Here is a 57,109-nt window from a genome sequence, read left to right on the forward strand (position 1 = left end):
ACGTATTTTGCGGAGCCACCTAAGGGGGCTAAGGACTAGGCTGGAAAATGCTGTTTTTCTCATGAATACAGAGCATTTTGCCTTATTTGCCTGTTTATATAGCCAATTCTGCCCACTATTTAGCTTCTTATTTGCACCGCAATAAAATACCACATTATGAGAAATATTATCATTATGTGGAAAATTGCTTGTTTACACCCATATACCTTCCTAGAATATTGCCTATAGAGTTGATGACAAATTAAGCACTATTTAATGGAGACAAAAGATGGCAGCAGTTCCAGACCAAGTATTAGGTAAACAGAACACTCAGGATGCGGATCCTGGTGAGACACAGGAATGGTTACAAGCGCTCGATGGCGTGATTCGTAACGAAGGTCCTGAGAGAGCTGCCTATCTCATCGATCAACAAATTTCTCATGCTCGTGTAAACGGAGTGGTGCAGCCATTCCATGCTGAGACTCCTTATATCAATACTATTCCTGTTGAAAATCAAGCGCGTTTGCCTGGCGATCAAAATGTGGAGCATCGTATTCGTTCATACACTCGCTGGAATGCCATGGCGATGGTGCTTCGTGCGAACAAAGACACGAACGTTGGTGGACACATTTCATCGTTCCAGTCTGCAGCTACTTTGTATGACGTTGGCTTTAATCATTTCTGGCACGCACCGTCGCCTGAGAATGGTGGCGATTTGATATTTGTTCAAGGGCACTCTGCTCCCGGCGTCTATGCACGTGCTTATATGTTGGGCCGTCTCGAAGAAGGTCAGCTCAACAACTTCCGCCAAGAAGTTGGCGGTAAAGGCATCTCTAGTTATCCACATCCTTGGTTGATGCCAGACTTCTGGCAGTTCCCAACCGTATCGATGGGCTTGGGCCCGATCATGGCGATTTACCAAGCGCGCTTTATGAAGTACCTAACAGACCGCGGCTTCATTCAAGAGCAAGGCCGTAAAGTTTGGGCATTCTTGGGCGATGGCGAAACCGACGAACCAGAATCCTTGGGTGCGATTGGTATGGCCGGTCGTGAAAAACTCGATAACCTGATTTTCGTAATTAACTGTAACTTGCAGCGTCTAGACGGACCAGTGCGCGGCAACGGCAGCATCATTCAAGAGCTTGAGAGCGAGTTCCGCGGTGCCGGCTGGAATGTGATCAAAGTAGTGTGGGGCGGTCAGTGGGACGCTCTCTTTGCGCGCGACAAAAAAGGTATTTTGATGCAACGCTTAGGCGAGATCGTTGACGGCCAGTATCAGACTATGAAGTCTAAGAACGGCAGCTACGTTCGCGAGATCGTTTTCAATACTCCAGAATTAAAGGCTTTAGTAAGTGACTGGAGTGATGATGAAATTTGGCAACTGAATCGCGGTGGCCATGATCCCCATAAAGTTTATGCAGCATTCCATGCGGCAGTAAATCACAAGAATCAACCTACAGTGATCCTAGCCCACACCATTAAAGGTTATGGCATGGGCGGCTCAGGTGAGGCGATGAATATTGCCCACCAAGCGAAGAAGATGAACGATGACGATGTGCGTCGCTTCCGTGATCGCTTTGAGATTCCCGTTAAAGATGAAGAGTTGGACGAAATGCCTTTGGTCAAGTTTGCCGAAGGTAGCCCGGAATTAGAGTACATGAAGGCGCGTCGTCAAGAGTTGGGTGGTTACTTGCCGCAACGTCGCACTAAAGCGGAGAGCTTGCCAGTTCCCGCTTTAGAAGTATTTGCTCCATTGCTTGAGGCAACTACTGAAGGCCGTGAGATTTCTACAACTATGGCATTTGTGCGCATACTCAATACAGTAGTGCGCGATAAGGTGTTGGGTAAACGGGTGGTACCGATTGTTCCTGACGAGTCCCGCACCTTTGGTATGGAAGGCATGTTCCGCCAATTAGGAATCTGGAATCAATTAGGCCAACTTTACACACCAGAAGATCATGATCAATTGATGTTCTACAAAGAGGACAAGACAGGTCAAATTCTGCAAGAAGGTATTAATGAAGCCGGCGGTATGTGCGACTGGATCGCTGCTGCGACTTCTTATTCCACCCATGGTGTACCCATGTTGCCTTTCTATATCTTCTATTCCATGTTTGGTTTCCAGCGTATCGGTGACTTAGCTTGGGCCGCAGGAGATATGCGTAGCCGTGGTTTCTTGCTAGGTGGTACAGCTGGTAGAACTACCTTGAACGGCGAAGGCTTACAGCACGAAGATGGCCATAGTCATTTGTGGAGTGGTGCGGTTCCCAACTGCATCAGCTATGACCCAACCTTCTCATTTGAATTGGCCGTAGTCATTCAGGATGGTATGCGTCGTATGTTGGAAGTTCAGGAAGATGTTTACTACTACGTTACTTTGATGAATGAAAACTATTCACACCCCGCAATGCCTAAGGGTGCGGAGAATGACATCATCAAGGGTATGTATAAGCTCAAGTCTGTTGGTGATGACAAGGCAAAATTGCGTGTACAACTCTTAGGTTCGGGAACGATCTTCCGTGAAGTGATTGAAGCTGCGGAGATTCTCCATAAAGACTGGGGTGTTGCCTCTGACTTGTGGGGTTGCCCAAGCTTTACTGAGCTAGGCCGCGATTGGACTGCAGTTCACCGTAGCAATTTATTAAACCCAACTGCTGCACCCGCCTTATCTCACGTAGAAAAATGCCTGAAAGATACTACAGGCCCAATCGTTGCTGCTACCGACTATGTTCGTCTATTTGCTGAGCAGATTCGTCCAGCAATTCAGCATATGGGTCGCCGTTATGAAGTATTGGGTACTGATGGCTTTGGTCGTTCTGATACTCGTGAAAAACTCCGTGACTTCTTTGAAGTAGATCGTCGTTGGGTTGTTCTCACTGCCTTGAGATCTTTGGTTGACGCTGGTCAGCTTGATCGCTCTAAGTTGGCTGAGGCGATCAAGAAGTACAACATCGATACTACTAAACCAAACCCAATGACGGTTTGATAAGAGACAAATACTATGAGTCAAATAATTGAAATCAAAGTCCCTGATATCGGCGACTATAAAGATGTACCAGTCATTGAAGTCTTGGTTAAGCCTGGCGACAAAGTTGAGAAAGAGCAATCCATCGTGGTGCTGGAGTCTGATAAAGCCACCATGGATGTTCCCTCATCACACTCTGGCATTGTGAAAGAAGTCAAAGTCAAAGTGGGCGATAACCTTTCTGAGGGGTCCCTTGTAATTACCTTAGAAGAGGGCGCGGCAGCAACAACTTCTGCACCAGCGACAGCAGCAGCAAGCGCTCCTGCGCCAGTAGCAGCTGCCAGCGGCGGATCCCTCATCGAAATCAAAGTCCCGGATATCGGCGACTATAAAGATGTACCAGTGATCGAAGTCTTGGTTAAAGCCGGTGACAAGATTGAGAAAGAGCAATCCATCGTTGTGCTGGAGTCTGATAAAGCCACCATGGATGTTCCTTCTTCGCACTCAGGCATCGTCAAAGAAGTTAAGGTAAAGGTAGGCGATAACTTATCGGAAGGATCGGTAGTTGTGATCTTGGAAGGTGGGGCATCTGGCGTATCGACTTCTGTGTCTACTCCTGCAGCTGCACCAGCCGCGCCAGCAATTAAAGCGGTAGAGCCTCCGATTGCGCGCGCACCCGCACCACCTCCTATCAGCAATACTCCTCCGCCAGTCGACGACTCAGTAAGTCATGCAAGTCCATCTGTGCGTAAGTTTGCGCGTGAGCTTGGTGTCACTATTACGCAAGTTAAAGGATCTGGCCCTAAAGGTCGCATTACTCAGGAAGACGTCCAAGCCTTTGTGAAGGCAGCTATGAGTGGTGGTGCGGGTAGTCCTGCTGCTGCTTCTAGTGGCGGCAGCTTAAGTGGTTTGAATCTGATTCCTTGGCCGAAGGTTGATTTCACAAAGTTTGGTGAGATCGAGCGTCAACCACTCAATCGTATTAAGAAACTTACTGCAGCCAATTTGGGCCGTAACTGGGTGATGATCCCAGCCGTGACTTATCACGAAGATGCTGACATCACTGATTTAGAGGCATTCCGCGTTCTCACCAATAAAGAGAATGAGAAGAAGGGCGTCAAGATTACGATGCTGGCTTTCTTAATGAAGGCTGCAGTCGCTGCATTGAAAAAATATCCAGAGTTCAATAGCTCTTTGGATGGTGATGATCTGATTTTGAAGAAATACTTCAATATTGGATTTGCCGCAGATACTCCAACTGGACTGGTTGTACCGGTCATTAAAGATGCCGATAAGAAAGGCATCTTTGAGTTGGCGAAAGAAACTTCTGACTTGGCGGCACTCGCTCGCGATGGCAAGTTAAAGCCAGATCAAATGCAAGGCGCTAGCTTCACGATCTCATCACTAGGTGGTATCGGAGGAACGTATTTCTCCCCAATCGTGAATGCTCCTGAAGTGGCGATTATGGGCGTGAGCAAGGCAGCTATGAAGCCAGTGTGGGATGGTAAGCAGTTTGTGCCACGCCTCATTTGCCCATTGTCTCTCTCTGCAGATCACCGCGTGATTGATGGTGCTTTAGCTACCCGCTTCAATGTGTACATTGCTCAGCTCTTGGCCGACTTCCGTCGCGCTAGTCTGTAAGGGGGATCTATGGCTAAGCAAATGATCCTTGTGCCGGATATTGGTGACTATGCAGATTTACCGGTCATTGAAGTGCTGGTTAAAGTAGGCGACGTGATTGAAAAAGAGCAGCCGCTATTAGTTCTTGAGTCCGATAAAGCAACCATGGAAATCCCAGCCGATGCTGCAGGAATTGTTACTAGTATTGCAGTCAAGCTTGGAGAGAAAGTCAGTAAAGGTTCTGTAATTGCTGAAATTGAAGCGAGTGGTGCGGCGCCTGCACCTCAGGCGGCTCCAGCAGCAAAACCTGCTGCTCCAGCTGCACCTGCTGCTATTGCCCCCGCCCTAGTAGCGGGGCAGTACAGCGGCAAAGTAGATCATGAGTGTGAAGTGTTAGTGCTCGGTGCTGGCCCTGGTGGTTACAGCGCAGCGTTTCGTAGTGCAGACTTGGGTATGAATACTGTTTTAGTGGAGCGCTATCCTACTTTGGGCGGGGTTTGCTTAAACGTTGGGTGTATTCCATCTAAAGCATTGCTGCACACCACCTCAGTCATGGACGAAGTCAAGACCATGGCTAAGCACGGCATTACTTTTGGAGCACCGAAGATTGAGATTGATCAATTGCGCGGTTACAAAGAGTCCGTCATTGCCAAATTGACCGGTGGTCTTGCTGGTATGGCAAAGGCTCGTAAAGTAAAAGTGGTGCGTGGTCTAGGTAAATTTTTAGATGCAAACCATGTCGAGGTAGAGTTAACTGATGGTGCTGGTCAGGATCTCACTGGTCAAAAAGAAGTGGTGCGCTTTCAGAAGGCAATCATCGCTGCGGGTAGTCAGCCAGTGAAGTTACCTTTCCTGCCTGAAGATCCACGCATTGTAGATAGCACTGGTGCTTTATTACTCAAGAGTATTCCAAAGCGGATGCTCGTTATTGGCGGTGGCATTATTGGCCTAGAGATGGCTACGGTTTACAGCACACTCGGTTCACGCATTGATATCGCCGAGATGATGGATGGTTTGATGGCAGGTGCCGATCGTGATTTAGAAAAGGTCTGGGAGAAGTTCAATGCCGGACGTTTTGAAAAGATCATGCTTAAGACTCGTGCTTCTAAGGCAGAAGTTAAGTCTGACGGAATTCAAGTTTCTTTTGAAGGTGAGAACGCACCAGCTGAACCACAAACTTATGACTTGGTATTGGTTGCAGTGGGACGTACTCCGAATGGCAAAAAGATTGATGCCGGTAAAGCAGGTGTGCAGGTAGATGAACGTGGCTTTATTCCTGTTGACAAACAAATGCGTACCAACGTTTCTAATATTTTTGCGATTGGTGACTTAGTCGGTCAGCCGATGTTGGCACATAAGGCGGTCCATGAAGGTCACGTTGCTGCGGAAGCTGCTGCTGGTGAAAAATCTTACTTCGATGCGAAGCAAATTCCATCTGTTGCCTATACCGATCCCGAGGTAGCTTGGGCTGGTTTAACAGAAGAACAATGCAAGGCTCAAGGCATCGCTTATGAGAAAGGTTTATTCCCATGGGCAGCTAGTGGTCGCGCGATCGCTAATGGACGTGATGAAGGTTTCACAAAACTCATTTTTGACGCTACGACCCATCGCATTATTGGTGGCGGAATTGTGGGAACACACGCTGGCGATTTAATCGGTGAGGTGTGTTTGGCTATTGAGATGGGTGCTGATGCAGTGGATATTGGTAAAACAATTCATCCCCACCCAACACTGGGTGAGTCTGTAGGTCTTGCGGCTGAAGCAGCTCACGGCCATTGCACTGATTTGCCGCCAGTGAAAAAGAAATCTTAAGTAGCGCTTAAAGTGTAAATGCAAAAGCCCCGAGTAATCGGGGCTTTTGCATCTCAGCATCTATGAAGATGGATTCTATGAAATCAGTTTGGCATTGAGCTCACGAATACGTTCATCCACATAGTAGCCCCCGCATTCCGTATATCGAAGGTATTTAGCACCACAATGCTTGCATTCAAATACATCAGATTTATTGTATGGATGGAAGGCGGTAGAAATAGGGGCATCCGTAGACCAGATAGTCATTCCCTTAAGAAGGTCTTCCTCCCAGCATTCCGGAGCATCTTCGACTCTCAGAGTTCCAACGCACTCCAGGGAATTTGTCATGAAACCGCCCGGGATACTTTCCCAGCCTTCACAGCTCAGCGATAGGCAGTCTGGACATTTATCTTTGGGGTCAAAAGACTTGGCGAGGGAAAGTAACTCGTCTCTATTGAGGTTTTTAGTCATTCGAAGAAATTAGTATAAAAGTACGCTGGGTAGGGCATGTTTTTAAAGGATAAATTGCGCTAACGAATGTATGTAAAAAAGCCCCGAGCAACCGGGGCTTTCGCAGTCAAGACACTCGCTCAGAATTATTTCTTCTTCGTTGCCTTGCTAGCTTTCTCTGCAGTCTTCAATGCAGTTTCTGTTGCGCCACTAAGATTGGTTTGTGCAACTTCAACTGCGTGCTTAACTGCTTTTTGACTAGTTTCAAATACATTGTTTGCAGAAGCAATTGCTTGCTTCATTGCTTGCATAGCTGCATCTGATCCGGCCGGTGCATTTTTTGTCCACTCTTCTACTAAAGAGTTCATTTTCTTTTGGCCAGCTTGGAATTCTTTTTCAGCGGATTGTGTAAAGCTGTTTTGTGTCTCATGGGCCAACTCATATAAATGACGGCTATAGGCCATAATTTTTTCTGCCATTGGTTGCACTGCTTCGGCTTGATGGGCTAGCAGCTGTTGAATATCTTTCACTTCCAGTGCTTTCTTGGCGCTATTCATGCTATCGCTCAAGCTTTGTTTGGCAATATGCATATTGAGCTCAACCAACCTTTCAATGCTTTGCAAAGCTTGATTGGTTAAGCCACTCAAAGTCTCTAAGTTTGCTTTTTGTGCGGCTGCAATTTGTTCTGGAGTTAAGTTCATCTGCATCTCTTTCCGTTTAACTGTTTTGAATATTTTGATCTTCGCCTTTTACCTAATGTACTCTCTTTGCACCATTGTATGGCATAGATGTTGCGTTGCAGCATAAATGGCTTGCCATGTAGATCAAGGGTTCAAATGAGAAAAGAGCCTAAAATTAGGAGCTCAGTAAGAAATCTCAATATTTTCAGTAAGTTACCCATGAAGCTTTCGCTTGATAACGCCATTGCACCGATCTTTGTCCTCATTTGGAGTACTGGCTTTGTGATTGCGCGTATGGCAATGCCATATGTAGAGCCAGCCACCTTCCTATTTTGGCGTTTTGTAGGGGTGTTAGCGGCTATGGCAGCGCTCAGCCTTGTGTGGAGAATCACCTGGCCTAGTTGGTCTCAAATCAAGCACATCGCCATTGCAGGGATCTTGCTGCAGTTTGGCTATTTGCTCGGCGTTTGGTTTGCTGTGCGTCTGGGAATGACAGCAGGATTAGTGGCCATTATTGTTGGTCTGCAACCCATCGTTACGGCCTGGTTTGCTGCTTGGATTTCTGAGAAGGTCAGCTCAGGTCAATGGATAGGTCTAGGCTTCGGGTTTGCGGGTGTTGCGTTGGTGGTTGCCGAGAAGATTGGCTTTAACCACATTCCATTTGTTAGTTATGTTTTGGCATTTATTGCACTTCTATCTATTACCTTTGGCACCCTATATCAGAAGAAATTCTGCCCCGTATTTGATCTGCGTGCTGGATCCTCTATTCAGTTTGGGGTATCGGCAGTGTTGTGTTTCTTTTGTATGTATTTCTTTGAGTCTGGCGTAATGGTTTGGAATCCATCTGTTATTGGCGCCTTGCTATGGGCCATCTTCCCCCTGTCAATTGGATCAATTAGTTTGCTATTTATGATGATTCGCAAGGGTGCTGCCACTAAAGTCACCAGCTTTCTTTATTTAGTGCCGCCGACTACTGCTGCGATGGCTTGGCTCTTATTTGATGAGCCATTTACATTGCTGATGGCGGTAGGTTTGTGTTTGACAATGACTGGCGTGGTGCTGGTGAATGCCCGTCAGACTAATACAGTAGCGACGATTGCCGAGTAGGGTAGTCATTTGGTGGGATAAATTATCTGGATTGGGGCGAATAAAACCGCTTTGTCTTCGGAAATTAATTATCATTCCGTATGTTGAAAGTTTTGGAAGGTATTTTGGGATGCGTTTGAATCGATTTTGGCCCCTAGTTATTGCATTGCTCTTTTCAATGGGAGTGCTGGGTAACGCACCTGTTCAGGCCGCAACAAAAGATAAGCAGAAGCAAGCAAAGTCAACAAAAGTGGTGACTAAGTCACCCAAAAGAGCCAAGACTGTCCGCGTCACTGTTACTAGATCATCTGCACCCGTAGTTGCAGGACCTCCATCATTAGCTACTGCATTAGGTTTGCGTGGTCAGCGCGATGAGCTCAATCTTAAATCCGCTGTAGTGATGGTGGTCAATCAAGACACGAAGGAAGTCTATTACGAGAAGAATCCTTCCGTCAGTTTGCCCATTGCCTCTATCACCAAGCTCATGACTGCCATGGTGACACTCGATGCAAAATTGCCAATGGATGATGTCATTGTCATTAATGCTGAAGACGCGCATATTTATCGGCACTCTCGTTTGGCTGAAGGCACCTCACTTACCCGAGAAGATGCGCTGCATTTGGCTTTGATGTCCTCTGAGAACCGCGCTGCATATACCTTAGCCAGAAACTATCCCGGCGGCCTACCCGCATTTATTGCTGCCATGAACCGTAAGGCAAAAGATCTCGGCATGGAGCACTCTCACTTTGAGGATCCCACTGGACTGACTAGTGAGAATGTTGCTTCGGCAGAAGATCTCACACGCATGCTCAATGCCGCCTATCAGTACAAAACCATTCGTGAGTTCTCAACCTGGCCAGATTTAACTATGGTCATTGCCAATCGCCCACAAAAGTTTTTGAACACAAACCGTTTGGTGCGTTCCGGGGATATGGATATTGGATTGCAGAAGACGGGCTTCATTAACGCTGCAGGTCGATGTTTAGTCATGCAGGCAAGAGTAAACAACACACCATTGCTATTGGTCTTTTTGGATTCTGTAGGAACGCAATCCCGTTTTGCCGATGCAGTGCGGGTGCGCGATTGGTACGAGCGCATGCCATCTGGCGCGCAACCCATTCGTCGCTTGATGTAACTGCTTAATTAAGCTGCTGAGCCTGGCTCGGCAGATTTGGGTTTAAAACCCATGCCTTTGGATATCTGTAGGGCAGTCTCTTGAAGGGCGCGGAGCCAATCGGCCTGAATGCGATCCGTTGGGGCGCTCAAAGAGAGGCCAGCAACCAATTTCCCGGTGTCATCAAGAATGGCTGCAGCTAAACAGCTCACGCCTAACTCTAGTTCTTCGTCATCGCGAGCATTACCCACCTTACGCACGTGATTGAGTTCGGTTTCGAGTTTGCCCAATTCGGTAATGCTGTTACGAGTGTGTCCAGATAAACCTGTGCGAGTGACATAGGCGCGTACTTGTCCGGGATCGTCGCTTGCGAGGAAGAGTTTGCCAACTGAGGTGAGATGCAAAGGGGCGCGACCACCAATGGCACGAACTACCTGCATGCCTGAGCGTTCGCTATATGCGCGATCAACATAGACGATTTCATCGCCTTGACGTACGGATAGGTTAACGGTTTCACCAGTGAGCTTATGCAGAGTACGCATCGGTAGTTGAGCGGCCTCACGCACGGATAAGCGTGCCTTCACTAAATTACCCAGCTCTAAAAGTTTTAAGCCAAGGCGATAGGTGCCACCATCGCCACGCTCAACCAATCGGCAAGCAACGAGGTCATTCAAAATTCGGTGGGCAGTGGAAGGGTGCAGACCAGTTGTCTCTGCGAGATTCTTCAGGCTGCTGGATTCTTCTTGCTCAGCAAGAGCGTCTAGCAAATTCATCATGCGCTCCACTACCTGGATGGCTGTCTTGCCAACCTCGCCGGTAGATTTGGGGGTTTTGATGGTCTTGCTGATGTTCATAGGCCCCATTGTAGCGATTTCAGACGAAATTGCATATTATGAAATCCTATTTTACAAAGGCATCCGCTGAAAATATCCCGTTTTATGGGGAAACAGGGGATTAAGGCTCTTTTAGGCTTGCCTTAAAGCGGTGGCGCACTCTTTTACTAAGTCAGGGCCTCGATAAATCAAGCCGCTATAGAGTTGTACTAAGCTTGCACCTGCCATGATCTTTTCACGGGCATCTGCGCCACTCATGATGCCGCCCACGCCGATGATGGGTAGTTGATTACCCAATCTGGCTTTTAAAGCTTTGATGACAATATTAGAGGCATTTCGCACGGGCGCGCCAGATAAGCCGCCAGCCTCTTCACCAAACTCCATTCCCTTGACTGCATCGCGAGAGATGGTTGTATTGGTAGCGATCACAGCATCAATGCCAAACTCGAGCAGGAGATCGGCGATGAGATTAATGTCGCTATGGTCTAGATCGGGTGCAATTTTCAAAAAGAGTGGTTTGCGTACACCGTAACGATCGCTTAAGCGCTTTCTGGCTTCATCAAGACTTCCCAATAATTCGCGGAGCATTTCTTCGCCTTGTAAGGCGCGTAGATTTTTGGTATTCGGAGAAGAAATGTTGACGGTGATATAGGTAGAGATTTCATAAACGGCTTCCATCGCCAGGATGTAATCTCGAGAAGCCTCTTCAATCGGGGTGCTGGCATTCTTGCCAATATTTAAACCAAGTACACCACCACTTTGCCAAAACTGAGAGCGACGCACTCTGGCAACGCAGGCATCAACGCCATCGTTATTAAAGCCCATGCGATTAATGATGCCCTGAGCTTGCGGTAAACGAAACATGCGTGGCTTAGGATTGCCCGGTTGTGGCCGTGGCGTGACTGTACCGATTTCTAAAAATCCAAATCCCAATGCAGCGAGCGCATCGATATGCTTGCCATCTTTATCTAAGCCTGCTGCTAATCCAACTGGATTAGGAAAATCAATGTCACTGAGCGTTTGTGGATCGTTAATGGGCTTGCTTACTAAACGCTCCAATAAACCCCAGCGCTGCGCACGGTCCATATTGCTTAAGGTGAGGTTGTGCGCCTTTTCTGGGTCTATAGAAAACAGCCAGGGGCGGAGGAGGGAGTAACGATCGATCATGGATAGATATTATGACTCAGGGAGCTCTTGCCAGTGATCGTCAATCAAACCTTCCATAGGTTGATATTTCACCTTATACGACATCTTGTCGCTTTCCTTGATGTAGTAGCCAAGGTAAAGGTAAGGCAAACCCAATATGCGAGCTTGTTCAATTTGCCACAGAATGCTATAGCTACCATAACTAGCCGCAGAGCTTGTGGTGTCGTAAAAGGTATAAACAGAGGAGATTCCCTGTTCCAGAATATCAATCATGCTCACCATGCGCAATCGACCGGGGTGCGTGTCAAGCGGACCATCCCGAAACTCCACAATACGGGAGTTCACTCGGCTTTGTAATAAGAACTGCATGTATTGATCTTGATCATCGCTATCCATATCACCACCTGCGTGTCGCTCAGTTTGATAACGTTGATAGAGTTGGTAATGTTCCTCTTGGTAACCTAGATTGAGGACGGAGGCCTGAAGATCAGAGTGTTTTTTCTGAGCGCGGCGCTGGCTGCGAGAAGGCGTAAATTGATCCACCAAAATACGTGTAGAAATACAGGCTTTGCATTCGTCGCAATATGGTCGATAGGTATACAAACCACTACGTCGAAAGCCTGCGTTGAGTAAATCGTTATACACATCCGCATGAATCAGATGCGATGGTGTAGCTACTTGTGAGCGAGCTATTTTATTGGGCAGGTAGCTACAAGCATAGGGAGCAGTTGCATAGAACTGCAGGGTGGTTAGGGGAAGTTCTTTAAGCTGAGTCATAACCAGTGATGCAAGATTGCTTTGTCAAAAGTCCAGGATCTCTCAATCTTAGTTTGATTTAAGGATATTTGCAGTTGCTCTAAAAAGACCTGCCTGGGTATTGGGGTAGCACCTAAGGACAATAGGTGAGCCGTTTCTTGCTGGCAGTCGATCATCTGGACTTCATTCATCAGGCACCATGCACTCAGGGCTGCTAAGGCGATTTTTGATGCATTGGTCTTACGGCTGAACATAGATTCACCAAATACCATTCCTCCAAAGGCAACGCAATAGAGTCCGCCAGTAAGCTGGCCATCTTCAATTACGGCAATACTATGGGCATTGCCTGCTTCGTGAAGTGCGGTGTAGGCATCAATGATTTCATGGGTAATCCAAGTACCATCCTGATCTTTGCGAGTACTCGTGGCGCAGGAGCGTATGACTGCGCCAAAATCGGTATCAACCAATATCTGTGATTGCGTGCTTTGACAAAAGAGTCGAATATTCTTTTGCAAAGACTCACTACATTTAAAGGCGCTGGGCTTTAATACCATTCTAGGGTCCGGCGACCACCAAAGAATAGGTTGGTTATCCGAGTACCAGGGAAAAATACCTTGTTGATAGGCGCGAGCTAGTTGACCAGAATATATCTGCTCACTGACGGCAATGAGCCCAGGAACGCTAGGATCAGGATCCGCCTCAAGCAGTGGATTTGGGAAAGGGTCGTTGGGCCCTAGCCAAGCTATCTGACCCATGTCGACTCAAATTCGTTCGGATGGCAAAACGTCACGACTGCGCACATGAAATTCCTTACCAGCATCTAAGTTGCCAGCAGCGCGGTCTGCAAAAAACCATTCAAGGGTCTGCTTAACAGTGGGAAAGGCCAGTTCATCCCATGGAATCTCATGCTCATGGAAAAGGGCTACCTCAAGACTTTCTTCACCTGCAGAAAATTCTGGATTTGCCATCGTAGCTAAATAAAATAGGTGAACCTGTTCTGCATGGGGCACATTCAGTAAAGAATAGAGTGGTCCAATTTCCACGGCGGCACCAGCCTCTTCCAGAGTCTCGCGAGCTGCGCCGTGGCTAGTGCTTTCACCTAACTCCATAAAGCCTGCAGGCAAAGTCCAAAAGCCATGACGAGGTTCAATCGCACGACGACATAAGAGAACTTGCTTGCCGTATACCGGAATACTTCCGACTACGTTGCGAGGATTTTGATAATGAATGCTGCCGCACGCTTCACAGACATGGCGTTCACGGGAATCATCTGCTGGAATTTTGATAGTTAATATAGAGGCGCAATTAGAGCAATACTTCATACCGACTTTCTAAAAATGGGCTTTGATAGCGCCGCGTAATGCATTACTAAGCATAATCTCATCTGCCATTGAAACATCATTAATAGTCAGGTTGGCTTCACGGGCATTTAGGGCGGGGTCTGCAAGTAGGCCGGTACGCATTACCCCAGGCAAGAGACCCGCCGATACTGGTGGCGTAAGCCATTCAGAGCTACCTTGAGGTTTAACAAAAATGCTAGTTCTCCCGCCCTCAGTGATAAAGCCTTGTTCATTGATAAATAAGGCATCAAATCCACCTAACTTCACGGCTTCTTGCCAAGCTTGGTCATAAAGGGATCGATTGCTAATTTTGTGACGCAGTAAAGCATCCCCAGAGAACATCGTCACATCACCTTGAAGGATATTTTTAGCCCAGAATATTTTGACTGGTTCATTGATTAAATCCATTGCAGCAGTTGTAACCAATAGTTCACCAGTAGGCGTGAGGTCTATTCTTAATCGATATGACAAGCTCTTATCAAGCGATGCACAAGCGCTTGAAATCAATTTCTTGGCAGTCTCAAGTTGAAAAGGGATTCTTAAAGCTGCAGCAGATGCAGACAGACGGTGTAAGTGAGCATGCAATCTCTGGGGCTCACTATTCACAACCGCAATGGTTTCAAATAAGCCTGTAGCGCTTGGAAGATCCATTAGGAACGCAGATTTAATGCGGCACTCTTGCCATTCTTGGCCTGCATCTGAGTCATTGGTGATTCCAGCGCCAACCCCTAGGGTGAAGCTTGAGGCATGAGAGTCGTGATCTTGCGTAATTTCCACGGTACGGATGGGAACACTAAAGGCAAGGTTCCCATTGGGGTCAAGCCAGCCTAAGGCGCCGCAATAGTAGCCGCGATCTTCGGGTTCTAGTTCTTGAATAATTTCCATACTACGCTTTTTAGGGGCCCCTGTAACAGAGCCACATGGAAATACCGCTTTGAAAATATCGAATAAAGAAATCTCAGGTTTGATCTGACCCTGCACTGTGGAAGTCATTTGCAACACATCACCATGTCTTGCCACTTCAAATAGATTGGGTACTAGTACCGTACCTGGAAGAGAGATGCGACTGAGATCATTGCGTAGCAAGTCAACAATCATGACATTCTCAGCTTGATTCTTTGGGTCATCCGATAAGGCGCTCGCAATAGTGGATAGGGCACTTGCAGTACCCTTCATTGGCATAGCTTTTATCGTGTCGCCATCTCGCGCAATAAATAGTTCAGGCGATTGGGACAGTAAAAAGTTGCCCTCATGCTCAATAAAAGCACCAAAGCGCCCAGGCTGGCGATCCCTTAAGCGGCTATATAAGGCGAGTGGAGCGCCATAAGTCTTGCCTGTGATTCGATAGGTATGATTAATCTGGTAACTATCACCGCTGCGGATGTATTCCTGTATCGCTGCAATATCGGCAGTAAATTGCTCCTCGTTCAAGGATTGCCGAACATCCATTACTCCGGCGCTTGCTTGAGCTAGATCTAGCGAAGCCAGCCTCTGAGTAATGAAATTATCGACATCCTGTTTAGACAGTTTTTTGAATTCTGCAAAAGACCAGGCTTCAATGAGGGGGTGGTGATGATCTGAGTGATTGATTCGCTCAGGTAGATGATGAATTTGCCTACCTAACTCGTAAGCAAAGGCAGCAACAATAAATTCGCCCTTAGCAAGCGCGGCAGAAATTTCAGTAAGACACTGCTGGGTGGCGGTTAAATCTACCGCATGATTGCCGCTTGGAAGAACACGCCAGTATTGCAGTGCATTTTCATATTGGCGACTGGTGGGTAAGGCCGCGGTGCTTTGCGCATCATCGAGCAAAATCATCGCGGCTTACCTGGCAATTTCTACTTACTTCAGAATCGTTGCAGATTCGATGATGACAGTCTTAGTAGGAACATCAGACATTCTGCCCATGCGTGGGGCTGGAGCAACCATGGTTGGTACTTTGCGAATGGCATCTATGGTTTGTGTGCCAGAGATCACTTTTCCAAACACGGTATAGCCATTACCCATCGCATTAGGGTAGTCGAGCGCCGCATTGTCTTTCACGTTAATAAAGAACTGCGAAGTTGCAGAATCTGGATCAGATGTGCGAGCCATCGCAATCGTGTAAACATTATTCTTCAAGCCATTTTGCGCTTCAGAAACCACTGGGGAATCAGTTGGCTTTTGAACCAAATCCGGCGTAAAGCCGCCACCTTGAATCATGAAGCCATCAATCACACGATGAAAAATAGTGCCGTTATAGAAACCGCTCTTGACGTAGTTCAAAAAGTTAGCAGTGCTCTTGGGTGCTTTTACATCATCTAATTCAACGACGAAGTTACCCATCGTAGTTTTGAATTCAACCTTAGGGCCTGCAAATGCTGCTTGACTAGTAAAACAAGAAACAGCAACAACAAGGGCGGCAAATAGCTTACGCATAAGAACTCCTTAAATAAGATAAAAATAGTTTGTATTTGATTGTATTGCCCAAGACCGCCGGATGGTTAAATGATCTCTTAGCCTAGACCATTGGGAACATTTCCGGCATAAGCATAGGAAGCCTCATCAAACATGCCAGGCCTTGCAAGGTAATCCAGTGTCCAGTCAATAGTGTCAACACCCCAAAAGCAATGTTGATTCACTATCAGGGCGGGCACTCCAAAGGCGCCATCGGCTTTTGCTTGATTGGTATTAGCGATCAGCTTTGCCTTCACTTCTGGATTTTCAGGTTTAGGTGTGTCTGCGGAGAGCCCTAAATAGCTACAAAAGTCTGGCCAAGATAGGTTGGGGTCTTTCCCTTCCATCCAAACATAATCAAAAGCACGCTCAACCATCACCCACTCGGCATTCCGTTCAACGAGAAGACGTTGTGCAGCAATCGTCATAAAAGGGTGGTGTTCTGGAAAGCGAAAAGGAATGCCTAACTTCTCCGCCTGCCACACGCAAAACTGATAGGTGTGTGGGCGTTTTGCTGCAACTTCTCCTGGACCTTTGTTCTCAGCTGCCCGCAGGAGGCCGCCCAGCAAAATCGGGACAGGTGTAATTTCTAGCTTGCTGTCAAGGCGCTGTCTTTGCTTGATATACAGATAAGCAAACGGCGAAACAATATCGTAATAAAAAGTAGCTTCAATCTTTGTACTCATATCGCCTTATTTCTTCTTGTGCTCTTCATCAAGCTTTTTTAAGAACGCTAGCTTTTCTTTGATCTGCGACTCTAGGCCACGCTCCACTGGCTCGTACCAATGTGGCTCCTTCATACCTTCTGGAAGATAAGTTTCACCAGCGGCATAGCCATGCGGCTCATCATGGGCATAGCGATATTCTTTTCCATGTCCAAGCTCTTTCATCAGTTTTGTTGGTGCGTTGCGCAGATGATTCGGAACGGGTTTGGATTGATCGTTTGCTACATAAGCGCGAGCAGCATTAAAAGCGTTGTAGCTTGCATTGCTCTTTGAGGCTATAGCTAGATAAACCACTGCTTGCCCAAGAGCCAACTCACCCTCAGGGGATCCTAGTCTTTCATAGGTTTGGGCCGCATCGTTAGCCAATTGCATGGCTCTTGGATCAGCTAGGCCAATATCCTCCCAAGCCATCCGAATAATGCGTCTGGCTAAGTAACGGGGATCGGCGCCGCCATCTAGCATGCGGCAAAACCAATATAAGGCCGCATCGGGGTTGGATCCGCGAACGGATTTGTGTAGAGCGGAGATTTGATCGTAAAAGTGATCACCACCTTTATCAAAACGCCGCGCTTGAGCACTCAGTGCATTCTCTATAAATTTCTGATCAACGATTTTTACTTCCGCATTTGGTGTGAGGACCGCATTGCGCACTTGTTCAACTAAATTGAGAAGGCGTCGCGCATCACCATCAGCGTTAGAAATCAGGGTATCGATTGCTGTTGATTCAAATTGCACATCGGGCATCGCGTGCTGATGGGCTCGATCAAAGAGTAATTTCAGATCCTCGGGAGTGAGTGATTTCAAGACATAGACTTGAGCACGCGACAAGAGCGCAGAGTTCACTTCAAATGATGGGTTTTCGGTAGTGGCACCAATAAAGGTGAATAAACCAGACTCCACATGGGGCAGCAGGGCATCTTGCTGGCTTTTATTGAAGCGATGGATCTCGTCAACAAATAAAATCGTTTGCTTGCCGTACTGAGCCATATTTTGTTGGGCTTGCTCAATGGATTCCCGGATTTCTTTAACGCCCGCTAGGACTGCAGAGATCGCAATGAACTCACGATCAAATGCTTTGGCGGAGAGACGCGCTAGCGTAGTCTTGCCAACCCCTGGAGGCCCCCACAAAATCATCGAGTGAGGCTTGCCGGAGGCAAATGCTAGATTGAGTGGTTTACCACTTGCCAATAAATGCGCTTGTCCAATCACCTCTTCAATCGTTTTTGGGCGCAGTGCCTCTGCTAGGGGTGGAGGCGGTGCGCTATCAAAAAGACTGCTCATTGCATCAGGCTTGAATAAAGAGAATAACTAAGGATGCCCAGGTGAGGCAGGCTGCTGCAACATAGGTTAAGCGATTGCGCATGGTCATAAAAGCAGAGCGGGCGGCTTCGTCGGCAAAATAATATTGATAGGTGTTCTGATCAATATTGCGCTGAATGATCAGGGTAGAAGCCAAAATAAGTAAGCCTACTGGAATATAAATATGAAGCGCTAACCAAGCCACTAAAGCGGGGATGACACCCCAGATCCATGCATTACAGTCTTCCCAGCGATCACCAGCAGGTGCCTTACCTAGAAGATGTAAATTGGCACCCCAATGCAAAGCCCCCATAAAGGAAGTAATCACGGCACCATAACCTGCTAAAGATTCAGCGCTTAAATAATTCACGGGGGTTGGTGCTAATTGCACCATGAGGGCTAGCCCAATAAATGGAATAAGACCGGCATAGCCAAGTTTGCGAACTAAGGGTGGGATGGGGTTCACGATGGAGATATCTAGGTTAAGGAGTTGTAAATGAAATTATTTATCGTAGGTGTATACACCGCGACCTGTTTTGCGACCGAGGTATCCAGCGGCAACCATTTCACGAAGCAACGGGCAAGGGCGGTATTTAGAGTCGCTGAAGTTTTCAAAATACACTTCCATTACCGCTAAGCACGTATCTAATCCAATGAGATCTGCTAAGGCTAGTGGGCCAATCGGTTGATTGCAGCCCAACTTCATGCCAGCATCAATATCTTCTGGGCTAGCAAGACCTTCCGATAAAACAAAGAAAGCCTCATTGATCATTGGTAGCAAAATGCGGTTCACCACAAAGCCTGGTGAGTTTTTAACGGTGATCGGCTCTTTGCCAACGCGCTTTGCCATTTCAATAATGGCGGCATGAGTTGCATCACTAGTTTGCAGGCCGCGAATCACTTCCACCAATGCCATCAGGGGTGGCGGGTTAAAGAAGTGCATTCCAATAAAGCGGGCAGGGTTTGAGTCAAGTGCCGCTAGTTTGGTAATCGATAGGGATGAGGTGTTGGTGGCAATGATGGTGTCTTTGCTCACGACCTCGTCTACTTGCTTGAGAATCTTTTCTTTAATTGCTTGGTTCTCGGTTGCAGCTTCAATCACCAATCCCAAGCCTTTGAAGTCAGTATAAGAAGTGCTTCCTTTAATACGTTTGAGTGCAGCTTCCTTTGCTTCAATAGTTAACTTTTCTTTTTTGACAAGACGATCCAAGCCCTTGCTGATTTGTTCAAGACCACGTTGTACTGCTGCCTCATTAATATCAACCATCACGACATCAAGGCCTGCAACCGCACACACTTGTGCAATCCCATTGCCCATAGTGCCCGCACCAATGACGCCTACTGATTGAATACTCATCTTATTTCCTCTTTTGATACTGGGTGGAACCAAATAATTGCTCTCTAGCCTTGTCATCGTGCAAGGGTTTACGTAATGCGGTTAACACTTCACAGCCACGTATTACTGCTGGCCGTGCCCCAATCTTTTCAAACCATTTTTTGAAATGTGGGTAATCATTGATTTCAATGCCTTGATTTTTCCAATTACGAGTCCATGGATAAATCGCAATATCAGCAATGGAATAAGTTTTGCCTGCAATATAAGGATTATCTTTCAGTTGACCATCCAATACTCCATAGATGCGTTTGGCTTCATTGGTGTAACGATTAATGGCGTATTCAATTTTCTCAGGTGCGTAGAGTCTGAAGTGGTGGTTTTGCCCAAGCATGGGGCCAAGGCCACCCATTTGGAACATCAGCCATTGCAGCACCTCGTACTTACCGCGGGTGCTTTGGGGCAAGAATTTGCCAGTCTTGCCGGCTAAATAGAGAAGGATGGCGCCAGACTCAAATATATTGATTGGTTTTCCGTCCGGCCCATTAGGATCAACGATTGCTGGAATCTTATTGTTAGGGCTAATCTTGAGGAATTCAGGCGCAAATTGATCGCCGGCACCAATATCAATCGGATGAGCAATCCAGTCGCGACCTAGGCGGTAGCCGCATTCTTCGAGCATGATGTGCACCTTATGGCCATTTGGGGTTGGCCAACTGTAAACATCAATCACTTCTTTTAATTTTGGGGTTGCCATTTTTTCCTCTATAAATTTTGTAAGCGCTGTAAAGCATTGGCGAGAGTTTGCTCTTGCTTTGCAAAACAAAAACGAATGACGCCAGACTCGGTAGGTTGATCATAAAAAGCAGAAACTGGAATAGCGGCTACCCCAACTTCACTAGTAAGCCATTTGCAAAAATCAGCCTCATTCAATTTAGCCTGAGGGATTCCCAGCGCGGAGTAATCAGCGCATTGAAAATAACTTCCGGGACTAGGAAGCAATCTAAATTTGGTTTTACTTAAGCCAGCCCTAAAAAAATCTCGCTTAGCTTGATAAAAGGCGGGAAGATTTAAGTAATGATTTTCATCTGCAAGATAAGTAGCTAAGCCATATTGCATAGGGGTATTGACGGCAAATACATTGAACTGATGTACCTTGCGGAACTCTTTTGTTAGCGCAGATGGCGCAGCTACATAACCCACTTTCCAACCAGTGACGTGATAGGTCTTGCCAAAACTGGAAACTAGAAAGCTCCTAGCTGCTAACTCTGGATGAGAGGAGATGCTATGGTGCTTGGCGCCGTCATAGACCATATGCTCATAGACTTCGTCACTCAGTATCAAGGCGGAAGTATCGCGAACTAAGGCTGCTAGGTGATTAAGATCTGATTTATCCCACACCATACCAGTCGGATTATGTGGAGTGTTAATCAATATAAGTCGCGTTTTAGGGTTGACAGCATTTGCTAATACATCCCACGGAATTTGATACGAAGCCACTTGTCCTGACTCATCACGTACGACCTGCAATGAAATGGCAATCGTTTTTCCTCCGGCCAAATCTATTGCAGGTCGGTAGCAGTCAAAGGCGGGTTCGATGATGATGACTTCATCGCCAGGACCAACGCAAGACAGTATGGCTGTAAATATGGCCTGTGTGCCACCCGCAGTAATTGTGATTTCAGTATCAGCATCGTAGTGGTGACTATATAAACGGCTGATCTTCTGACTAATGCTATGACGAAGCTCTGCAACTCCAGCCATAGGTGGGTATTGATTGTGATCTGCCAACATGGCGGCATTCACATCAGCAATGAGTTTTCTGTCGCATGGAAAGTCCGGAAAACCTTGCCCAAGATTAATCGCCTGATGCTCTGCGGCCAGGGAGGACATCACCGTAAAAATGGTGGTTCCAACTTTTGGTAGGCGACTTGGAAAAGAGGGTGTCTCTAGCGGGTTCATGAGTGCAGGGGTAATGATCGGTCTTTTACAGCGGATATATCCGGTAGTCGCTAGAATGGTAAAAATACATAAACAAATTGTGCCATGCTGATCGTTCTTTCACCTGCTAAATCCCTGGATTACAAGACCCCCGCCAAGGTCAAGGCACCGACTTTGCCCGAGTTTGTCTCGGAATCAGCCAAGCTCATTGCTGATCTCAAGAAGCTAGCACCGCAAGACATTGCCAAATTGATGGGTTTATCCGATCAGTTGGCCACATTGAATGTCGGTCGCTATCGGGATTGGTCTAAAAAATTCACAGAAGAAAACAGTAAGCCGGCGATCTATGCCTTTGATGGGGATGTCTATGATGGTTTTGACGTTAAAACCCTGAATGCCAAAGCAGTAGAGTTTGCCCAAGATCACATCCGAATTTTGTCCGGCCTTTATGGCGCGCTGAAGCCTCTGGATTTGATGCAGCCTTATCGCTTAGAGATGGGCACCTCATTCAAAAACGCCAGAGGTAAGGATCTTTATGCATTTTGGGGGAGTCGCGTAACCGATTCCATCAAGAAGGTTCTAGAAAAGCAAAAAAAGCCAGTCCTACTGAACCTGGCTTCAGAAGAGTATTTCAAGGTACTCCAACCTAAAGAATTGGATTGCCAGGTCATTTCCCCGGTGTTTCAGGATGCCAAGGATGGTAAGTACAAGATTATTTCTTTTTATGCCAAGCGAGCCCGCGGCTTGATGGCTCGCTATGTGGTTGAGAATCGCATTACTGATCCCGCTGATTTAAAGGGCTTTAATTTAGATGGTTACAAGTACTATGCCGCTGAATCGAAAGTAGATAAGCCTGTATTTAGAAGGGCAGAAAGAAAATAATGGCCGTGCATCGCACTAAAGCATCGCAACGGAATTCTCCAGAAGTGGAGAAGATGGTAGCTGACGCAATTTCCTTGGCCGCATCTGGCAGTCAGATCGAGGATCGCTTCTGGGAAGAGCGCCTGAACGTACGCTTAATGCGCTTGCTCAAAAGTCAAAATCAAAACGTGATTGATGCCGCCCTAGATCAAACCTTCCGTATCAATACAGTAGCCTTTGAAGTACTTGCCGACATTGCAGAAACCTTGGCTGAGTCATTGAGGGTTGAACATGAAGGGCAGGGCTGGGATGTATTGTTACTAGCAATGCCTATCGTTGCGCATACTCGTTATCAGATTCCATCTGGGCCATTGCCTGTCAATATTATTGAGTCAACTGCTCAGGCCCTACATAGCGCTATTGCTTCAACTGATACTCGCATAGCCATTGTTCCTTGGCTTTACAGCATTGATCAAATGCCGCATTCCCATTGTCAAACGCGCGTGCTGACTGAAGCATTAGCAACTGCGGCAATTTCCGGAAAAGATGTCAAGCTTGAATTGCGCAATATGTCGGAAACGATTGCCGTATTAGCGGATCCGCGTTTTATTATTGCCGCCTTAAGTGCGCCGAGCGGCTCCCCCATTTTCCGATGGCAGGCTGAGCCAACAGCCCGCCAAGAGCGGGGCGTGAGTTTGATTGGTTGGCAAACTGCTATGCAGGAGCCGATTGCATCTCTACTCCCTGGTTGTGAGTTTGAGTTGCTCTTACCAGAGGCGTATTTCACAAACTGCCGTTTGGCTGATAAGCATGTACGACCTTTGAGTATTCGCGCAGCAGTCAATTTTTTAGAGAGCACTCTCGGGATATTGCCGGCTGGCTTATCTTGTGTGGTCGGTGCATTTGGAGAAGAGCAGGCGGATGAGTATCGAATATCGTTCAGTGTAAAAGGTTCATCCGAAGTAACGTATGGAGTGATTTGGCCGCTGTACGACAGAGAAAGCGTGGCAAATGACGCTTTAAACGACCTGTCAGATGATGAGAGTCCAATTAAGAAGATTTGTGATGCCTTGCATGACGCAGGAGTAGAGGATATATTCCGACATGCAATGCTGTTTGATCCAGAGCTTTGTGATGACTGTGGAGCGCCTTTATTCCCAGATCGCTCAGGCGAGGCAGTGCATGCTGAAATGCCAGACGATGCACCATCACAGCAACCTTTGTTTCACTAAATAAAACAAAGAAGCAAAATCAAGAAATCAAGAAATAAAGAAATAAAAGAAACACTAAGCAATAAAAAAGCCGAGAAGTCTCGGCTTTTTTATTTGATGCAGTGTGAGAAATTAATTCTGCACGAATGGTTCCGTGCCAGCAAACAGGTGTGGCAACTTACCAGATTTCATATCTGCTGTTTGGCAAAAATCGGCAAGACGTACACCCGCTTTAATGTTAAATAACATTGCTTTGTTACCCAACACCACTAGGTCGAAACCAGAGTTGGTATTTTTGTAACGGAGACTGCCCGGCAATGAAGTTTGGCGATCCAAATCATACGTTTTGGATTCCCAAGTTAGGCGGATCTTTTCAGTTGAGCCAGTAGTTTTGAACTGCTTGCTTTCTTGACAGGTCCAAGTAAATGCTTCCTCATCAGCAAATGCATTTGCAGCGCCTAAAGCGCTAGCAAGCACAAGGCTAATGGCGAGAAGGTTTTTCTTCATCTAGTTTTCCTTATGAGAGCAAGTGCTTAACGCCAGCTTGCTCTTCGAGTAACTCATTCAGGGTGTGGGTCATGCGCTCGCGGGAGAATGCATCGATCTCTAAACCTTCGATCATTTTGTATTCACCGTTTTCGCAAACAACTGGGAAGCCATAAATCACTTCAGCAGGAATGTCGTATTCGCCTTTAGAAGGAATACCCATCGTTACCCACTTACCGTTAGTGCCGAGAACCCAATCATGAATATGGTCAATTGCCGCATTCGCTGCAGAAGCTGCAGAAGACAGCCCACGGGCTTCAATGATGGCTGCGCCACGCTTACCAACAGTTGGAATAAATACATCTTTGTTCCAGGCTGCATCGTTGATAGAGTCTTTGACAGACTTGCCATCGATCGTTGCAAAGCGATAGTCTGGGTACATTGTTGGGCTATGGTTACCCCATACAACCAATTTCTCAATATCAGCTACCGGCTTGTTCAACTTGCTAGCCAATTGTGAGAGTGCGCGGTTGTGATCCAGGCGCAGCATTGCTGTGAAATTCTTCGCAGGAATATCTGGAGCAGATTTCATGGCGATGTAAGCATTGGTATTTGCTGGGTTACCAACAACCAATACTTTTACAGTCTTCTTAGCAACTGCATTTAATGCCTTGCCTTGAGCTGTGAAAATTTGTGCGTTAGCGGAGAGCAAGTCTTTACGCTCCATGCCAGGACCGCGTGGACGTGCGCCAACTAAAAGGGCAACGTCGATATCTTTAAAAGCGGTCATTGGGTCAGAGTGTGCTGACATACCTGCCAATAGCGGGAATGCGCAGTCTTCCAACTCCATCATGACGCCAGTTAAGGCTTTTTGAGCTTTTTCATCAGGAATCTCAAGCAATTGCAGGATGACGGGCTGATCTTTGCCCAGCAGGTCGCCATTGGCGATGCGGAATAGAAGGGAATATCCGATTTGACCGGCTGCACCGGTTACAGCGACACGCATTGGGGCTTTTGCCATTACTGAGAACTCCAAAGGAAGGTTAATTGGGTTAAATAAAGAAAACTTTTCTATTATCCATTCAAGTGTAGGGACTTTAGCTTTACACTGTCAATGATGTCTTATATAAGACTAGAATTACCCTGAATTTTATCCAATTGACACGGCCTGGAGTTAATTTGTCTGATGTGAATTTGCCTGTTGCCTCATTTAGCCCTCTGTACGAACAGATCAAGGCGATGATTTTGGCTAGTTTGCAAGCCTCGGAATGGCTTCCGGGGATGGCTATTCCGAGTGAAATGGAGCTCGCAGCCCGTTATGCCGTGAGTCAAGGCACTGTCCGCAAAGCCATTGATGAGCTGGCCGCCCAAAATTTACTGGTTCGCCGCCAAGGGAAGGGCACCTTTGTCGCCACCCATCAAGAAGACGACTGGCAATATCGTTTTTTACGATTAGCCCCGGATTCTGGTGAGAAATTTCACCTGACCAATCAATTTTTGACCTGTGAAAAGACTAAAGCAAGCGCTTACGTGGCCGAATTGCTCAAATTAAAGGCAGGCGACTCGATTATTCATATTGACAGGGTTCAGAGTTTTGCGGGCAAACCTATTGTTTTTGAAGAGATATTTTTGCCTGGCTCCCGTTTTAAGGGTTTAGACCTCGAGGTTCTCAATGCTTGGCACGGTCCCATGTATGCCTTTTATGAGGGGCAATATGCCACTCACATGGTGCGCGCAGAAGAAAAAATTAAGGCTATAGCTGCCGATGAAATGCTGGCAAAACACCTTCATCTGGAAGAGGGTGCGCCACTCCTTTCTGTAGAACGGGTGGCTTTCACCTACGGGGATAAACCAGTAGAAATTCGTCACGCTAGATACGACACTTCAAAGCAGCATTACGAAAACAAATTGAACTAAGTGCGTTGATGAACATATCCGTTAAAACCCCTATTAAACCCCTATAAACCCGTAAAAATCCCCACCAGCCCTAAGGTTTCCAATAGAATATGTTGCGATACAACAAAACCACAATGAACCTCCACCTAAAGATAGAGATTGCCCATGGTTGATTCACAGCAAAATGTAAAAAAAGATAGACCGGTTTACCGAAATATTGGTCTTGCCCAGTTGATTAAATACCGCCTTCCTTGGGCCGGTAAAGTGTCAATTCTTCACCGCATTAGCGGGGCAGCGATGTTCCTCTTGCTGCCATTTATTTTGTATCTCTTCGATCAGAGTCTTGCATCTGAGCTGAGCTACCAAAAATTCCAAGCTTTCACTGGCAATATTTTGGTCAAGATTATTTGTCTCGGTTTGATTTGGTGTTTCTTGCACCACTTCTGTGCTGGTATCCGTTACCTCTTGCTCGATTTAGAAATCGGCGTTGAGAAGTCTGAAGCAAATCGTTCAGCCATTTTTGTTTTGTTCCTCGGCTTGGCTTTGACTGCTGTAGTGGGTCTCAAATTATTCGGCGTGTACTAAGCGCACATCATTTAAGGAAATTTCATGCCTATTTATCAAATTGGACCAAAGCGCTTAGTTGTAGGCGCGCACTACGGCCTTAAAGAATGGATCATCCAGCGCGTTACCGCGATAGTGATGGTGGTATTTACGATTGTTTTGTTAGTGGACTATTGCATTACTGGCAGCGCTACTTATGAAGGCTGGTCTGCTTTGTTCAGCAACCAATTCATGAAGTTGTTGACGCTCTTGGCGTTTATCAGTCTGTTCTATCACGCCTGGATTGGTATCCGTGATATCTGGATGGATTACATCAAGCCCGTCAGCATTCGCTTAACACTCCAAGTGTTAACTGTTTTGTATCTCGTAGCCTGTGCGGCCTATGCCGTGCAAATTTTGTGGAAAGTGTAATTCGATGACTGCAATTAAAAAATCATTGCCACGCCGCCGTTTTGATGCGGTGATTATTGGGGCAGGTGGTTCCGGTATGCGCGCATCATTGCAGTTGGCTGAAGCCGGCTTGAATGTTGCTGTACTAACTAAGGTATTCCCAACACGTTCACATACAGTTGCCGCCCAAGGTGGTATCGGTGCTTCATTAGGCAATATGAGTGAAGACAATTGGCACTATCACTTCTATGACACCATCAAGGGATCTGACTGGTTGGGTGACCAAGACGTGATCGAGTTCATGTGTCGCGAAGCTCCAAAAGTCGTTTATGAGTTAGAGCACTTCGGCATGCCATTTGACCGTAATCCAGATGGCACGATTTATCAGCGTCCATTCGGTGGCCACACAGCAAACTATGGCGAGAAGCCTGTGCAACGTGCTTGTGCTGCTGCTGACCGTACTGGCCATGCCATGTTGCATACCTTGTATCAACGTAACGTGCGCGCTAAAACAAACTTCTTCGTTGAGTGGTTAGCGCTCGATTTGATTCGTGATGATGCAGGTGATGTTGTTGGTGTTACTGCTCTCGAAATGGAAACAGGCCAGGTTTATATCTTGGAAGCCAAGATTGTGATGTTGGCAACTGGTGGTGCGGGCCGTATTTGGGATGCATCAACAAACGCGTTTATTAATACCGGCGACGGTATGGGCCTAGCAGCTCGCGCAGGTATTCCATTGGAAGATATGGAGTTCTGGCAATTTCACCCAACTGGCGTTGCTGGTGCGGGTGTGTTGTTGACAGAAGGTTGCCGCGGTGAAGGCGGTATCTTGCGTAATAAAGATGGCGAGCGTTTCATGGAACGTTATGCGCCAACCTATAAAGATTTGGCCCCACGCGATTTCGTATCCCGCTGTATGGACCAGGAAATTAAAGAAGGGCGCGGTTGCGGCCCTAATGGTGACTATGTTGTGCTCGATTTGACACACATTGGTGCTGAGACCATCATGAAACGTTTGCCTTCTGTTTATGAGATTGGCATTAACTTTGCAAACGTTGATGTCACTAAAGAACCGATTCCAGTAGTCCCAACGATTCACTATCAGATGGGTGGTATTCCTACGAACATTAATGGTCAAGTGGTTGTTCCGGCAAACGGCATCCATAATGAAATTGTTAATGGCTTGTATGCAATTGGCGAGTGCTCATGCGTTTCTGTCCACGGCGCGAACCGCTTGGGCACTAACTCATTGCTCGACCTCTTGGTATTCGGTCGCGCAGCTGGTAACCACATTGTTGGCCTTGATCTTAAGAATCGAGAGTTCAAGCCCTTGCCTGCGAATGCTGGTGAGCAAACATTGGAGCGTATTGCGAAGTTGGATAATTCCACTTCAGGCGAGTACGCGCAAGACGTTGCAAACGACATTCGCAAGTGCATGCAGAAATATGCTGGTGTGTTCCGTAATCAAGAGTTGATGGATGAAGGCGTTCGTCAAATGGCTAAATTGACAGAGCGCGCTAAGCACTTATGGGTTAAAGATAAATCCGAGATTTTCAATACGGCTCGTATTGAGGCTTTGGAAGTGGCTAACTTAGTCGAGACTGCAAATGCAACCATGATTTCTGCTGCAGCTCGTAAAGAGAGTCGTGGTGCACATTCGCATGATGACCACCAAGAGCGCGATGATGAGAATTGGATGAAGCACACCCTTTGGTACAGCGAGGGAAATAAGCTTTCTTACAAGCCAGTTGTCTTGAAGCCTCTCACTGTTGAGTCCTTCCCTCCTAAAGAACGTACTTTCTAAGCAAAAGAGATAGAAGATGAGTGATATCCGTATATTCGAAATTTACCGCTACGATCCAGATGTCGATGCTGCTCCACGCATGCAACGTTATGAGTTAGAACTCACTGGTGAGCGTATGTTGTTGGACGCTTTGATTTCTTTGAAGAAGCAAGATGAGTCGATTTCTTATCGTCGCTCATGCCGTGAAGGCGTGTGCGGTTCAGATGCAATGAACATCAACGGTAAAAATGGTTTGGCTTGTTTGACCAATATGTTGACTTTGCCTAAGGTCATCACATTGCGCCCATTGCCTGGCTTGCCAGTAGTGCGTGATTTGATCGTCGACATGACTTTGTTCTTCAAGCAGTATTTGTCAATCAAGCCTTACTTGGTAAATGACAATCCTCCTCCTGAAAAAGAGCGTCTCCAGAGTCCTGAAGAGCGTGAAGAGTTGAATGGCTTGTATGAGTGCATCTTGTGCGCATCATGCTCAACTTCATGCCCATCTTTCTGGTGGAATCCAGACAAGTTCGTTGGCCCAGCTGGATTATTGCAGGCTTATCGCTTTATTGCGGATAGCCGTGATGAAGATACCAATCAGCGCTTGGATAATTTGGAAGACCCATACCGCTTGTTCCGTTGCCACACCATCATGAATTGCGTGGACGTATGTCCTAAGCACTTGAACCCAACGAAGGCAATTGGCAAGATCAAGGAGTTGATGGTTCGTAGGGCAGTATGACCCTCGGCAATGCAGAGTTATATCGTTTAAAGAGTGATGCTCGTAGGGGCTTGCTAGAGAACGATTTAATTCTGCAGCGTTTCTTTGAGCGTTACGGCACTCAATTAAGCGTAGAAGATGGAAAGGTTTTAAGCCAGTTATTAGCTTTAGATGACAACGACTTGATGGATTTATTGATTGGTCGTAAAGATTCTGTAGCCAGCCTGGAGAAAGAGATGCAAACAGACTCTTTCAAGATGGTTTTACAAAGGCTGAGAGAGAAGTAATTCAGTATTTTGGTGCAGTAGTTGTATAGGTGCATGAGCGAATAGTGTATTAATCATATTTTTGAATGACTAAGGATTAGAAATGATTGAATCGGACATCAAAGCAAAACTCTCGTTTTCGGATGGAACTCCAGATATTGATCTGCCAATTTATAAAGGGACAGTGGGTCCTGATGTAATCGACATTCGTAAGCTCTATGGTCAGACTGGTAAGTTCACTTACGACTCAGGCTTCTTATCTACAGCATCATGCAATAGCAAAATTACCTACATCGATGGCGATAAGGGTGAGTTGCTCTATCGCGGCTACCCAATTGAAGATTTAGCTAATAACTGTGACTTCTTGGAAGTTTGCTACCTCTTGATCAATGGCGACTTGCCAAATGCCACAGAGAAAAAAGACTTTGAAGAAATGGTCATGCACCACACGATGGTTCATGAGCAAATGCAATTTTTCTTGCGTGGTTTCCGTCGCGATGCACATCCAATGTCGGTATTGACTGGCTTGGTTGGTGCGATGGCAGCCTTCTACCATGATGCGATTGACTACAGCCAGCCTAAAGCCCGCGAAGTAGCGCAAATTCGTTTGATTGCGAAGATGCCAACTTTGGTTGCGATGGCTTATAAATATTCTGTAGGTCAACCATTTATCTATCCTGATAACTCTTTGTCATACACCGCTAACTTTATGCGCATGATGTTTGCAACACCATGTGAAGAGTACAAAGTAAATCCAGTATTGGTTCGTGCTTTGGATCGCATCTTTACATTGCATGCAGATCATGAGCAAAATGCTTCCACTTCAACTGTGCGTCTGTGTGGTTCATCAGGCACCAATCCTTTTGCAGCGATCTCTGCTGGTATTGCTTGCCTCTGGGGCCCAGCTCACGGTGGTGCAAATGAAGCCTGCTTGCAGATGTTGAATGAGATTCAAGCGAATGGCGGCGTAGATAAGATTCATGAATTTATCGCTCAAGTAAAAGATAAGAACTCAAGCGTTCGCTTGATGGGCTTTGGACACCGCGTTTATAAAAACTTTGACCCGCGTGCAAAGTTGATGCGTGAAACCTGCTACGAAGTATTGAATGAACTGGGTCTCCAAGATGATCCATTGTTCAAGTTGGCCATGACTCTTGAGAAGATTGCTTTAGAGGACGACTATTTTGTAAGCCGTAAGCTCTATCCAAACGTAGACTTCTACTCTGGTATCGTGCAACGTGCTTTAGGTATCCCAACAGAAATGTTCACCTGTATTTTTGCACTGGCAAGAACAGTAGGTTGGATTGCTCAGTGGGAAGAAATGATTACTGATCCAGAGTACAAGATTGGTCGTCCACGTCAGCTATATGTTGGCGAGACTTCACGCAAGGTTCCTAACATCACCGTTCGTAAATAAAGGTTTTAAGGTCACTCATGTCTCGTACGCTTTATGACAAATTGTGGGATGACCACGTTGTTTACTCCGAAGAGGATGGCACAGCCACAATCTATATTGACCGTCAGTTGTTGCATGAGGTAACCAGCCCTCAAGCATTCGAAGGTTTGAATTTGGCTGGCCGTCCAGTTTGGCGTATCTCTGCCAACTTGGCGGTATCTGACCATAACGTCCCTACAACCGATCGCTCTGGAGGTATTGCTGATCCTATCTCCAAGTTGCAAGTAGATACCTTGGATCAAAATTGCGATGCCTTTGGTATTACGCAATACAAAATGAACGATACCCGTCAAGGGATCGTTCATGTCATAGGCCCAGAGCAGGGCGCAACTCTCCCTGGTATGACCGTGGTTTGTGGAGACTCTCACACCAGCACCCATGGTGCATTTGGTGCCTTGGCATTTGGTATTGGTACCTCTGAGGTTGAGCACGTATTAGCAACGCAAACTTTGCTCATGAAAAAGAGTAAGAACATGTTGGTGCGGGTAGATGGTCGTTTGCAACCAGGTTCTACAGCAAAAGATATTGTCTTGGCTGTGATCGGTAAGATTGGTACGGCGGGTGGTACTGGCTACACCATTGAGTTCGCTGGTGAGGCCATTCGGAATCTCACCATGGAAGGTCGCATGACCCTGTGCAATATGGCAATTGAAGCGGGTGCTCGCGCAGGATTGGTTGCTGTAGATGAAACTACTATTGAGTACATCCAAGGTCGTCCATATGCACCTAAGGGCCCAGCACTATTGCAGGCTTTGCAGTATTGGAGAACATTGCATTCTGATGCAGATGCCAAATTTGATGCTGTAGTGGAATTGCGTGCAGAAGAAATCGCACCTCAAGTGACTTGGGGTACTTCACCAGAGATGGTGCTCTCGATCAGTGATCGTGTACCTGATCCAGAAAAAGAGCGTGATCCCAATAAACGTTCAGCAATGGAGCGGGCTCTGGAATATATGAACCTCACTCCAAATACCCCGCTTAGCAGCATCTCGGTAGACAAAGTATTTATTGGTTCCTGTACTAATAGCCGGATTGAAGATATTCGCGCTGCAGCGAAAGTGGTAGATCGCATTGGTAAAAGGGTTGCAGCTAATGTCAAGTTGGCATTAGTGGTTCCTGGCTCTGGTTTAGTTAAAGCCCAAGCAGAGCGAGAAGGTCTAGATCGCATCTTTAAGGCCGCAGGCTTTGAATGGCGTGAGCCGGGTTGCTCAATGTGTCTGGCAATGAATGCTGATCGTTTGGAGCCAGGCGAGCGTTGCGCTTCAACTTCTAATCGTAACTTTGAAGGTCGCCAAGGTAATGGTGGTCGCACGCACTTAGTAAGTCCAGCGATGGCTGCTGCCGCTGCGATTGAAGGCCACTTTGTTGACGTTCGTAAGATTTCTTAAAGGTAAGCAAGATGAAATTTTCTTCAGTATCTTTAATTGCAAAATTAACTATTGTTGGTGTTGCAGGTTTGATCATTGCTGCTTGTAGCAGCACTATGGAAGGCATGGGTAAAGACTTGCAGACCATGGGTAACGCGATGGGTGGATCGGGAGCGAACTCTACTCAGCAGAATCAATCTCAAACTAAGGGTAAAGACGTTGTTGTTACTCCTGTGAAATAAAAATAGAGTTCAGAATCATGGAAAAATTTACGGTATACAAAGGTTTGGTTGCTCCGCTTAATCGCGAGAACGTGGATACCGACGCCATCATCCCTAAGCAATTTTTGAAGTCGATCAAGAAAACAGGGTTTGGTCAAAACCTGTTTGATGAGTGGCGCTACTTAGACCACGGCGAGCCTGGTCAAGATTGCAGTACTCGACCTATTAACCCGGACTTTGTACTCAATCAGCCTCGCTATAAAGGCGCAGGCATTCTCTTAGCCCGCAAGAATTTTGGCTGTGGTAGTTCACGTGAGCATGCTCCTTGGGCTCTAGATCAGTTCGGCTTTAGAGCGGTGATTGCCCCTAGTTTTGCCGATATTTTCTATAACAACTGTTTCAAAAACGGTGTTTTACCGATCGTTTTGACAGAATTGCAGGTAGATCACCTTTTTAACGAAACCATGGCATTTAGTGGGTATCAGTTGACGGTTGATCTAGGTGCACAACAAGTCATTACCCCTGAAGGCGCTGCCTATAGCTTCGATGTAGCCCCATTTAGGAAGTATTGCCTTCTGAATGGCTTGGACGATATTGGCTTAACTCTGCGCCATGCAGATAAAATTAAGGCTTATGAAGCCGAGCGCATCCTCAAAATGCCTTGGCTTACGACACAATTGCCGTAATTTGTTGATTTAAGGGCCTTTCATGAAAATTGCAGTTCTCCCGGGCGATGGAATCGGCCCGGAAATCGTTGCTCAAGCCGTTCGCGTACTTCAGGCCTTGGGCCCAAAGTTTGATTTAGAGGAAGCCCCGGTGGGCGGTGCTGCATACGACGTAGCTGGTCATCCATTGCCGCCAGCAACTTTGGAGTTGGCTAAAAAGGCCGATGCTATTTTGTTTGGTGCAGTAGGTGATTGGAAATATGACACGCTTGCTCGTGAACTACGTCCAGAACAAGCTATCTTAGGTTTGCGTAAACACTTAGAGCTGTTTGCAAACTTCCGTCCAGCAATTTGCTATCCAGAGCTCACTGCAGCTTCAAGCTTAAAGCCTGAAATTATTGGCGGCTTAGATATTTTGATCGTACGTGAATTGAACGGAGATATTTACTTTGGTCAGCCACGTGGAATTCGTACATCCGAGTTACCGCTATTCAAAGGTGCACGAGAAGGCTTTGACACAATGCACTACAGCGAGCCGGAAGTAGAACGCATTGCTCATGTTGCGTTTGAAGCGGCACGTAAGCGTGGCAAAAAAGTATGTAGCGTTGATAAAGCTAACGTATTAGAGACTTCTCAGTTATGGCGTGAAGTGATGATTCGCGTATCTAAAGACTATCCAGATGTGGAGTTATCCCATATGTATGTGGATAACGCTGCGATGCAATTGGTTAAGGCACCTAAGGCTTTTGACGTCGTTGTCACAGGTAACCTCTTTGGTGATATTTTGTCCGACGAAGCGGCAATGCTTACAGGCTCGATTGGTATGTTGCCATCAGCCTCATTGGATAAGAACAATAAAGGCTTATATGAGCCAAGTCATGGTTCAGCACCAGACATCGCTGGTAAAGGGATTGCGAACCCTTTGGCTACTATCTTATCGGCGGCAATGATGCTACGTTATTCCTTGGGAATGCCTGCAGAGGCTGATCGTATTGAAAAGGCCGTGCAAAAAGTATTGACACAAGGCTTGCGAACGGCTGACATTTATACCGAAGGAACGAAAAAGGTCACCACGGTACAAATGGGTGATGCGGTAGTAGCAGCCCTTGCGTAAAAAATTTATAGAAATATTACATAGTTCAAAATTTACTAGATAGTTAAATCATGGCAAATACAAAAACACCATTGGTAGGCTTAGTCGGTTGGCGCGGCATGGTTGGTAGCGTGCTCATGGAGCGCATGCTTGCTGAAAAGGATTTCGATTTAATCGAGCCTGTATTTTTTAGTACCAGCCAAGCAGGTGGTGAAGTGCCTTTGCTCAATGGTCAGAAAGTAAGCAAGAGCGAAAGCAGCTTACAGGACGCGAATGACATCAAAGCATTGTCCCGTTGCGACATTATTCTGACTTGCCAAGGTGGCGACTACACCAATGACATCTTCCCTAAGTTGCGCGCAGCTGGTTGGAATGGTCACTGGATTGATGCTGCAAGCTCCTTACGCATGAAAGAGGACGCCGTATTAATTCTGGACCCTGTGAACCGTCCGGTAATTGATAAAGCCTTGGCTGCTGGTGGCAAGAACTGGATCGGCAGTAACTGCACTGTCAGCTTGATGATGATTGCGATGGGCGGCCTGGTAAAGGCCGACATGGTTGAGTGGATTAGTGCCATGACTTATCAGGCAGCATCTGGTGCTGGCGCACAGAATATGCGTGAGTTGCTCCTGCAAATGGGCGCCTTGCGTGACAGCGTAGCCACTGAACTGGCAGATCCTTCCTCATGGATTTTGGATATCGATCGTAAGGTGACTGAAACATTGCGCTCGTCTGATTTCCCGAAAAAGAATTTCCGTAACACTCCTTTGGCCGGTAGTTTGATTCCATGGATTGACGTACCGGTTGAGAATGGTCAAACGAAAGAAGAGTGGAAGGGTGGTGCTGAGTTCAATAAGATCTTGGGTCGCCCGGCATTCCGTACGCCTGGCAGTATTCCAGTAGATGGATTGTGCGTGCGCGTTGGTGCGATGCGCTGCCATTCACAAGGCCTGACCGTGAAGCTTAAGAAGGATATTCCCCTTAAGGAAATCGAAGCGATCTTGGCAAACGACAACCAGTGGGTCAAAGTAGTTCCCAATGATCGCGAAACAACTGAGCGTGACTTATCACCTGCAGCGGTGAGTGGAACTTTGACGGTGCCTATTGGTCGCCTACATAAATTAGCAATGGGCCCTGAGTACCTTGGCGCATTTACGGTTGGCGATCAGTTGCTGTGGGGTGCTGCTGAGCCACTTCGTCGTATGCTTCGCATCTTGCTCGAAAACTAAATCACTTTGATGTCACGTACAGCTCAATTTAGCTTCTGCAAAGCACTTTGCTTTATCTGGCTTAGTTGGGCTTGCTCAGCATGGGCGGTATCTTTGGGTTCACCTCAGCTGCAGTCGCGCCCTGGCGAGCCCCTGCGCGTAGAAATTCCGATCCGCATTGCGGCAGATGAGCAGATTGCACTAGAGTCGCTCAAAGTTTCTTTACCAAATAAGTCTTCTTATGAACGCCTTGGTGTTTCGCAAAAGATTCTAGATCTCAATCCGCAGGCGATGGTCTATCGCAATCGTACTGAGCAATTGATGATCCTGGTAGAGACTGTGAACGCAGTGCCGCTAAGCGATGATCCTTTTTTGGATGTGCTAGTAAATCTAAATTGGTCTAGTGGCAGTATTACCAAAACCTTTACCTTATTGATTGGCGATGCTCAGAAGGTGGTGGTCAAACCTGGGCAGACTTTATCTGAGATTGCGGCGCTCATGACTCCTCAGTTAGAGGGAGCAACACTCGATCAAACCATCATGGCGCTATACAGGGCGAATCCTGATGCCTTTGCTAGTGGCAGCATTAACCGTTTAGCTGCTGGCGCAGAATTGAATAAACCTAGTCAAGCGCTGTTGCGTTCGATTAGCCCAGTGGAGGCCAATCAGTTTGTTGCTGAAGCAAATGAACAATGGCGCTCTGAACAGGGTGGAAAAGCTGACAAAGGTCAAAGTGCTAATCCCTCTAAATCTGGCGCTTCTCCAGCTACCGAGTCGAGTGCAAAGGATCGTCTTAAGATTGGCTCTAGCGCAGAAGGCAATGAGCAAGAACGCCGCTATACCGAAAACTTAGTAGCTCAAGAAAAAGAATTAGAGCAAGCTAAAGCCCGCGTTGCTGAGCTTGAAAAGAATATTGCTGACTTACAAAGTCTCTTAAATAAAACCAAAGAGAAAAAAGCGGTTGATAACAATTTTGGCTTGGGTGGATTTGGACCGGCCATATTGGCTATCGGGCTGATTACTTTAACTGGTTTGTTGCTATGGGCATTAGCCCGCAATGCGCGTCGCTCAGAAGCTTCTGTGTTTGAGGGGTCGGCGCCAGCAGCGGCTAAAGCTACGACTTCATCATCAGCCAGTGCATTTGAAATCCCGGAGCGCACTAAAGCACTTTTTGCCAGCATCGATTTGGATCTTTCAAAACCCGCCAAAGAAGTGCCTGCAGCAGTTGCTCAATTGATTCCCGCTACCGAGAGCAACCCGTTGGCTGATACCCTGCGTGTAAAACTAAACTTGGCGCGTGCCTACATCACGATTGAAGACTTCTCAGCGGCTAAAAAATCCTTGGAAGAAGTCATTCGCGTTAGTCACTCAGTAGATCCGACAATTACAGTTGAAGCACAAGCCTTATTGTCCGAGCTCTCCCATCGACAGGCTTAAGGTTAAGCGATGCGTATAGCGCTCGGCCTTCAATACGACGGTAGTCCCTATGCTGGTTGGCAGGTTCAGCATAATCACAATACCGTTCAAGCAGAGCTGGAAAAAGCCATCACTGCATTTATTGGAGAAGAAGCTAAAAGCTCTCCAGTACACACTATCACTGCTGGTAGGACGGATACTGGTGTTCATGCCTTAGGCCAAGTAGTTCATTTCGATACCAATGTTGAACGTGAAGATTTTTCTTGGGTGAGGGGAGTGAACTCTTTTTTGCCAGATTCAATCGTGGTGAATTGGGCTAAACCAGTTTCTGATGAATTTAGCGCTCGCTTTTCTGCATTTGAACGAACCTATATTTATGCATTACATGCAGGCCCATGCCGTTCGCCAATCGCCAGCACCCGCGCAGGTTATGTCATGCTGCCACCGGATCAATGGTTTGATATTGATGCCATGAAACAAGCTGCCCAATGTCTGATTGGGGAGCACGACTTCTCTGCCTTTAGATCTTCAGAGTGCCAAAGTAAGACGCCAGTCAAAACCATGTATGGCATTGACATCATCTCTGCTGAGCCTTGGTTATATTTTCGGTTTCGGGGCAATGCATTCTTGCATCACATGGTGCGCAATCTCGTAGGCTGCTTTTTGCAGATCGGCCGGGAAAAACAAAAGCCAGAGTGGATGGCGGAACTATTGGCTGCTAAAGATCGCAAACTGGCTGCGCCTACTTTCATGCCGGATGGCTTATATTTGGCCAAAATCGATTATCCCGAGGAGTTTGCTATCCCTGATCCATGGCTAGAGAACTCTTGGCTTCCTGCCAAGATCATGAATCCCTAAAGCTTTATCATTCATTTATGGGCTTACTGACACACTCTAAAGGGCGAACCCGAGTCAAAATCTGCGGTTTAAAGACCTCGGCAGACGTAGATGCAGCCGTTTTGGCTGGGGTCGATGCTGTTGGGTTTGTCTTTTATCCTCCCAGCGTTCGGGCTGTAACCCCCAATATCGCTGCCCAGCTTATTTCTAGGCTACCAGCAGGGGTGGATGCCGTTGGACTGGTTGTTAATCCAACAGATGAGGAGTTTGCTGCCATCCGTAGGGCCGCTTCGATTACTTTGTGGCAGTTTCATGGGGATGAGACCCCTGAAAGATGCGCTCAATTAGCCCAAGGCGAGCCTTGGATGAAGGCTGCACGCGTTGGTTCGGACTTCGCTTTTGATGAATTTTCCCTACAATACAGGGATGCAAACGCTTTTCTGCTGGATGCCCTCGTTGAGGGATATGGTGGCGGAGGCGTTCCTTTTGATTGGCAAGGAATTCCGCAGACATGGGTAAGCGAAAACGCGCCTCGGGTCGTTTTGAGTGGTGGATTGAACGCGCACAACGTGGGCGAGGCTATTGCTCGTCTGCATCCTTGCGCGGTTGACGTCTCTAGTGGCGTCGAAAGCAGCAGGGGTGTTAAAGATCCTGCGCTCATGACTGACTTTGTAAAAGCAGTGCGCGCGGCAGATGCCAAAGCATCATCCTAATAATTTGCTGTAAATAAATCAAAAGAGGTAGCTATGTACGACAAGCCAGATGCACGAGGACACTTCGGTCCCTACGGCGGCGTGTTTGTTTCTGAGACATTGATGTATGCATTAGATGAGCTCAAAGAAGCCTATGCAAAATATCAACATGATCCAGAATTTATTGAAGAGTTCCATTACGAGCTTAAGCACTTCGTTGGACGTCCATCACCGGTGTATCACGCTAAGCGTTGGAGTGAAATGCTCGGCGGTGCGCAGATCTATCTCAAGCGCGAAGATTTAAATCATACGGGTGCACATAAGATTAATAACGTGATCGGCCAGGCGATGCTGGCTAAGCGGATGGGTAAGCCACGCATTATTGCGGAGACAGGGGCGGGGCAGCATGGCGTTGCCACAGCAACCATTTGCGCTCGTTTCGGTTTAGATTGCACGGTCTATCAAGGCTCTGTGGATGTTGCCCGTCAGGCGCAAAACGTATTTCGTATGAAATTACTGGGCGCTAAAGTGGTTCCCGTCGAGTCTGGCACTAAGACATTAAAAGATGCCTTGAATGAAGCGATGCGCGATTGGGTAACCAATGTGGATAACACTTTTTACATTATTGGTACTGTCGCAGGACCACATCCTTATCCGATGATGGTGAGAGATTTTCAAAGCGTGATTGGTGAAGAGTGCAAAGTGCAAATGCCAGAGATGACGGGTCGTCAACCTGACTTTGTGTTGGCTTGCGTTGGTGGTGGCTCAAACGCGATGGGTATCTTCTATCCATACATTGATTTCCCAGAAGTGAAATTGGTCGGTGTTGAAGCTGCCGGACATGGTCTTGGTAGCGGTTTACATTCTGCGGCACTGTGCGTTGGTAAGCCAGGCGTACTGCATGGCAATCGTACCTACTTATTACAAGATGAGAATGGTCAGATTTCAGAAACCCATTCTGTTTCTGCTGGTATGGACTACCCCGGTGTTGGCCCTGAGCATGCCTGGTTAAAAGATTCTGGCCGTGCTGACTATGTCGCCATTACTGACGAAGAGGCCCTAAAAGCCTTCCATGATTGCTGTCAAATTGAAGGGATCATTCCTGCATTGGAGTCTTCGCATGCCATCGCTTATGCCTGCAAGCTTGCTAAGACCTTACCCAAAGACAAGACCATCTTGGTTAACCTCTCAGGCCGTGGAGATAAAGACATGCATACCGTTGCACAAGCAACAGGATCAGAAGGTTAAGAAATCGTATGTCAAAAATTACTGCACTCTTTAAAGAGTTAAAAGCTACAGGTAAAAAAGGATTGATTCCTTTTATTACTGCGGGTGACCCTGATCCAAAGCAGACTGTTGAATTGATGCACGCTTTAGTTCGTGGTGGATCAAGTGTGATTGAGTTGGGTGTGCCATTCTCTGATCCGATGGCTGATGGCCCGGTTATTCAGAGATCATCCGAGCGTGCATTGACTCATGGCGTCACATTGCACTCTTGTTTGGAGATGGTTAAAGAGTTTCGCAAACAAGATACAAGCACTCCAGTAGTGCTCATGGGTTATGCAAATCCGGTTGAACAAATGGGAGCAGAGCGCTTTGCAACAGAAGCTAAGGCAGCAGGTGTAGACGGAGTTTTAATCGTAGATTACCCCCCAGAGGAGTGCGTTGATTTTGCTGCACATATGCGGGTTGCCGGAATTGATCCTATTTTCTTATTGGCGCCAACTTCATCAAATGAGCGCATTAAAGAGGCTGCCAAAATTGCTTCTGGTTATATCTATTACGTCTCCATGCGAGGAGTCACTGGGGCATCCCATCTCAATACGCAGGATGTGGCAAGCATCATTCCTAAAATCCGCGAGGAGACCGATATTCCGATTGCTGTAGGCTTCGGTATTAGCGATGCTGCCAGCGCCAAGGCGGTATCTACCAGTGCTGATGCAGTAGTAATTGGTAGTCGAATCATTCGTCTTTTGGAGGATGCACCCCCAGGGCAGGCAGTACAATCATTGGAAACCTTCATTCGTGAGATTCGCGACGCATTGGATAGTTAAAACTAATGAGCTGGATAGATAAATTACTCCCACCCCAAATTCAACATACTGATCCTGCCAATCGCAAATCAGTGCCGGAGGGTTTGTGGGTTAAATGCCCAAGTTGTGAAACTGTTCTCTACAGCACTGACATCGAAGCTAATTTATCAGTTTGTCCAAAATGCAGTCATCACATGCGTATCGGTGCGCGTCAACGTTTGGATAGTTTGCTGGATCCAAAAGGTCGCTATGAAATCGGTGCTGATATTTATCCAACCGATCCCCTGAAATTTAAAGACTCCAAGAAATATCCAGACCGCATTAAAGAAGCAAATGATGCTTCTGGTGAATCAGAGGCCTTGATTGTGATGGGTGGAAAAATTGAAACCATTCCCGTAGTTGCTGCCTGCTTTGAATTTCAGTACATGGGCGGCTCAATGGGTTCAGTGGTAGGCGAGCGTTTTGCTCGGGGAGTTCAAGAAGCCATTAACAAGAAATGCGCGTTTATCTGCGTCACCGCTACTGGTGGCGCACGCATGCAAGAGAGCTTACTGTCTTTATTCCAGATGGCTAAGACCAATTCTATGTTGACCTTGCTATCTAAAAAAGGCTTGCCTTACATCAGCGTTCTAACCGACCCCACCATGGGCGGTATTTCTGCCAGCTTTGCTTTTATGGGTGACGTCGTGATGGCAGAGCCAAAAGCCTTGATCGGTTTTGCTGGTCCTCGCGTGATCGAACAAACTGTGCGTGAAAAATTGCCAGAAGGTTTCCAGCGCTCAGAATTCTTGATGCAAAAGGGTGGTATCGACATGATTGTGGATCGTCGCCAAATGCGTAGTGAAATTGCGCGTTTACTTGCATTGCTGCAAAAACTTCCTGAACCTGCAATCGCGGGTAGCTCAGCCGTTTAAGCGCTTGAGCACTGCACACCAAGCCCCAATTCTGTTTACTAGCCTCGAGGCCTGGCTTAGTCACCTCGAAACAGCCCACCCTGTGGGCATCGATATGGGGCTTGAGCGTATCAATCGTGTCAAAGCAGCGCTAGATCTTCACTTCGACTGTCCTGTTATCACCGTTGCCGGAACTAATGGCAAAGGCTCAACCTGTGCCTTCTTAGAAAGCATCTTGCTTTCGTCTGGCTATCGCGTAGGTTGTCATACATCGCCGCACTTACTGAGCTTTAATGAGCGCGCTCGTGTGAATGGTGAAGAGGTGAAAGACGCTATTTTGCTAGAGCACTTTGCTGCAGTAGAAAAAGCCCGTGTGAGTCTGGTTGATGCCCCCACGTTGACGTATTTTGAGTTCACTACTTTAGCAATCATGCATTTGTTTGCAACTTCGAATTTAGATGCAGTAGTGCTTGAGGTTGGAATGGGTGGGCGATTAGACGCCGTCAATATCGTCGATGCAGACTGCGCGATTGTGACTAGTATTGATATTGATCATGCCGACTTTCTAGGTGGTACGCGTGAAGCAATTGGCTTGGAAAAAGCTGGCATCTTCCGCCCTGGCCATATCGCTGTTTGTGGTGATCCCATGCCGCCGCAATCCCTTATCGACTATGCTGAAAAGCTCGGATGTGATCTCTGGTTGCAAGGGCGGGACTATAACTTCCAGGGTGATAAGCAACAATGGGGTTGGGCAGGGCGAAAAAAACGCTTTAGCGGACTCGGCTACCCCGCATTGCGTGGCGCCAATCAGATTCTGAATGCATCGGCAGTTATTGCTGCCCTGATGGCTTTACACCAGCGTCTTCCAGTAAGTGCGCAAGATATTCGTAATGGCTTTGCCCTGGTGGAATTGCCGGGGCGCTTTCAGGTGCTTCCAGGTCAGCCTACAGTGGTGTTGGATGTTGCCCATAATCCCCACGCAGCAGCTACCCTTGGCCAAGGTCTAGATAAAATGGGTTACCACCCCTACACGTATGCCATTTTTGGGGCTATGGCCGATAAGGATATTGAGGGGGTGATTAAGCCCCTCATCAATATCGTGGATTTCTGGTTTTGCACCGATTTACCAACCCCAAGAGCTGCCTCAGGAAAGGCTTTGGCTGATAAGCTTGAAGCCTTGGGGGTTAAGCCCAAGAATGGCGCTGACGGTGGTATCGAAATCTTTGAAAATCCTGCCTCAGCGTATCAAAAAGCGCTATCTGTGGCTGGTGAGGGTGATAGAATTGTCATCTTCGGATCCTTCTATACCGTTGCCGGTGTAATGGCTTATCGAAACAACCAGGCGCATTGATCCATGATTCGTTTACCGAGCTTTTTTAAGCGAAAAACACAGACTGATGACCTTGAATTAGGTTCAGTAGGGCGTCGCGCAAGCAAACGTCCAGCCCCTCGCAGTTTCCAACGCGCAGTCGAGGCTGAAGAGCTCGCTCTCACAGAAGATCCAGAACAACAAAGAGCACGCCATCGTTTAATTGGCGCTGCTGTATTAGTGCTCATTGCAGTGGTGGGATTGCCCCGTATTTTGGATAGCAAGCCAAAGCCAGCGCCAAACGATATTGCTGTCAATATCGTAACGAGCCTACCAATGCCGGGAGCCGAAACAAAACCAGAAGCAAAGGCGGAAGAAAAGCCTAAAGCGGATGTTCCAGCTGAGGCTACTAAGGTAGTTGCACCTGCCCCAGAGGCTAAAGCAGAAACTAAGGCCGAACCAAAGCCTGAGCCCAAGCTAGAATCAAAAGTAGAAGCTAAGTCTGCACCTGCAGTCAGCAAACCGCCTGCTTTGGGATTGGCTGCTGGCGAGGAAGTAGTGGCTGCTTCTGCTGCAAAACCCAAAGTAGATGATGTGAGCAAACCAAGTGCGCCTAGTACTAGCTCAAATGGTTCCGGTAAATACGTAGTTCAGATTGGTGCATTCGCATCAGAAGATAACGTAAAAGCATTGGTAGCAAAGCTTAAAAGCCAAAAGATTCCAAGTTACGTTTTAAATAAAACACGTCCCGATGGAACTAGGCTTTTTCTCCTCCGTGCTGGTCCATTCACCGACAAGGATGCGGGTGAGGCGGCACAAAAGAAAATTAAAGCAATGGGCTTGACCCCAAATCTTGTCGAGACTGGTAAGCAGTAATGGAATACTTATCCACCTTAAAGTTAACATCGGTGGATTACTTCACCCTAGTCGTACTCTTGGCATCTGCATTGGTGGGTATCTCGCGTGGCCTATTTAAAGAAGTTCTCGCACTAGCATCATGGTTTGTTGCCGCTTGGGTTGCATATCACTACAGCAACTATCTCTCAACTGAGTGGCTCTCAACTTTCCATCTCGATGAGTTATTGAGTCTTGGTTTAAGTTGGTTGATTCTATTTGTATTAACGCTAGTCATCTGTGGATTGTTCGGTGGAGTGGTGCAAAAGATCATATTGTCAGCGGGCTTGAGCTTGACCGATCGATTTTTAGGTTTGGTATTTGGATTGTTGCGCGGTGGTTTGATTGTGTTGGTGCTTGCTACTCTTGCTGCCTTAACACCTATCCCGCAAAGTATGGCGTGGAAAAATGCCATCACCAGACCAGCCATTGATGTGGCTACTGGATTAATTAAAGGCTGGTTACCAGCTGATTGGGCAAAGCAATTGAGTGATGCAGTGCCCAAAGTTACCCCTACCATTACTCCTAAATTAACAATAGGAATCTAGAGATATGTGCGGCGTCGTCGGAACTGTTTCCCACTCCCCAGTAAATCAACTTCTCTACGATGCTTTGTTGCTCTTGCAACATCGCGGTCAAGATGCGGCTGGTATCGCCACCATGAATGGTAATTCGTTCACGATGCATAAAGCGAATGGCTTGGTACGAGATGTTTTTAGAACTCGTAATATGCGCAGCTTGGTAGGTAATGCTGGCATCGGTCAAGTGCGCTACCCAACTGCTGGTTCCGCTAGTAGCGAAGAAGAGGCGCAGCCGTTTTACGTTAGCGCTCCTTACGGAATTATCTTGGCACACAACGGTAATCTCACAAATGCGCCGAGTCTGCGCGTAGAGATGGCTTACCGTGACCGTCGCCATATTAATACCAGCTCGGATACTGAGGTACTGTTAAACGTATTGGCTGATGAACTCCAAAAAGAGACCAACAGCGCCGCTTTAGATGAAGCTGCTATGTTTAATGCAGTTACTGGTGTAGCTAGTCGTGTTAAGGGCTCCTATGCAGTAGTTTCTTTGATTGCGGGATACGGCTTATTAGCCTTCCGCGATCCGTTTGGTATTCGTCCACTGTGTATTGGTCGTATTGATACACCGCAAGGTCCGGAGTGGATGGTGGCATCTGAGTCCGTGGCCCTAGAGGGTCTTGGCTTTACCTTTGTTCGTGACGTGAATCCTGGCGAAGCGATCTACATTGATTTAGATGGCAACTTCTACACCCGTCAGTGCGTAGCGAATGCAGTTCTGACGCCTTGCATCTTTGAATACGTCTACATGGCTAGACCAGACTCCACTATTGATGGTGTTACCGTTTACAACGTACGCATGCGGATGGGTGATTACTTAGCTGAAAAGATTCGCAAAGAGACTGATGTTTCTGAGATTGATGTAGTCATGCCAATTCCGGATTCGAGCCGTCCTGCTGCGATGCAGGTAGCTAAGAACTTAGGCGTAGATTATCGCGAAGGCTTTTTTAAGAACCGTTATATCGGTCGCACCTTTATCATGCCTGGTCAAGCGATGCGTAAGAAGTCTGTTCGTCAGAAACTTAATGCTATGCATGTTGAATTTAAAGACAAAACAGTTTTGATCATTGACGACTCAATTGTGCGCGGTACAACCTCATTTGAGATCGTACAAATGGCGCGCGAGTCTGGTGCTAAGAAGGTGATTTTTGCATCTGCCGCGCCACCAGTTCGCTTCCCGAATGTATATGGCATCGATATGCCAACGCGTAGTGAGTTGGTCGCTTATGGCCGTACCGATGAAGAGATTAATAAGATGATTGGTGCAGATCAGCTAATCTATCAAAGTGTTGAAGATATGAAGCAGGCGGTGAGGGATATCAATCCTAATATTCAGAACTTTGAAGCTTCTTGTTTTGATGGTCATTACATCACTGGCGATATTAATGAATCTTATTTGGATGCCTTAGAGGCACAGCGTAATTCTTCTGCCGCCAAGGCCGATCGTCAGCGTGATTCCAGTGATTTCGCCCGTTCCCAACTCCATCTGCATTTGGCTACTGAAGACTAAAAAGCGACAGGAAATTGCCTCACTCGAGGCAATTCCACAATTCGGTGTCAAAATAGCAGTATGAAGAGTAAAACCACACGTAAAAAGCCTGATTTTTCTAAACTAGCGCTTGAGACCTTAGCGGTTCGCGCTGGTACTCGTCGTACCGCTGAATATCAAGAACATTCAGAGGCAATGTTTCTCACGTCTAGCTTTTGCTTTGATAGTGCTGAATTGGCTGCCGATGGCTTTGCCCATGCAGATCAAGGTTTCATCTATTCACGCTTTACCAATCCAACGGTCAGCATGTTTCAAGATCGCTTGGCTGCCCTTGAGGGTGGCGAAGCTTGTATTGCTACTGCCTCTGGAATGTCAGCCATTCTGACAATGGCGATGGCCCATTTACAAGCGGGCGATCATGTCGCTTGCTCGCGCTCGGTATTTGGTGCAACAATTCAATTGTTTACTAATATCTTGGGTCGGTTTGGAATAACTACGACCTATGTGGATTTGGCTGATACTAAGTCATGGCAGGCCGCTGTCCAGCCGAACACTAAACTCTTTTATTTGGAAACGCCATCCAACCCCTTGACCGAGATTGCAGATATCAAAGCAATTTCGAAGATTGCCAAAAAAGCAGGCGCATTATTTGCTGTGGATAACTGCTTCTGCACCCCAGCCTTACAAAAGCCATTAGCACTGGGTGCTGATGTAGTCATTCATTCGGCAACGAAGTATTTAGATGGTCAGGGCCGAGTAGTTGGCGGTGCAATTGTGGGCAGCAATGATTTTGTCATGGGTAAAGTGTTCCCGTACGTGCGCACTGCAGGACCAACACTCTCAGCATTTAATGCTTGGGTATTTCTAAAAGGTCTAGAGACTTTAGAACTGCGCATGAAGCAGCAGAGTGCTAATGCGCTTGCCTTGTCTCAATGGCTTGAGAAGCAGCCGCGCGTGGAGCGTGTGTATCATCCTGGCCTCAAATCACACCCACAACACGCTTTGGCAATGCGCCAGCAAAAGGCGGGTGGTGCCATCCTGTCTTTCACCCTAAAGGGTGGGAAGAGAGCTGTATTCAAACTCATCAATCAAACCAAGCTTTGTTCTATTACCGCAAACTTGGGTGATACGCGCACAACGATTACCCATCCCGCAACCACAACGCATTGTCGTGTAACGCCTGAAGCTCGCCAAGCCGCCGGAATCACTGACGGCCTAGTGCGTATTGCAGTTGGTCTTGAAAATATCATCGATTTGAAGAGCGACCTCGTTGGCGGACTCAAAAAATAATCAAGTCCACCAGGATAGGCCCATGGGTTTCTCGGACGCTACTCAATTCTGGAATGAACGCTTCAATAAAGAAGAGTTCATTTTTGGAAAAGAGCCCAATGAATATTTGGTTGAGAAAACCCTTCAATATCTCAAGCCAAACAATAAAGTTCTTTGTATCGCCGACGGCGAAGGGCGCAATGGTGTTTGGTTGGCGAAGCAGGGAATGCAAGTTATTGGTTTTGATGCGTCTGATATTGCCTTATCCAAGGCAAATCAGTTTGCCAGAGAGAATCAGGTCAAAGTTGAGTATTCATTCTCAGACACAGACAGCTTTGCTTGGCATCCCAATGCTTATGATGCAGTTGTAGCTATCTTTATCCAGTTTGCCGATGCACCAATGCGTGAACGCATTTTTCAAAAAGTTTACGAGACGCTTAAACCCGGTGGGATCTTTATTCTGCAGGGATACACACCTAAGCAACTCGAATACAAGACAGGTGGTCCATCTCTTATTGAGCACCTCTATACAGAAGAGCTCATATCTGATCTAGCGAAAGACTTGCAGATCCTAGAGCTTTGCTCTTATGAGAAAGAATTGTCCGAAGGTCCAAGACATACTGGAATGTCTGCTTTATTGGGCTTGGTGGCTCAAAAGCAGCCTTAAAGCATACCCAGCATTTAGCCTAATATTTGGGTATAAAATGATATTTATGCAATCTCACAAAAGATCTCTCACGATTCTTATTTGCCTCTTCTTGATATCTTTTAAGGTAGCGGCTAGTAGCATCTTTATTGATACTGCTATTGAGCGCATCCAAATGCATCACACTTCATTTGCTAGTCATATCTCCGATCAAGGTCGTCATAGTAATGGGCCTGCAGATGGGGAGCAGCAGTCTCACACTCTATTTTTAATGAGCCATGTCACTGCGTATATCAGCGATATTGGTATTACTGTTTATTTACCATTGATATCCGAGTTTAAATTCCTAGTAACAAGTCAAGTTTTATTTACTCAAAACTTCCCGGATTCAGCATTTAAACCTCCCAAAGCTTAAGCCTAATTTTATTAGGTAGGAGGCGTCTTAATAGCGTCCTCTTTTTTGCTTATTGGCTGCTATCGCAGCCATTGATGGGGAATCACACCATGTATCAGTTTCTAAAGGCATTGCCATTGGCAATTCTTATTCTATTTGTTTCAGCATGCAGTAGCGTTAAATTAGATGATGCTAATAATGTAGCCACTGTCAACGCTAATAGCTCTTCCTCTTATGATCCGATTAGCGATCCTAAGTCTAGCGTGTATGGCAAGCGATCGATTTATTTTGAGTTTGATAGCTATACCGTTGATCCGAAGTACGTTTCCACCATCTCTGCTCACGCTTCATATTTAAAGTCTTCGCCCAAGCAAAAAATATCGATGATTATTCAAGGCAATACGGATGATCGCGGGACGGCCGAGTACAACTTGGCTTTAGGTCAGAAACGCTCAGAGGCTGTTAAGAAGGCATTGTTAGCCCAAGGGGTGAGTGAGCTTCAAATTGAGGCAGTCAGCTTTGGGAAAGAAAAGCCAGTCAATTCAGCGCAAACCGAAGCGGCTTTTAAAGAAAATCGCCGCGCTGATTTTGTCTATCAATAAATGGATCGGTTAAAACTATGAAAAATATATTTAAATTAAGCCTATTGTTTATTACCCTCTTGGGTGGTTGTGCCGTAAATAATGCCCCCCTAAACTCCGCACAAGTTGTCAATGGATCTGCGCCAATTTCAAAAGGAGTCCCAGTGCATTCTGCGGATGTAGCAAAGCGACTCAACGACTGCATTATTAAAAGCAACCAAAGTACAGATGCTTTATTGGTTGATAGTCAGATCATATCTGTTACTAGAAATAATCCCTACGCAAAAGCACTCTTTAGTTCGACTGATAAGTTGACAGATCAGCAGGCCAAGGCATTAGCGAATTATTTGTCCGAAGCCAATACATGTCGTCCTATTGCGCTAGAGGGGTTAACGCCTGAAATGACATCCCTTTATAACGAATTTTTTAAGAATATTGACACCGTCTATGCAGACCTCATTGCTAAAAAGATCTCAATAGGGGTGGCCAATCAAGAAAGGCAACTACTCATCCAAGATGCTCACATGAAACGTCTGGCCCTTCAGTCTAAAAAGAGCTAAAAGCCATGGCTAGGTATAAATTTCAATGCCGCTCTTGTAAGTTTGAATGCATTAGCGGTATTGGTAGAGAGCTTGGACTGCATTCGTCTAGAGTGGCGATGGTCTGCAAATCTTGTGCAGCTATAGATACGTATACGGTAGCCCACTCAGGTAGTATCAATACTGAAATCAGTATGCCGCCAATTTGCACTTCCTGCCACTCAAGCAGCCACTTGTCAGAATGGGATGGCCTTACTTGCCCACATTGCCAAATGAAGATGAGGGCTTTGGGTGGGGATGTTGACGCTGAGAGGCCCTTTAAATATTGGTGAAGAAAATTTAAAGCCTAAGTCACCCTCTGAGATACTAATTTAAATATATTAATTGGCTTCTCTGAATCTTCGTGGGTCATTGATTGGTCTAAGCGGCATAATGTGAATTTTGCCGCTATCAATTTCTAGGTGAGCAATCTCGCCTACCTTTAATGACAAGCGCTTTACTTCAGCAGCGGATGCTTCCCAAACCACCGCATGTCCACCCTCAAGAGTGCGTAACTGAATAACGGCAATTTGCCCTAGGGTGCTTAATTGTTCAACTATGACCTCTACCGAGAGTGTGCTCTTATCGGCATTAAGACTCAATCCCTCTGCAGTAATCACCCAGGCTACAGGAGTATTTGGTGGGATTTTACCTTTATCGACAACATTAAAAATCTGCTGACAACCATTCCAGGTAAGCTTGCCTGCCGTAAATATGCCTTCAAACTTATTGTTGATGCCAACAAGCTCTGCGACGCGGGAGTTACGAGGACGCTCAAATAGGACTTGTGGAGGTGCAGTTTGTAGACCAACGCCTTGATCGATCACTGTAATTCTGTCGGCCAATAAATCTGCTTCACGCAGATCATGCGTGACTAGCAGAATCGGAATATTTAAATCTTTCCGTAACTCCGCCAGTGTTTTGTAAAGACTTTGACGTGTTGGCGCATCAATCGCCGAGAAGGGTTCATCAAGCAATAGTATTTTCGGGGTGCGTGCTAGTGCTCTTGCTAAAGCAACCCGTTGCTGTTGACCACCTGAGAGTTGATTGGGCATTCGATTGGCGAGTTCGCCGATACCCATGCGCTCCAACCACTCTTGAGCTAGCTTCTTACGCTCAGAAACTTCTGGTAGCGAGTTATACAAAGGAATGCAGACATTCTCAAGTGCAGTTAAGTGTGGAAATAGCGCGTATTGCTGAAATATAAATCCACAGGAGCGCTCGGCAGGGCTCAGTGATACGCCAACTCCACCAATCTCGTTTGCTTCAAACCATAACTGTCCATCGCATTCAATTTTGCCGGTGTGAGCATTGTTTAAGCCGGCAATCGTACGCAAGGCGGTTGTCTTGCCGCTACCTGAAGGGCCGACTAAAGCGTGCAACTCTCCTGGAGTGCACTCAATATTGAGCTGCAGGGGATTTGGGATCGCCTGAGAAATCTTGACCTTAAGCATTAGACCTCCCATCTCTTGGGGGGTGAAGGATGACGCCCAAAGACGCCATAAGAAAGGGCAATAGCTACTAGCGATGTTCCAAGCAATATTAAGGACAGTAGACCAGCACCGGTAGTATCAAAACTTTGCACCTTGTCATAGATTGCTATAGATACCGTTTTAGTCTCTCCCGGGATGGCACCCCCAACCATGAGAATTACACCGAATTCACCAAGGGTATGTGCAAAGGTGAGAACGGCTGCACTAGTGATGCCGCGCCATGCCAACGGCAATTCAATAAGGCGGAAGATTTGCCAATTAGACAGCCCGCTGACTTGTGCTGACTCCAGGATTTCAGGCTGAATTGACTCAAACGCTCTTTGTATTGGCTGAATGGCAAATGGCAAGTTAACAATGAGGGAGGCTATGAGTATTCCGGTAAATGAAAATACGAGTGGGATACCAAAAAAGCTTTTGCCTCCTAGACCTACCAAAAGGTAATAGCCCAAAACAGTAGGTGGTAGCACCAAGGGAAGTGCAAGCAAGCCCTCAATCCAAGATCTGCCTTTGCGCATCCTTTGAAGTGTGTGGGCTACCCACATCCCAAATGGAATGATGAGGACTAGGGTCCATAGTGCTAGCTTTAGAGATAGAAAAAGGGCATCGATATCAATCACAATTGCATTGTATTGCTATTATTGATGCCAATACACCCTTAGAGTCCCGCCTAATTAGAAACGCATGAAAACTATAGAAATCAAAAAAGCCTGGAATGGCAATAGTAATTGCGAAGCATGCTCTATTAGGAGTTCTGCGTTATTTGCCGAGCTCAATGAGGAAGACTTTTCTATGATTCATAGCCCAATAGATGATTTGAGCTTTGAAGCTCATGCAAATATATATGCTCAAGGAGACTCAGCCCAATCCTTATATACCTTACGTGAGGGATACATTAAATTACTTCACGTTAATTCAGATGGATCAAGTCGAATAATTCGGGTGGTGCTACCCGGAAACTTATTCGGAATGGAGGCTCTATTGGGTGAGCGTTACGAGCATTCTGCAGTTGCCCTTACGAATGTACATTTATGCCAAATCCCCAAATCCATCATCTCTTCATTAGGTGAAGAGTCTCCAAGACTTCATCGACAAATAGTTAAGAAATGGGGGGAGGCCTTATCTCAATCTGAGTCATGGTTCTCTGAAATCAATACCGGAAGAATTGAGGTCCGGCTAGCTCGCTTCCTATTGAAGCTTGCTAGAGAGTCTGGGTCCTTTGCTGTTGCTCCCTTATTCAGGCGTGAAGATATGGGACTTATGATGGATGTTAAATTTGAAACGATTAGCAGGGCATTGGCATCCATGTCCGAGCAAGGCCTTATCTCAAATGTTAGCAAGCTTTCTGTCCAAATTCCGAGCATTGATGCGCTGCGTACTTTTTCGGAACGTGGCCTTTAATTGCTTCCAAAAAGAAAGGCTGCCGAAGCAGCCTTAGCATTTAAAACGAGCTAAATTACGCTTTTTTAGCATAAGCAGAGCACCAACCTTTAGAGGATACTTGCTTGCCAGCAAATAACGGGCAACCACCAGCGGCAGCATCAGTTTTGCCCTGGAATAATGCGCAGTTACTGCACTGTTGACCAGCGGCGTACTTGGCATACTTTGCTTTATCTACCTTGGTGGCATCAGACTTATATCCCAAACCAGCAGCTTGTGGATCAGTTTCAGCAACCATTGCTTGAGCTTGTACTTTACCGTTCAGGGCTAGGGTACAGGCGCCAGCAGCAGACAAAATCATAAATTGACGACGGGTTGGTTTCATATATTTCTCCGGGTTAAGTAAAGCATTTATAGATAAGACTGAGTGCAACTAAAAATGTAAAGATAGAAAAAATTTGCTGAATTCTTGGACCGCTAATCTTTTTCTCAAGAACTTTGCCAATTAATAAACCTACAAGTGAGCCGATAGCAAAGGGGAGTGCAATCGTCAAATCTAATATCCCCGTAGCTAGAGATACAAATGCACCTCCAGCTGAGACTATGGCAAGAACGCCTAGTGATGTTGCCACTATCGCTTTCATCGGTAGATCGGTAAATTTTTTAAGCGAAGGAACGATGATGAAGCCTCCCCCGACTCCTAATAATCCAGACAAGAATCCTGCGCATGCGCCAGCAAACATAAGGGATCTGGCGCAGGGGACAGTCCAGATTAATTTACCGATTGACATGTCTAATTGACATGGAGGCGGTTTTCTCAAAACAGGGGCAGTTCCAGCAATCATTTGCATTGCTTGTACAAACATTCTTGAAGATACATAAATCAGCACCGCGCTAAACATCAATAGCATTGGTGTATTTGGTGCACGTTGCGAAACCCATAATCCAAGAGGGGAGAGAATCAGGCCAAATACGGCCATAAACATTGCTGCTTTATAGCGCAATACCCTTTCTTTTAAGCCAATCAGGGCTCCGACGCTCGCTGACAGGGCAATCGCACTGAGAGCAATTGGCCCCGCCTCAGAAATTGGCATATGAAAAGCAAATACCAACAATGGAACAGAAAGTATTCCACCCCCTGCGCCGGTTAACCCCATCAAGACACCGATAAAAATGCCTAAGGCTGGTGCGAGAAAAAAATGCTCCATTACTTAGTTTTCAAATGGTCTAGCTAACCATTCTCTACCCTTGAGCATGGCATTCCAATAGAGCCAAGGAAGCACATCTTTTTTCAAGATCCACGCAAGCTTGGTCGCCTTTAAAGGATTGATTAACCATGGGAAGGTAGGCAAAAGTTTGCCTCCGAAGCCGAATTCCGCAAGCACAATTCTTCCTCTCTCAACAGTGAGCGGGCAGGAGCCATAACCGTCATATTTGAGAGGCATTGCTAGTTGATTTTTGTGGGCCAATAAGTTTTCCGCCACTACAACAACTTGTTTTCTAGCGGCGGCAGCTGTTTTTGAATTAGGTGATGAACAGCAGTCACCTAGGCCAAATACATTTGGATAGCGAGTGTGTTGTAGGGTGAATTGATCAACCTCTACCCAACCTGATGAGTCGGCTATTGGGCTTGCCTTGACGCAGTCTTGTGGCCCTTGCGGCGGAACAACGTGAAGCATATCGAATGATTTTTCTACTTGCGTGGAATTGCCATCAGCATCTTTTACCGCAAATGTTGCCTTCTTGTTTGGCCCATCAACTGAGATGAGATTGGAATTGAAATTCAATGTGGCGTTATATTTTTTAACGTACTCCATCAGCGGTGGTACAAAATCTGCTACACCAAATAAAGCTGCACCAGCATTATTGAGTTCAACTTCTATATTTTTGAGATTGCCTTGTTGTTCCCACTCATAGCAAGATAGATACATTGCTTTTTGTGGTGCACCCGGACATTTAATTGGCATTGGTGGTTGAGTAAAGATTGCTTTGCCAGATTTCATGTTCTTGACTAGCTCCCATGTATAGGGAGAGTAGTCATAACTGTAGTTTGATGTCACACCATTTTTCCCAATAGTGTCTATCAAGCCAGGGATGGTATCCCAATTTGTTTTCAATCCAGTTGCTACCGCGAGATATTTGTATTTGATGGACTCGCCACGTGCAACATTTACTTCATTGGCATCTGGATTAAAGCCAGTGATTTTGTCTTTAATCCAGGTGACGCCTTTGGGTATAACGTCTTTAGTATTTCTCTTGCTATCTTTGACATTAAATGCGCCCCCACCGACCAAGGTCCAGGACGGCTGATAGTAGTGAACTTCAGATGGCTCTATGACGCCGATTTTTAGCGCTTGATCACGATTTTTCAAGCTTGCAGCAAGCCCTAATCCTGCCGCTCCGCCTCCAGCGATCAGGACGTCATAGACTGTATTCTGTGGCTGATGACTCATCTTTTCTCTCTTTCTATTCAATGGTTATATAGCTGACTTTTCTATATAACTAAAAGTAATACACATATAAGGGTTAGTAATAAGTGTATTTTTACCAGCATTATTAAATAATTGCACCTAGAAAAATTACTTAGGTGAATGAGAGATGAACCCAGTCGTAAAAGGCTTTTTTGATCCAGATACTTGGACGGTTACTTACGTTGTTTACGAGAAAGCGGGTTCTAAATGCATCATCATCGATTCAGTATTGAGCTATGACCCCAAGTCAGGGCGAACCCATACCAAGATGGCGGATCAGGTCGTTGAGTTTGTAAAACAGAATGATCTAAAAACCGAGTGGATTCTAGAAACTCATGCTCATGCAGATCACGTTACTGCGGCCCCTTATCTAAAAACTAATTTAGGTGGCAAAGTTGCCATTGGGGACCACATTTCATTAGTGCAGGGCGTTTTCAAGAGTATTTTCAACTTAGAAAACGCATTTCCAACAGATGGATCTCAATTTGATCATCTTCTCAAAGATGGCGAGGAGGTTCATTTTGGCAATTTGAGTTTCAAGGCGATCTTTGTGCCCGGCCACACCCCAGCCTGTATGGCATATCAAGTCGGCGATGCAATTTTTGTGGGTGACACAATGTTTATGCCAGACGTCGGAACAGCCCGTTGTGATTTCCCCGGCGGTGATGCCCATGTCCTCTACCAATCGATGAAGAAAATTTTGAGTTTTCCGCCGCAAACTCGTTTATTCATGTGCCACGACTATCCCCCCAATAATCGTCCCGTTCAATTTGAAACTACCGTTGCGGAACAGAAAAAGTCCAACATTCATATGCATGATGGCATTACTGAAGAGCAATTCATTGAAATGCGCACAAAACGTGATGCCACCTTAGAAATGCCCGTTCTGATTCTTCCTGCGATTCAGGTCAATATTCGCGCTGGTGAGTTTCCGCCAAAAGAAGAAAACGGAATTGCATATCTGAAGATCCCGGTGAATGCAGTCTAAGAATTTAAGTAAGAATTCAATTGAAGGAGTGTCGTTGTAATGGCAGATCAAAAACGTAGAGGTCAAATTAAGCAAGCGCCTGAGAACTTTGTTTCTCAAGATCTCATTGCTGACCTTAACCAAAATGGTATGGATGATACCCGGCGTGGCTTTATGCGCTCAGGCTTTATGGCTGCAATTGGTGGGGCAGTTGGTTTGGGTTCATCTCTAAATGTCTTGGCAGCTGGTGAGGGAGACCCTGCCATTTTAGAGAAGCAAGTATGGCAAACAACACTGGGAAAAAATGTTGCTACGATGCCCTATGGAACCCCATCTATTTATGAGGCAAATTTAATTCGCCGTGAATCTCCTGGTCTAACAAGAGTATCAGCGGCATCTGTTGCGTTTACCCCATTGCAGGGCTTATTCGGAATCATTACACCTAATGGACTGCATTTTGAACGACAGCATCAGGGCTGGTACAACGTTGACCCTGAAAAGCATCGCTTAATGGTGAATGGCTTGGTTAAACATAACCGCGTTTTCACGATGAATGATTTAATGCGCTTACCGTCGGTCTCACGCATTCACTTTATTGAATGCGGTGCTAACACAGGTTTGGAGTGGGGCAACGTTGCAGTCCCAACCGTGCAATACACCCACGGCATGCTATCTTGCTGCGAATTTACCGGTGTGCCTTTAGCGGTCCTTTTGGAGGAGTGTGGCGCCGACCTCAAAAAAGGTAAATATCTCTTGGCAGAAGGTGGCGACGGTTCAGGCATGACTCGCACGATTAATTTAGAAGATGTCTTAAATGAAGCGATCGTTGCTTGGGGCATGAATGGTGAGATGTTGCGCCCCGAAAATGGCTTCCCATTACGCTTGGTTGTTCCAGGTGTTCAGGGTGTTAGCTGGGTTAAATGGCTCCGTCGCCTAGAGGTCGGTGACATGCCATACGCAACAAAGGACGAGGCGGTGCACTATAACGATTTGATGCCAGATGGTATGGCGCGTCAGTACACATCGATTCAGGAATGCAAATCAGTTATCACAACTCCATCTGGCGGTCAGCAATTACTCGATAAAGGTTTTTATAACGTCAGCGGATTAGCTTGGTCAGGAAGAGGGAAGATTAAGCGAGTTGATGTCTCATTTGATGGCGGTAACAACTGGAAAACAGCACGGCTTGAAACTCCAATCTTGAGTAAGGCGCTTACTCGCTTCAATATTGATTGGGTCTGGGATGGTTCGCCAGTTATTTTGCAGTCGCGCGCTATCGATGACACGGGTTACGTTCAGCCGCCTATTAAGATGCTCAGAGACGTTCGCGGTACTCGATCCATCTATCACAATAATGCAATCCAATCATGGAAAGTGGACTCAAACGGGGAGGTTAGCAATGTACAAGTTGGCTAAACTCGCAAATGTCACCCTGTTTGTGGCGACATCATTCCTTATGCTTGGTTCGGCTTCAGCCCAAAATTCAAGTGTCCGTTTTCCAGGGATT

The 57,109-nt window shown here is 46.5% G+C and carries 61 protein-coding genes (2 of these 61 only partly in view); 38 read left to right on the plus strand and 23 right to left on the minus strand.

The genetic code is table 11. From position 1 onward, the window contains the following. A protein-coding gene (locus AOC28_RS01365) for a PAS domain-containing sensor histidine kinase (protein ID WP_072582211.1) crosses the window boundary here: on the minus strand, positions 1–63 show its start. It extends 2,460 nt beyond the left edge of the window; the window shows 63 of its 2,523 coding nt (coding positions 1–63); the start codon lies at positions 61–63; the stop codon falls past the left edge of the window. Positions 64–268: 205 nt separating this feature from the next. Between AOC28_RS01365 and aceE the strand changes: the two genes are divergently transcribed. From aceE to lpdA, 3 genes are read left to right on the plus strand one after another with little or no spacing between them, the layout of a single operon-like run. Then, a complete protein-coding gene (aceE, locus tag AOC28_RS01370; RefSeq protein WP_072582212.1) occupies positions 269–2,965 on the plus strand; it encodes a pyruvate dehydrogenase (acetyl-transferring), homodimeric type in 2,697 nt (898 codons plus the stop codon). 15 nt (positions 2,966–2,980) lie between these two features. After that, positions 2,981–4,585 carry a dihydrolipoyllysine-residue acetyltransferase gene (gene aceF / locus AOC28_RS01375; RefSeq protein ID WP_072582213.1) on the plus strand — a complete coding sequence of 535 codons (1,605 nt, stop codon included), beginning with the start codon at positions 2,981–2,983 and terminating at the stop codon, positions 4,583–4,585. A 9-nt stretch (positions 4,586–4,594) separates the two neighbouring features. Further along, positions 4,595–6,376 carry a dihydrolipoyl dehydrogenase gene (gene lpdA, locus AOC28_RS01380; protein ID WP_072582214.1) on the plus strand — a complete coding sequence of 594 codons (1,782 nt, stop codon included), beginning with the start codon at positions 4,595–4,597 and terminating at the stop codon, positions 6,374–6,376. A 75-nt stretch (positions 6,377–6,451) separates the two neighbouring features. Here the strand turns inward: lpdA and AOC28_RS01385 are convergent, their stop codons facing one another. Both AOC28_RS01385 and AOC28_RS01390 read right to left on the minus strand, forming a co-directional pair. After that, the gene (locus tag AOC28_RS01385) at positions 6,452–6,703 is read right to left on the minus strand and encodes a hypothetical protein (RefSeq protein WP_143143854.1); all 252 of its coding nucleotides are present in this window, start codon (positions 6,701–6,703) and stop codon (positions 6,452–6,454) included. 248 nt (positions 6,704–6,951) lie between these two features. Beyond that, positions 6,952–7,506, minus strand: coding sequence for a phasin family protein (locus AOC28_RS01390; protein WP_072582216.1), 555 nt, complete (start codon positions 7,504–7,506; stop codon positions 6,952–6,954). Between the two features lie 198 nt (positions 7,507–7,704). Between AOC28_RS01390 and AOC28_RS01395 the strand changes: the two genes are divergently transcribed. Both AOC28_RS01395 and AOC28_RS01400 read left to right on the plus strand, forming a co-directional pair. Then, the gene (locus AOC28_RS01395; protein ID WP_072582545.1) at positions 7,705–8,592 is read left to right on the plus strand and encodes a DMT family transporter; all 888 of its coding nucleotides are present in this window, start codon (positions 7,705–7,707) and stop codon (positions 8,590–8,592) included. Positions 8,593–8,701: 109 nt separating this feature from the next. Continuing rightward, a complete protein-coding gene (locus AOC28_RS01400; RefSeq protein WP_072582217.1) occupies positions 8,702–9,706 on the plus strand; it encodes a serine hydrolase in 1,005 nt (334 codons plus the stop codon). 8 nt (positions 9,707–9,714) lie between these two features. On the opposite strand, the gene AOC28_RS01405 is transcribed toward AOC28_RS01400, so the two are convergent. The 13 genes from AOC28_RS01405 to AOC28_RS01465 all read right to left on the minus strand — a co-directional run bounded on the left by AOC28_RS01405 (position 9,715) and on the right by AOC28_RS01465 (position 21,515). Next, positions 9,715–10,548 carry an IclR family transcriptional regulator gene (locus AOC28_RS01405; RefSeq protein ID WP_083564200.1) on the minus strand — a complete coding sequence of 278 codons (834 nt, stop codon included), beginning with the start codon at positions 10,546–10,548 and terminating at the stop codon, positions 9,715–9,717. 102 nt (positions 10,549–10,650) lie between these two features. Continuing rightward, on the minus strand, positions 10,651–11,685 hold the full coding sequence (locus AOC28_RS01410; RefSeq protein ID WP_072582219.1) for a quinone-dependent dihydroorotate dehydrogenase: 1,035 nt from the start codon (positions 11,683–11,685) through the stop codon (positions 10,651–10,653). Positions 11,686–11,694: 9 nt separating this feature from the next. Next, positions 11,695–12,441, minus strand: a complete 747-nt coding sequence (locus AOC28_RS01415; RefSeq protein WP_072582220.1) for an arginyltransferase — start codon at positions 12,439–12,441, stop codon at positions 11,695–11,697. After that, positions 12,438–13,175 carry a leucyl/phenylalanyl-tRNA--protein transferase gene (gene aat, locus AOC28_RS01420; RefSeq protein ID WP_072582221.1) on the minus strand — a complete coding sequence of 246 codons (738 nt, stop codon included), beginning with the start codon at positions 13,173–13,175 and terminating at the stop codon, positions 12,438–12,440. Before aat ends, AOC28_RS01415 begins: the two co-directional genes overlap by 4 nt. Before the next feature lie 6 nt (positions 13,176–13,181). Continuing rightward, positions 13,182–13,742, minus strand: coding sequence for an NUDIX hydrolase (locus tag AOC28_RS01425; RefSeq protein WP_072582222.1), 561 nt, complete (start codon positions 13,740–13,742; stop codon positions 13,182–13,184). 9 nt (positions 13,743–13,751) lie between these two features. Next, positions 13,752–15,578, minus strand: a complete 1,827-nt coding sequence (locus AOC28_RS01430) for a bifunctional anthranilate synthase component I family protein/class IV aminotransferase (protein WP_072582223.1) — start codon at positions 15,576–15,578, stop codon at positions 13,752–13,754. A gap of 24 nt (positions 15,579–15,602) precedes the next feature. Beyond that, a complete protein-coding gene (locus AOC28_RS01435; protein ID WP_072582224.1) occupies positions 15,603–16,178 on the minus strand; it encodes a peptidylprolyl isomerase in 576 nt (191 codons plus the stop codon). 77 nt (positions 16,179–16,255) lie between these two features. Continuing rightward, entirely contained in the window at positions 16,256–16,882 is a 627-nt protein-coding gene (locus AOC28_RS01440; protein ID WP_072582225.1) for a DsbA family protein, read from the minus strand. A gap of 6 nt (positions 16,883–16,888) precedes the next feature. Further along, positions 16,889–18,202 (minus strand): replication-associated recombination protein A, encoded by a 1,314-nt coding sequence (locus AOC28_RS01445; protein ID WP_072582226.1) that lies wholly within the window; start codon positions 18,200–18,202, stop codon positions 16,889–16,891. Positions 18,203–18,206: 4 nt separating this feature from the next. Next, the gene (locus AOC28_RS01450; RefSeq protein ID WP_072582227.1) at positions 18,207–18,686 is read right to left on the minus strand and encodes a DUF3429 domain-containing protein; all 480 of its coding nucleotides are present in this window, start codon (positions 18,684–18,686) and stop codon (positions 18,207–18,209) included. 36 nt (positions 18,687–18,722) lie between these two features. After that, positions 18,723–19,577: a 3-hydroxybutyryl-CoA dehydrogenase gene (locus tag AOC28_RS01455; protein ID WP_072582228.1), complete on the minus strand. Its 855-nt coding sequence runs from the start codon at positions 19,575–19,577 to the stop codon at positions 18,723–18,725. A 1-nt stretch (position 19,578) separates the two neighbouring features. Beyond that, the gene (locus AOC28_RS01460) at positions 19,579–20,286 is read right to left on the minus strand and encodes a glutathione binding-like protein (protein ID WP_192846844.1); all 708 of its coding nucleotides are present in this window, start codon (positions 20,284–20,286) and stop codon (positions 19,579–19,581) included. A 32-nt stretch (positions 20,287–20,318) separates the two neighbouring features. Then, the gene (locus tag AOC28_RS01465; RefSeq protein WP_072582230.1) at positions 20,319–21,515 is read right to left on the minus strand and encodes a pyridoxal phosphate-dependent aminotransferase; all 1,197 of its coding nucleotides are present in this window, start codon (positions 21,513–21,515) and stop codon (positions 20,319–20,321) included. 84 nt (positions 21,516–21,599) lie between these two features. Here AOC28_RS01465 and yaaA point away from each other — a divergent pair, with 84 nt between their 5' ends. Together yaaA and AOC28_RS01475 are read left to right on the plus strand one after the other, a co-directional pair. After that, a complete protein-coding gene (gene yaaA, locus AOC28_RS01470; RefSeq protein WP_072582231.1) occupies positions 21,600–22,376 on the plus strand; it encodes a peroxide stress protein YaaA in 777 nt (258 codons plus the stop codon). After that, positions 22,376–23,587, plus strand: a complete 1,212-nt coding sequence (locus AOC28_RS01475) for a DUF2863 family protein (RefSeq protein WP_072582232.1) — start codon at positions 22,376–22,378, stop codon at positions 23,585–23,587. Before yaaA ends, AOC28_RS01475 begins: the two co-directional genes overlap by 1 nt. Before the next feature lie 111 nt (positions 23,588–23,698). Here AOC28_RS01475 and AOC28_RS01480 read toward each other — a convergent pair whose 3' ends face one another. After that, positions 23,699–24,073, minus strand: a complete 375-nt coding sequence (locus AOC28_RS01480) for a hypothetical protein (protein ID WP_072582233.1) — start codon at positions 24,071–24,073, stop codon at positions 23,699–23,701. Positions 24,074–24,083: 10 nt separating this feature from the next. After that, complete coding sequence (locus AOC28_RS01485) at positions 24,084–25,073, minus strand: malate dehydrogenase (RefSeq protein WP_072582234.1); 990 nt, start codon at positions 25,071–25,073, stop codon at positions 24,084–24,086. Positions 25,074–25,240: 167 nt separating this feature from the next. On the opposite strand from AOC28_RS01485, the gene AOC28_RS01490 reads away from it, so the two are divergent. The 27 genes from AOC28_RS01490 to AOC28_RS01620 all read left to right on the plus strand — a co-directional run bounded on the left by AOC28_RS01490 (position 25,241) and on the right by AOC28_RS01620 (position 49,276). Continuing rightward, a complete protein-coding gene (locus tag AOC28_RS01490; protein WP_237767722.1) occupies positions 25,241–25,969 on the plus strand; it encodes a GntR family transcriptional regulator in 729 nt (242 codons plus the stop codon). Between the two features lie 144 nt (positions 25,970–26,113). Beyond that, on the plus strand, positions 26,114–26,533 hold the full coding sequence (gene sdhC / locus AOC28_RS01495) for a succinate dehydrogenase, cytochrome b556 subunit (protein WP_072582236.1): 420 nt from the start codon (positions 26,114–26,116) through the stop codon (positions 26,531–26,533). A gap of 24 nt (positions 26,534–26,557) precedes the next feature. Continuing rightward, positions 26,558–26,923, plus strand: coding sequence for a succinate dehydrogenase, hydrophobic membrane anchor protein (gene sdhD / locus AOC28_RS01500; protein WP_072582237.1), 366 nt, complete (start codon positions 26,558–26,560; stop codon positions 26,921–26,923). Positions 26,924–26,927: 4 nt separating this feature from the next. Beyond that, a complete protein-coding gene (gene sdhA / locus AOC28_RS01505) occupies positions 26,928–28,706 on the plus strand; it encodes a succinate dehydrogenase flavoprotein subunit (RefSeq protein WP_072582238.1) in 1,779 nt (592 codons plus the stop codon). A gap of 16 nt (positions 28,707–28,722) precedes the next feature. Further along, positions 28,723–29,427, plus strand: coding sequence for a succinate dehydrogenase iron-sulfur subunit (locus tag AOC28_RS01510; protein ID WP_072582239.1), 705 nt, complete (start codon positions 28,723–28,725; stop codon positions 29,425–29,427). Further along, positions 29,424–29,693: a succinate dehydrogenase assembly factor 2 gene (locus AOC28_RS01515; protein WP_072582240.1), complete on the plus strand. Its 270-nt coding sequence runs from the start codon at positions 29,424–29,426 to the stop codon at positions 29,691–29,693. Before AOC28_RS01510 ends, AOC28_RS01515 begins: the two co-directional genes overlap by 4 nt. 82 nt (positions 29,694–29,775) lie before the next feature. Next, positions 29,776–31,089: a citrate synthase gene (gene gltA, locus AOC28_RS01520; protein ID WP_072582241.1), complete on the plus strand. Its 1,314-nt coding sequence runs from the start codon at positions 29,776–29,778 to the stop codon at positions 31,087–31,089. Positions 31,090–31,106: 17 nt separating this feature from the next. After that, the gene (leuC, locus tag AOC28_RS01525) at positions 31,107–32,516 is read left to right on the plus strand and encodes a 3-isopropylmalate dehydratase large subunit (protein WP_072582242.1); all 1,410 of its coding nucleotides are present in this window, start codon (positions 31,107–31,109) and stop codon (positions 32,514–32,516) included. An 11-nt stretch (positions 32,517–32,527) separates the two neighbouring features. Continuing rightward, positions 32,528–32,737 carry a hypothetical protein gene (locus AOC28_RS01530; protein ID WP_072582243.1) on the plus strand — a complete coding sequence of 70 codons (210 nt, stop codon included), beginning with the start codon at positions 32,528–32,530 and terminating at the stop codon, positions 32,735–32,737. 17 nt (positions 32,738–32,754) lie between these two features. Then, entirely contained in the window at positions 32,755–33,402 is a 648-nt protein-coding gene (leuD, locus tag AOC28_RS01535; protein WP_072582244.1) for a 3-isopropylmalate dehydratase small subunit, read from the plus strand. A 22-nt stretch (positions 33,403–33,424) separates the two neighbouring features. Then, positions 33,425–34,495, plus strand: a complete 1,071-nt coding sequence (gene leuB, locus AOC28_RS01540) for a 3-isopropylmalate dehydrogenase (RefSeq protein WP_072582245.1) — start codon at positions 33,425–33,427, stop codon at positions 34,493–34,495. A 50-nt stretch (positions 34,496–34,545) separates the two neighbouring features. Beyond that, positions 34,546–35,703, plus strand: a complete 1,158-nt coding sequence (gene asd, locus AOC28_RS01545; protein ID WP_072582246.1) for an aspartate-semialdehyde dehydrogenase — start codon at positions 34,546–34,548, stop codon at positions 35,701–35,703. A 9-nt stretch (positions 35,704–35,712) separates the two neighbouring features. Next, the gene (locus AOC28_RS01550; protein ID WP_072582247.1) at positions 35,713–37,119 is read left to right on the plus strand and encodes a FimV/HubP family polar landmark protein; all 1,407 of its coding nucleotides are present in this window, start codon (positions 35,713–35,715) and stop codon (positions 37,117–37,119) included. A 9-nt stretch (positions 37,120–37,128) separates the two neighbouring features. Then, on the plus strand, positions 37,129–37,956 hold the full coding sequence (truA, locus tag AOC28_RS01555) for a tRNA pseudouridine(38-40) synthase TruA (protein ID WP_072582248.1): 828 nt from the start codon (positions 37,129–37,131) through the stop codon (positions 37,954–37,956). A 17-nt stretch (positions 37,957–37,973) separates the two neighbouring features. Then, positions 37,974–38,648, plus strand: a complete 675-nt coding sequence (locus tag AOC28_RS01560; protein ID WP_072582249.1) for a phosphoribosylanthranilate isomerase — start codon at positions 37,974–37,976, stop codon at positions 38,646–38,648. A 33-nt stretch (positions 38,649–38,681) separates the two neighbouring features. Beyond that, entirely contained in the window at positions 38,682–39,875 is a 1,194-nt protein-coding gene (gene trpB / locus AOC28_RS01565; RefSeq protein WP_071465577.1) for a tryptophan synthase subunit beta, read from the plus strand. Between the two features lie 8 nt (positions 39,876–39,883). Next, positions 39,884–40,681 (plus strand): tryptophan synthase subunit alpha, encoded by a 798-nt coding sequence (gene trpA, locus AOC28_RS01570; protein ID WP_072582250.1) that lies wholly within the window; start codon positions 39,884–39,886, stop codon positions 40,679–40,681. Positions 40,682–40,686: 5 nt separating this feature from the next. After that, complete coding sequence (accD, locus tag AOC28_RS01575) at positions 40,687–41,574, plus strand: acetyl-CoA carboxylase, carboxyltransferase subunit beta (protein WP_072582251.1); 888 nt, start codon at positions 40,687–40,689, stop codon at positions 41,572–41,574. A gap of 4 nt (positions 41,575–41,578) precedes the next feature. Then, positions 41,579–42,904 (plus strand): bifunctional tetrahydrofolate synthase/dihydrofolate synthase, encoded by a 1,326-nt coding sequence (folC, locus tag AOC28_RS01580; RefSeq protein WP_192846839.1) that lies wholly within the window; start codon positions 41,579–41,581, stop codon positions 42,902–42,904. Positions 42,905–42,907: 3 nt separating this feature from the next. After that, on the plus strand, positions 42,908–43,738 hold the full coding sequence (locus tag AOC28_RS01585) for an SPOR domain-containing protein (protein WP_072582252.1): 831 nt from the start codon (positions 42,908–42,910) through the stop codon (positions 43,736–43,738). After that, on the plus strand, positions 43,738–44,304 hold the full coding sequence (locus AOC28_RS01590; RefSeq protein ID WP_072582253.1) for a CvpA family protein: 567 nt from the start codon (positions 43,738–43,740) through the stop codon (positions 44,302–44,304). Before AOC28_RS01585 ends, AOC28_RS01590 begins: the two co-directional genes overlap by 1 nt. A 4-nt stretch (positions 44,305–44,308) precedes the next feature. Continuing rightward, positions 44,309–45,847 carry an amidophosphoribosyltransferase gene (purF, locus tag AOC28_RS01595; protein ID WP_072582254.1) on the plus strand — a complete coding sequence of 513 codons (1,539 nt, stop codon included), beginning with the start codon at positions 44,309–44,311 and terminating at the stop codon, positions 45,845–45,847. Positions 45,848–45,907: 60 nt separating this feature from the next. Continuing rightward, positions 45,908–47,116, plus strand: coding sequence for an O-succinylhomoserine sulfhydrylase (locus tag AOC28_RS01600; RefSeq protein WP_072582255.1), 1,209 nt, complete (start codon positions 45,908–45,910; stop codon positions 47,114–47,116). Between the two features lie 22 nt (positions 47,117–47,138). Continuing rightward, on the plus strand, positions 47,139–47,762 hold the full coding sequence (locus tag AOC28_RS01605) for a class I SAM-dependent methyltransferase (RefSeq protein WP_072582256.1): 624 nt from the start codon (positions 47,139–47,141) through the stop codon (positions 47,760–47,762). 46 nt (positions 47,763–47,808) lie between these two features. Next, the gene (locus AOC28_RS01610; protein ID WP_143143855.1) at positions 47,809–48,156 is read left to right on the plus strand and encodes a hypothetical protein; all 348 of its coding nucleotides are present in this window, start codon (positions 47,809–47,811) and stop codon (positions 48,154–48,156) included. An 89-nt stretch (positions 48,157–48,245) separates the two neighbouring features. Continuing rightward, positions 48,246–48,737, plus strand: a complete 492-nt coding sequence (gene pal, locus AOC28_RS01615; RefSeq protein ID WP_083393493.1) for a peptidoglycan-associated lipoprotein Pal — start codon at positions 48,246–48,248, stop codon at positions 48,735–48,737. Positions 48,738–48,754: 17 nt separating this feature from the next. Continuing rightward, positions 48,755–49,276 (plus strand): hypothetical protein, encoded by a 522-nt coding sequence (locus tag AOC28_RS01620; protein ID WP_072582258.1) that lies wholly within the window; start codon positions 48,755–48,757, stop codon positions 49,274–49,276. A gap of 359 nt (positions 49,277–49,635) precedes the next feature. Here AOC28_RS01620 and AOC28_RS01625 read toward each other — a convergent pair whose 3' ends face one another. Further along, positions 49,636–50,748 carry an ABC transporter ATP-binding protein gene (locus AOC28_RS01625; RefSeq protein ID WP_083564201.1) on the minus strand — a complete coding sequence of 371 codons (1,113 nt, stop codon included), beginning with the start codon at positions 50,746–50,748 and terminating at the stop codon, positions 49,636–49,638. Further along, positions 50,748–51,404, minus strand: a complete 657-nt coding sequence (gene modB / locus AOC28_RS01630; RefSeq protein WP_236638694.1) for a molybdate ABC transporter permease subunit — start codon at positions 51,402–51,404, stop codon at positions 50,748–50,750. The genes AOC28_RS01625 and modB overlap by 1 nt, the downstream gene beginning before the upstream one ends. 64 nt (positions 51,405–51,468) lie before the next feature. On the opposite strand from modB, the gene AOC28_RS01635 reads away from it, so the two are divergent. Then, a complete protein-coding gene (locus tag AOC28_RS01635; RefSeq protein ID WP_072582260.1) occupies positions 51,469–52,185 on the plus strand; it encodes a Crp/Fnr family transcriptional regulator in 717 nt (238 codons plus the stop codon). A gap of 55 nt (positions 52,186–52,240) precedes the next feature. On the opposite strand, the gene AOC28_RS01640 is transcribed toward AOC28_RS01635, so the two are convergent. Genes AOC28_RS01640 through AOC28_RS01650 form a run of 3 tightly spaced genes read right to left on the minus strand, consistent with a single transcriptional unit; the run spans position 52,241 to position 54,617 of the window. Then, positions 52,241–52,549: a high-potential iron-sulfur protein gene (locus AOC28_RS01640; protein WP_072582261.1), complete on the minus strand. Its 309-nt coding sequence runs from the start codon at positions 52,547–52,549 to the stop codon at positions 52,241–52,243. Between the two features lie 13 nt (positions 52,550–52,562). Continuing rightward, positions 52,563–53,372: a sulfite exporter TauE/SafE family protein gene (locus tag AOC28_RS01645; protein WP_071465591.1), complete on the minus strand. Its 810-nt coding sequence runs from the start codon at positions 53,370–53,372 to the stop codon at positions 52,563–52,565. Between the two features lie 3 nt (positions 53,373–53,375). Then, entirely contained in the window at positions 53,376–54,617 is a 1,242-nt protein-coding gene (locus AOC28_RS01650; protein WP_072582262.1) for an FAD/NAD(P)-binding oxidoreductase, read from the minus strand. Positions 54,618–54,762: 145 nt separating this feature from the next. Here AOC28_RS01650 and AOC28_RS01655 point away from each other — a divergent pair, with 145 nt between their 5' ends. The 3 genes in view from AOC28_RS01655 to AOC28_RS01665 are tightly spaced (at most 39 nt apart) and all read left to right on the plus strand, a layout consistent with a single transcriptional unit that may run on beyond the window. Continuing rightward, positions 54,763–55,623, plus strand: a complete 861-nt coding sequence (locus AOC28_RS01655; protein ID WP_072582263.1) for an MBL fold metallo-hydrolase — start codon at positions 54,763–54,765, stop codon at positions 55,621–55,623. A gap of 39 nt (positions 55,624–55,662) precedes the next feature. Then, a complete protein-coding gene (gene soxC, locus AOC28_RS01660) occupies positions 55,663–57,018 on the plus strand; it encodes a sulfite dehydrogenase (RefSeq protein ID WP_072582264.1) in 1,356 nt (451 codons plus the stop codon). After that, positions 57,002–57,109: the start of a c-type cytochrome gene (locus AOC28_RS01665; RefSeq protein ID WP_072582265.1), read on the plus strand. Its footprint extends 975 nt past the window's final position; the window shows 108 of its 1,083 coding nt (coding positions 1–108); its start codon is at positions 57,002–57,004; its stop codon lies off the right edge, out of view. The genes soxC and AOC28_RS01665 overlap by 17 nt, the downstream gene beginning before the upstream one ends.

It is taken from the genome of Polynucleobacter sp. MWH-Adler-W8 (assembly GCF_001889925.1).
Lineage (GTDB): Bacteria > Pseudomonadota > Gammaproteobacteria > Burkholderiales > Burkholderiaceae > Polynucleobacter.

Coding starts and splice junctions, on each gene's coding strand:
- purF (WP_072582254.1), top strand. CDS start 44,309: ATGTGCGGCGTCGTCGGAACTGTTTCCCACTCCCCAGTAAATCAACTT.
- AOC28_RS01465 (WP_072582230.1), bottom strand. CDS start 21,515: ATGAACCCGCTAGAGACACCCTCTTTTCCAAGTCGCCTACCAAAAGTT.
- AOC28_RS01445 (WP_072582226.1), bottom strand. CDS start 18,202: ATGAGCAGTCTTTTTGATAGCGCACCGCCTCCACCCCTAGCAGAGGCA.
- AOC28_RS01435 (WP_072582224.1), bottom strand. CDS start 16,178: ATGCGTAAGCTATTTGCCGCCCTTGTTGTTGCTGTTTCTTGTTTTACT.
- leuB (WP_072582245.1), top strand. CDS start 33,425: ATGAAAATTGCAGTTCTCCCGGGCGATGGAATCGGCCCGGAAATCGTT.
- AOC28_RS01530 (WP_072582243.1), top strand. CDS start 32,528: ATGAAATTTTCTTCAGTATCTTTAATTGCAAAATTAACTATTGTTGGT.
- AOC28_RS01475 (WP_072582232.1), top strand. CDS start 22,376: ATGGCCGTGCATCGCACTAAAGCATCGCAACGGAATTCTCCAGAAGTG.
- AOC28_RS01650 (WP_072582262.1), bottom strand. CDS start 54,617: ATGAGTCATCAGCCACAGAATACAGTCTATGACGTCCTGATCGCTGGA.
- AOC28_RS01395 (WP_072582545.1), top strand. CDS start 7,705: ATGAAGCTTTCGCTTGATAACGCCATTGCACCGATCTTTGTCCTCATT.
- asd (WP_072582246.1), top strand. CDS start 34,546: ATGGCAAATACAAAAACACCATTGGTAGGCTTAGTCGGTTGGCGCGGC.
- truA (WP_072582248.1), top strand. CDS start 37,129: ATGCGTATAGCGCTCGGCCTTCAATACGACGGTAGTCCCTATGCTGGT.
- sdhC (WP_072582236.1), top strand. CDS start 26,114: ATGGTTGATTCACAGCAAAATGTAAAAAAAGATAGACCGGTTTACCGA.
- AOC28_RS01390 (WP_072582216.1), bottom strand. CDS start 7,506: ATGAACTTAACTCCAGAACAAATTGCAGCCGCACAAAAAGCAAACTTA.
- leuD (WP_072582244.1), top strand. CDS start 32,755: ATGGAAAAATTTACGGTATACAAAGGTTTGGTTGCTCCGCTTAATCGC.
- AOC28_RS01625 (WP_083564201.1), bottom strand. CDS start 50,748: ATGCTTAAGGTCAAGATTTCTCAGGCGATCCCAAATCCCCTGCAGCTC.
- AOC28_RS01480 (WP_072582233.1), bottom strand. CDS start 24,073: ATGAAGAAAAACCTTCTCGCCATTAGCCTTGTGCTTGCTAGCGCTTTA.
- AOC28_RS01620 (WP_072582258.1), top strand. CDS start 48,755: ATGAAAAATATATTTAAATTAAGCCTATTGTTTATTACCCTCTTGGGT.
- trpA (WP_072582250.1), top strand. CDS start 39,884: ATGTCAAAAATTACTGCACTCTTTAAAGAGTTAAAAGCTACAGGTAAA.
- AOC28_RS01515 (WP_072582240.1), top strand. CDS start 29,424: ATGACCCTCGGCAATGCAGAGTTATATCGTTTAAAGAGTGATGCTCGT.
- aat (WP_072582221.1), bottom strand. CDS start 13,175: ATGGGTCAGATAGCTTGGCTAGGGCCCAACGACCCTTTCCCAAATCCA.
- AOC28_RS01610 (WP_143143855.1), top strand. CDS start 47,809: ATGCAATCTCACAAAAGATCTCTCACGATTCTTATTTGCCTCTTCTTG.
- AOC28_RS01605 (WP_072582256.1), top strand. CDS start 47,139: ATGGGTTTCTCGGACGCTACTCAATTCTGGAATGAACGCTTCAATAAA.
- yaaA (WP_072582231.1), top strand. CDS start 21,600: ATGCTGATCGTTCTTTCACCTGCTAAATCCCTGGATTACAAGACCCCC.
- aceE (WP_072582212.1), top strand. CDS start 269: ATGGCAGCAGTTCCAGACCAAGTATTAGGTAAACAGAACACTCAGGAT.
- gltA (WP_072582241.1), top strand. CDS start 29,776: ATGATTGAATCGGACATCAAAGCAAAACTCTCGTTTTCGGATGGAACT.
- AOC28_RS01585 (WP_072582252.1), top strand. CDS start 42,908: ATGATTCGTTTACCGAGCTTTTTTAAGCGAAAAACACAGACTGATGAC.
- lpdA (WP_072582214.1), top strand. CDS start 4,595: ATGGCTAAGCAAATGATCCTTGTGCCGGATATTGGTGACTATGCAGAT.
- AOC28_RS01385 (WP_143143854.1), bottom strand. CDS start 6,703: ATGACAAATTCCCTGGAGTGCGTTGGAACTCTGAGAGTCGAAGATGCT.
- AOC28_RS01640 (WP_072582261.1), bottom strand. CDS start 52,549: ATGAAACCAACCCGTCGTCAATTTATGATTTTGTCTGCTGCTGGCGCC.
- AOC28_RS01510 (WP_072582239.1), top strand. CDS start 28,723: ATGAGTGATATCCGTATATTCGAAATTTACCGCTACGATCCAGATGTC.
- AOC28_RS01430 (WP_072582223.1), bottom strand. CDS start 15,578: ATGATTTTGCTCGATGATGCGCAAAGCACCGCGGCCTTACCCACCAGT.
- sdhD (WP_072582237.1), top strand. CDS start 26,558: ATGCCTATTTATCAAATTGGACCAAAGCGCTTAGTTGTAGGCGCGCAC.
- AOC28_RS01560 (WP_072582249.1), top strand. CDS start 37,974: ATGGGCTTACTGACACACTCTAAAGGGCGAACCCGAGTCAAAATCTGC.
- AOC28_RS01455 (WP_072582228.1), bottom strand. CDS start 19,577: ATGAGTATTCAATCAGTAGGCGTCATTGGTGCGGGCACTATGGGCAAT.
- trpB (WP_071465577.1), top strand. CDS start 38,682: ATGTACGACAAGCCAGATGCACGAGGACACTTCGGTCCCTACGGCGGC.
- sdhA (WP_072582238.1), top strand. CDS start 26,928: ATGACTGCAATTAAAAAATCATTGCCACGCCGCCGTTTTGATGCGGTG.
- leuC (WP_072582242.1), top strand. CDS start 31,107: ATGTCTCGTACGCTTTATGACAAATTGTGGGATGACCACGTTGTTTAC.
- soxC (WP_072582264.1), top strand. CDS start 55,663: ATGGCAGATCAAAAACGTAGAGGTCAAATTAAGCAAGCGCCTGAGAAC.
- AOC28_RS01590 (WP_072582253.1), top strand. CDS start 43,738: ATGGAATACTTATCCACCTTAAAGTTAACATCGGTGGATTACTTCACC.
- AOC28_RS01635 (WP_072582260.1), top strand. CDS start 51,469: ATGAAAACTATAGAAATCAAAAAAGCCTGGAATGGCAATAGTAATTGC.
- AOC28_RS01400 (WP_072582217.1), top strand. CDS start 8,702: ATGCGTTTGAATCGATTTTGGCCCCTAGTTATTGCATTGCTCTTTTCA.
- AOC28_RS01410 (WP_072582219.1), bottom strand. CDS start 11,685: ATGATCGATCGTTACTCCCTCCTCCGCCCCTGGCTGTTTTCTATAGAC.
- AOC28_RS01440 (WP_072582225.1), bottom strand. CDS start 16,882: ATGAGTACAAAGATTGAAGCTACTTTTTATTACGATATTGTTTCGCCG.
- accD (WP_072582251.1), top strand. CDS start 40,687: ATGAGCTGGATAGATAAATTACTCCCACCCCAAATTCAACATACTGAT.
- AOC28_RS01425 (WP_072582222.1), bottom strand. CDS start 13,742: ATGAAGTATTGCTCTAATTGCGCCTCTATATTAACTATCAAAATTCCA.
- AOC28_RS01415 (WP_072582220.1), bottom strand. CDS start 12,441: ATGACTCAGCTTAAAGAACTTCCCCTAACCACCCTGCAGTTCTATGCA.
- AOC28_RS01645 (WP_071465591.1), bottom strand. CDS start 53,372: ATGGAGCATTTTTTTCTCGCACCAGCCTTAGGCATTTTTATCGGTGTC.
- AOC28_RS01485 (WP_072582234.1), bottom strand. CDS start 25,073: ATGGCAAAAGCCCCAATGCGTGTCGCTGTAACCGGTGCAGCCGGTCAA.
- AOC28_RS01600 (WP_072582255.1), top strand. CDS start 45,908: ATGAAGAGTAAAACCACACGTAAAAAGCCTGATTTTTCTAAACTAGCG.
- AOC28_RS01550 (WP_072582247.1), top strand. CDS start 35,713: ATGTCACGTACAGCTCAATTTAGCTTCTGCAAAGCACTTTGCTTTATC.
- aceF (WP_072582213.1), top strand. CDS start 2,981: ATGAGTCAAATAATTGAAATCAAAGTCCCTGATATCGGCGACTATAAA.
- AOC28_RS01405 (WP_083564200.1), bottom strand. CDS start 10,548: ATGGGGCCTATGAACATCAGCAAGACCATCAAAACCCCCAAATCTACC.
- pal (WP_083393493.1), top strand. CDS start 48,246: ATGTATCAGTTTCTAAAGGCATTGCCATTGGCAATTCTTATTCTATTT.
- AOC28_RS01655 (WP_072582263.1), top strand. CDS start 54,763: ATGAACCCAGTCGTAAAAGGCTTTTTTGATCCAGATACTTGGACGGTT.